This is a genomic window from Streptomyces sp. NPDC057307, from assembly GCF_042667665.1.
GTDB lineage: Bacteria > Actinomycetota > Actinomycetes > Streptomycetales > Streptomycetaceae > Streptomyces.
In genome coordinates this window covers 1-43413 of the sequence record NZ_JBHUZM010000059.1, presented here as the reverse complement: position 1 = coordinate 43413, position 43413 = coordinate 1, and the positions used below count along the sequence as shown (strand labels likewise).

32 protein-coding genes are annotated in these 43413 nt (G+C 70.1%); 14 read left to right on the top strand and 18 right to left on the bottom strand.

Annotation, left to right across the window (positions count from 1 at the left end; translation table 11 throughout):
• Positions 1–80 precede the first annotated feature (80 nt).
• From ACFUN8_RS20770 to eccD, 6 genes are all read right to left on the bottom strand, one after another.
• The gene (locus ACFUN8_RS20770) at positions 81–539 is read right to left on the bottom strand and encodes a hypothetical protein (protein ID WP_383639522.1); all 459 of its coding nucleotides are present in this window, start codon (positions 537–539) and stop codon (positions 81–83) included.
• Positions 540–544: 5 nt separating this feature from the next.
• A complete protein-coding gene (dapB, locus tag ACFUN8_RS20765) occupies positions 545–1309 on the bottom strand; it encodes a 4-hydroxy-tetrahydrodipicolinate reductase (RefSeq protein WP_383639519.1) in 765 nt (254 codons plus the stop codon).
• A 46-nt stretch (positions 1310–1355) separates the two neighbouring features.
• The gene (locus ACFUN8_RS20760) at positions 1356–2735 is read right to left on the bottom strand and encodes a M16 family metallopeptidase (RefSeq protein WP_383639516.1); all 1380 of its coding nucleotides are present in this window, start codon (positions 2733–2735) and stop codon (positions 1356–1358) included.
• Positions 2732–4966: a polyribonucleotide nucleotidyltransferase gene (locus tag ACFUN8_RS20755; RefSeq protein ID WP_383639513.1), complete on the bottom strand. Its 2235-nt coding sequence runs from the start codon at positions 4964–4966 to the stop codon at positions 2732–2734. The genes ACFUN8_RS20760 and ACFUN8_RS20755 overlap by 4 nt, the downstream gene beginning before the upstream one ends.
• A gap of 426 nt (positions 4967–5392) precedes the next feature.
• The gene (rpsO, locus tag ACFUN8_RS20750; RefSeq protein WP_023538273.1) at positions 5393–5683 is read right to left on the bottom strand and encodes a 30S ribosomal protein S15; all 291 of its coding nucleotides are present in this window, start codon (positions 5681–5683) and stop codon (positions 5393–5395) included.
• Between the two features lie 165 nt (positions 5684–5848).
• Positions 5849–7348 carry a type VII secretion integral membrane protein EccD gene (eccD, locus tag ACFUN8_RS20745; protein WP_382565099.1) on the bottom strand — a complete coding sequence of 500 codons (1500 nt, stop codon included), beginning with the start codon at positions 7346–7348 and terminating at the stop codon, positions 5849–5851.
• 226 nt (positions 7349–7574) lie between these two features.
• On the opposite strand from eccD, the gene eccCa reads away from it, so the two are divergent.
• The 5 genes from eccCa to ACFUN8_RS20720 all read left to right on the top strand — a co-directional run bounded on the left by eccCa (position 7575) and on the right by ACFUN8_RS20720 (position 15425).
• Complete coding sequence (gene eccCa, locus ACFUN8_RS20740; protein WP_383639509.1) at positions 7575–11558, top strand: type VII secretion protein EccCa; 3984 nt, start codon at positions 7575–7577, stop codon at positions 11556–11558.
• A gap of 79 nt (positions 11559–11637) precedes the next feature.
• A complete protein-coding gene (locus ACFUN8_RS20735; protein ID WP_383639506.1) occupies positions 11638–11868 on the top strand; it encodes a hypothetical protein in 231 nt (76 codons plus the stop codon).
• 128 nt (positions 11869–11996) lie between these two features.
• Positions 11997–12494 carry a hypothetical protein gene (locus tag ACFUN8_RS20730; protein WP_383639503.1) on the top strand — a complete coding sequence of 166 codons (498 nt, stop codon included), beginning with the start codon at positions 11997–11999 and terminating at the stop codon, positions 12492–12494.
• A 22-nt stretch (positions 12495–12516) separates the two neighbouring features.
• On the top strand, positions 12517–14793 hold the full coding sequence (locus ACFUN8_RS20725; RefSeq protein ID WP_383639500.1) for a hypothetical protein: 2277 nt from the start codon (positions 12517–12519) through the stop codon (positions 14791–14793).
• 62 nt (positions 14794–14855) lie between these two features.
• Entirely contained in the window at positions 14856–15425 is a 570-nt protein-coding gene (locus tag ACFUN8_RS20720) for a hypothetical protein (protein ID WP_383639498.1), read from the top strand.
• Positions 15426–15681: 256 nt separating this feature from the next.
• On the opposite strand, the gene ACFUN8_RS20715 is transcribed toward ACFUN8_RS20720, so the two are convergent.
• From ACFUN8_RS20715 to eccB, 7 genes are all read right to left on the bottom strand, one after another.
• Positions 15682–15981: a WXG100 family type VII secretion target gene (locus tag ACFUN8_RS20715; RefSeq protein WP_382565086.1), complete on the bottom strand. Its 300-nt coding sequence runs from the start codon at positions 15979–15981 to the stop codon at positions 15682–15684.
• Between the two features lie 93 nt (positions 15982–16074).
• Entirely contained in the window at positions 16075–16437 is a 363-nt protein-coding gene (locus ACFUN8_RS20710; RefSeq protein ID WP_354608120.1) for a WXG100 family type VII secretion target, read from the bottom strand.
• A gap of 69 nt (positions 16438–16506) precedes the next feature.
• Positions 16507–17805: a S8 family serine peptidase gene (locus tag ACFUN8_RS20705; protein WP_383639493.1), complete on the bottom strand. Its 1299-nt coding sequence runs from the start codon at positions 17803–17805 to the stop codon at positions 16507–16509.
• 26 nt (positions 17806–17831) lie between these two features.
• On the bottom strand, positions 17832–19598 hold the full coding sequence (locus tag ACFUN8_RS20700) for a hypothetical protein (RefSeq protein WP_383639490.1): 1767 nt from the start codon (positions 19596–19598) through the stop codon (positions 17832–17834).
• Between the two features lie 6 nt (positions 19599–19604).
• Positions 19605–20045, bottom strand: a complete 441-nt coding sequence (locus ACFUN8_RS20695; RefSeq protein WP_383639487.1) for a hypothetical protein — start codon at positions 20043–20045, stop codon at positions 19605–19607.
• 226 nt (positions 20046–20271) lie between these two features.
• Entirely contained in the window at positions 20272–21495 is a 1224-nt protein-coding gene (gene mycP / locus ACFUN8_RS20690; RefSeq protein ID WP_383639484.1) for a type VII secretion-associated serine protease mycosin, read from the bottom strand.
• A 77-nt stretch (positions 21496–21572) separates the two neighbouring features.
• Complete coding sequence (gene eccB / locus ACFUN8_RS20685; RefSeq protein ID WP_383639482.1) at positions 21573–23099, bottom strand: type VII secretion protein EccB; 1527 nt, start codon at positions 23097–23099, stop codon at positions 21573–21575.
• A gap of 181 nt (positions 23100–23280) precedes the next feature.
• On the opposite strand from eccB, the gene eccE reads away from it, so the two are divergent.
• The 9 genes from eccE (at position 23281) to ACFUN8_RS20640 (ending at position 36532) form a co-directional block, all read left to right on the top strand.
• Positions 23281–24645, top strand: coding sequence for a type VII secretion protein EccE (gene eccE / locus ACFUN8_RS20680; protein ID WP_383639479.1), 1365 nt, complete (start codon positions 23281–23283; stop codon positions 24643–24645).
• Positions 24642–25340 carry a hypothetical protein gene (locus tag ACFUN8_RS20675; RefSeq protein ID WP_383639476.1) on the top strand — a complete coding sequence of 233 codons (699 nt, stop codon included), beginning with the start codon at positions 24642–24644 and terminating at the stop codon, positions 25338–25340. Before eccE ends, ACFUN8_RS20675 begins: the two co-directional genes overlap by 4 nt.
• 186 nt (positions 25341–25526) lie before the next feature.
• Positions 25527–25760, top strand: a complete 234-nt coding sequence (locus tag ACFUN8_RS20670; protein WP_382565074.1) for a DUF397 domain-containing protein — start codon at positions 25527–25529, stop codon at positions 25758–25760.
• 519 nt (positions 25761–26279) lie between these two features.
• Positions 26280–29729, top strand: coding sequence for an SCO5717 family growth-regulating ATPase (locus tag ACFUN8_RS20665; RefSeq protein WP_383639473.1), 3450 nt, complete (start codon positions 26280–26282; stop codon positions 29727–29729).
• A 435-nt stretch (positions 29730–30164) separates the two neighbouring features.
• A complete protein-coding gene (locus tag ACFUN8_RS20660) occupies positions 30165–32096 on the top strand; it encodes an ABC transporter substrate-binding protein (protein WP_383639471.1) in 1932 nt (643 codons plus the stop codon).
• Between the two features lie 69 nt (positions 32097–32165).
• On the top strand, positions 32166–33242 hold the full coding sequence (locus ACFUN8_RS20655; protein WP_383639468.1) for an ABC transporter permease: 1077 nt from the start codon (positions 32166–32168) through the stop codon (positions 33240–33242).
• Positions 33239–34288: an ABC transporter permease gene (locus ACFUN8_RS20650; RefSeq protein ID WP_383639465.1), complete on the top strand. Its 1050-nt coding sequence runs from the start codon at positions 33239–33241 to the stop codon at positions 34286–34288. Before ACFUN8_RS20655 ends, ACFUN8_RS20650 begins: the two co-directional genes overlap by 4 nt.
• 35 nt (positions 34289–34323) lie before the next feature.
• A complete protein-coding gene (locus ACFUN8_RS20645; RefSeq protein WP_383639524.1) occupies positions 34324–35373 on the top strand; it encodes an ABC transporter ATP-binding protein in 1050 nt (349 codons plus the stop codon).
• A 142-nt stretch (positions 35374–35515) separates the two neighbouring features.
• Positions 35516–36532 (top strand): ABC transporter ATP-binding protein, encoded by a 1017-nt coding sequence (locus ACFUN8_RS20640; protein WP_383639462.1) that lies wholly within the window; start codon positions 35516–35518, stop codon positions 36530–36532.
• Positions 36533–36598: 66 nt separating this feature from the next.
• Here the strand turns inward: ACFUN8_RS20640 and ACFUN8_RS20635 are convergent, their stop codons facing one another.
• The 5 genes from ACFUN8_RS20635 to ACFUN8_RS20615 all read right to left on the bottom strand — a co-directional run bounded on the left by ACFUN8_RS20635 (position 36599) and on the right by ACFUN8_RS20615 (position 43267).
• On the bottom strand, positions 36599–37552 hold the full coding sequence (locus ACFUN8_RS20635) for a bifunctional riboflavin kinase/FAD synthetase (RefSeq protein WP_383639459.1): 954 nt from the start codon (positions 37550–37552) through the stop codon (positions 36599–36601).
• A 43-nt stretch (positions 37553–37595) separates the two neighbouring features.
• The gene (locus ACFUN8_RS20630; RefSeq protein ID WP_383639456.1) at positions 37596–41258 is read right to left on the bottom strand and encodes a trypsin-like peptidase domain-containing protein; all 3663 of its coding nucleotides are present in this window, start codon (positions 41256–41258) and stop codon (positions 37596–37598) included.
• 183 nt (positions 41259–41441) lie between these two features.
• Positions 41442–42353, bottom strand: a complete 912-nt coding sequence (gene truB, locus ACFUN8_RS20625) for a tRNA pseudouridine(55) synthase TruB (protein WP_383639453.1) — start codon at positions 42351–42353, stop codon at positions 41442–41444.
• Complete coding sequence (gene rbfA / locus ACFUN8_RS20620; protein WP_383639450.1) at positions 42350–42895, bottom strand: 30S ribosome-binding factor RbfA; 546 nt, start codon at positions 42893–42895, stop codon at positions 42350–42352. The genes truB and rbfA overlap by 4 nt, the downstream gene beginning before the upstream one ends.
• A 78-nt stretch (positions 42896–42973) precedes the next feature.
• Positions 42974–43267, bottom strand: a complete 294-nt coding sequence (locus tag ACFUN8_RS20615; protein WP_242574116.1) for a DUF503 domain-containing protein — start codon at positions 43265–43267, stop codon at positions 42974–42976.
• Positions 43268–43413 lie beyond the last annotated feature (146 nt).

Here is a 43413-nt window from a genome sequence, read left to right as displayed (position 1 = left end):
TTCTCGAACTGCTCGCCCTGGTCGCTTTGTAGGTCGCCTTCTCGGTCGCGTTCCTGTCGAGGCGGTGGTTCAGCGGGGCGTCATCGCGCCGCTGTCACCGGATGCGCCCCGTGGAGCGTGATCGCGCGCCGCATCGCCTCGCGGGCCCGCGGGGTGTCGCCGGCGTCGCGGTAGGCGACCGCGAGACGGAACCAGCAGCGCCAGTCCCCCGGGGTGTCCTCGGTCTCGGCGCGGCGGGCGGCGAAGACGGCGTCCGCCGACGCGCGGTCCACGCGGCCGCCCGGCGTACGCACCAGTTCGTCCACCGGCAGGCCGCCCTCGGCGTCCAGCTCGGCGGCGAGCCGGTTGGCCCGCCGGACGAACTGGGTGTTCTTCCAGAGGAACCAGGCGCCGATGACCGGCATCACCAGCACGGCGATCCCGAACGTGACGGTCAGCGGCGTACCGATCCCGATGAGCGCGACGCCGCGGCCGCCGGCCAGGACGAAATAGGCGACGAGGAGGGCGGCCATGACGAAGTACATGATCTTGGCGCGCACGGCGGTCAGTCCGGCAGGTTCAGGTCGAGGAAGTGCTCCAGGCCGAAGGTGAGGCCCGGCGTGGTCACGACCTGGCGGACGCCGAGGAGGATCCCCGGCATGAAGCTGCTGTGGTGCAGGGAGTCGTGGCGGATGGTGAGCGTCTCCCCCTCGGCACCGAGCAGGACCTCCTGGTGTGCCAGCAGTCCTCGGAGCCGTACGGAGTGCACCCGGACACCGTCGACGTCGGCGCCGCGCGCCCCGTCCAGCGCCGTGACCGTCGCGTCGGGCTGCGGCGGGGAGCCGGCCTCCGCACGGGCGGCGGCGATCAGCTGGGCGGTGCGGGTGGCGGTGCCCGACGGGGCGTCGACCTTGTTCGGGTGGTGCAGCTCGACAACCTCGGCGGACTCGAAGTAGCGGGCGGCCGCCTGGGAGAACCGCATGGTGAGGACGGCCCCGATGGAGAAGTTGGGCGCGATGAGTACGCCCGTCTCCGGGGAGCCCGCGAGCACCGTCTCCAGCTGCGCCAGGCGGTCGTCGGTCCAGCCGGTGGTGCCGACGACGGCGTGGATGCCGTGGCGTACGAGGAAGTCCAGGTTGCCCATCACCGCGGTGGGGGTGGTCAGTTCGACGGCGACCTGGGCCCCCGTGTCGGCGAGGGTCTCCAGTTTGTCGCCCCGGCCGAGGGCCGCGACCAGTTCCATGTCGTCGGCGGCCTCGACGGCCCGTACGGCCTCGGAGCCGATCCGGCCCTTGGCGCCGATCACGGCCACCCGCAGTTTGGTGCTCATCGCTCTGCTTCCTTCTGCTTCTTTAGGAGGCCGGGGAGGGCGGTGGTCAGGCGACCGCTTCGTCGAGACGGTCGGCCTGCTTGTCCTTCAGGGGTCCGATGACGGACAGCGAGGGGCGCTGCCCCAGTACGTCGCGCGCCACCGCGCGCACGTCGTCGGGAGTGACGGCCGCTATCCGCGCCAGCATGTCGTCCACGGACATCTGGGTGCCCCAGCACAGCTCGCTCTTGCCGATGCGGTTCATCAGCGCGCCGGTGTCCTCCAGGCCGAGGACGGTGGAGCCGGAGAGCTGGCCGACGGCGCGGCCGATCTCCTCGTCGCTCAGCCCTTCGGCCGCGACCTGGTCGAGCCCGTCGCGGCAGATCTTCAGCACGTCGTGGACCTGGCTGGGGCGGCAGCCCGCGTAGATGCCGAAGAGTCCGCAGTCGGCGAAGCCGGAGGTGTACGAGTACACGCTGTAGGCGAGGCCGCGCTTCTCCCGTACCTCCTGGAAGAGCCGGGAGCTCATACCGCCGCCGAGGGCCGTGCTGAGGACCCCCAGGGCCCAGCGGCGCTCGTCGGTGCGGGAGAGGCCCGGCATGCCGAGGACGATGTGGGCCTGCTCCGTCTTGCGGTTCAGCAGGTCGACGCGGCCGGCGGTGCGCAGGTCGCGGCGGCCCTCGCGCGGGGCGACGGGGACGGCGTCCGTACGGGAGAGGGCGCCCGCCTTCTCGAAGGCGCGGCTCACCTGCCGTACGACGGTGTCGTGGTCGACGTTGCCCGCGGCGGCGACGACCAGGTGCGTCGGGTCGTAGTGCTTCTTGTAGAAGCGGGCGATCCGGCCGCGGTCGAGGGCGTTGACGGTGTCGACGGTGCCCAGGACGGGGCGGCCGAGGGGGGTGTCCCCGAACATCGTCCGCGCGAAGAGATCGTGCACGCAGTCGCCCGGGTCGTCCTCGGTCATGGCGATCTCTTCGAGGATGACGCCCCGCTCCGCGTCGACGTCCTCGGCCTCGATCAGCGAGCCCGTGAGCATGTCGCACACGATGTCGATGGCGAGGGGGAGGTCGGTGTCGAGCACGCGCGCGTAGTAGCAGGTGTACTCCTTCGCCGTGAAGGCGTTCATCTCGCCGCCGACCGCGTCTATGGCGGAGGAGATGTCGAGGGCACTGCGCTTCTTGGTGCCCTTGAAGAGGAGGTGTTCCAGGTAGTGCGTGGCGCCGTTGAGCGTGGGCGTCTCGTCGCGCGAGCCGACCTGCACCCAGATGCCGAAGGTCGCCGACCGTACGGACGGCAGGCTCTCGGTGACGACGCGCAGGCCGCCGGGGAGGGTCGTGCGGCGGACGGTGCCGATGCCGTTCTGGCCCTCCAGGAGGGTTTGGGTACGGGCGACGGCCCGTACCTCCGAGGAGGTGCGGGCCGTCGTCGTCGAACTACGAAACGTCACTGGGAGGCTTCGTCCTTCTGGTCGTCCTGCTTGTCGTTCTTCTCTTCGTCCTCGCCCTCGATCACGGGGATCAGCGAGAGCTTGCCGCGCTGGTCGATCTCGGCGATCTCGACCTGGACCTTCTGGCCGACACCGAGGACGTCCTCGACGTTCTCCACGCGCTTGCCGCCGGCGAGCTTGCGGATCTGCGAGATGTGCAGCAGACCGTCCTTGCCGGGGAGCAGCGAGACGAACGCTCCGAAGGTGGTGGTCTTGACGACCGTACCCAGGTAGCGCTCGCCGACCTCCGGCATGGTCGGGTTGGCGATGCCGTTGATCGTGGCGCGGGCGGCCTCGGCGGCCGGTCCGTCGGCGGCACCGATGTAGATGGTGCCGTCGTCCTCGATCGTGATGTCGGCGCCGGTGTCCTCCTGGATCTGGTTGATCATCTTGCCCTTGGGGCCGATGACCTCACCGATCTTGTCCACCGGGATCTTGACGGTGATGATCCGCGGGGCGTTCGGGGACATCTCGTCCGGGACGTCGATGGCCTCGTTCATCACATCGAGGATGTGGAGGCGGGCGTCGCGGGCCTGCTTCAGCGCGGCGGCCAGGACCGAGGCGGGGATGCCGTCGAGCTTGGTGTCGAGCTGGAGCGCGGTGACGAACGTCTTCGTACCGGCGACCTTGAAGTCCATGTCGCCGAATGCGTCCTCCGCACCGAGGATGTCGGTGAGGGCGACGTAGTGCGTCTTGCCGTCGATCTCCTGCGAGATCAGGCCCATGGCGATACCGGCGACGGGGGCCTTGAGGGGCACACCGGCGTTCAGCAGCGACATGGTGGAGGCGCAGACCGAGCCCATGGACGTCGAGCCGTTGGAGCCCAGCGCCTCGGAGACCTGGCGGATCGCGTACGGGAACTCCTCGCGCGTCGGCAGCACCGGCACGATGGCGCGCTCGGCGAGCGCTCCGTGGCCGATCTCGCGGCGCTTCGGCGAACCGACGCGGCCGGTCTCACCGACGGAGTACGGCGGGAAGTTGTAGTTGTGCATGTAGCGCTTGCGGGTCACCGGCGAGAGGGTGTCCAGCTGCTGCTCCATGCGGAGCATGTTGAGGGTGGTGACGCCCAGGATCTGGGTCTCGCCACGCTCGAACAGCGCGGAACCGTGCACGCGCGGGATGGCCTCGACCTCGGCGGCGAGCGTACGGATGTCCGTGACGCCGCGGCCGTCGATGCGGACCTTGTCCTTGATGACGCGCTCGCGGACCAGGGACTTCGTCAGCGCGCGGTACGCGCCGGAGATCTCCTTCTCGCGGCCTTCGAACTGCGGGAGCAGCTTCTCGGCGGCGAGCTCCTTGACGCGGTCCAGCTCGGCCTCGCGGTCCTGCTTGCCGGCGATGGTGAGCGCCTGCGACAGCTCGCTCTTCACGGCGGCGGTGAGGGCCTCCAGGACGTCGTCCTGGTAGTCGAGGAAGACCGGGAACTCGCCGGTGGGCTTGGCGGCCTTGGCGGCGAGGTCGGCCTGGGCCTTGCAGAGCGCCTTGATGAAGGGCTTCGCGGCTTCCAGTCCGGCGGCGACGATCTCCTCGGTGGGAGCCTCGGCGCCGTCGGCGACGAGCTGGATCGTCTTCGGGGTGGCCTCGGCCTCGACCATCATGATCGCGACGTCGCCGTCCTCCAGGACGCGGCCGGCGACCACCATGTCGAAGACGGCGTCCTCGAGCTCGGTGTGCGTCGGGAACGCGACCCACTGGCCCTTGATCAGGGCGACACGGGTGCCGCCGATCGGGCCGGAGAAGGGCAGGCCGGCCAGCTGCGTGGAGCAGGAGGCGGCGTTGATCGCGACCACGTCGTACAGGTGGTCGGGGTTGAGCGCCATGATCGTCTCGACGATCTGGATCTCGTTGCGCAGGCCCTTCTTGAAAGAGGGGCGCAGCGGGCGGTCGATGAGGCGGCAGGTGAGGATCGCGTCCTCGGAGGGCCGGCCCTCGCGGCGGAAGAAGGAGCCGGGGATCTTGCCGGCCGCGTACTGCCGCTCCTCGACGTCCACCGTGAGGGGGAAGAAGTCGAGGTTGTCCTTGGGCTTCTTGGAAGCGGTGGTGGCCGACAGCACCATGGTGTCGTCGTCCAGATACGCGACGGCGGAGCCGGCGGCCTGCTTGGCCAGGCGGCCCGTCTCGAAGCGGATGGTGCGGGTGCCGAACGTGCCGTTGTCGATAACGGCCTCGGCGTAGTGGGTCTCGTTCTCCACCAGTGGTTCTCCATACTCGTCGTTTGTCGTCTTTCGTCCCGCGCCCGTGTGGCGGGGGACAGGCGGAGAAGCGCTCCTGCGGGCCGGTCTTCGATCGAAGCTCCCGGGGCGGCGGCGTGGGCCGCGGGCGGCGTTCGCCGCGCCGTTCCGGGGGCCACTACCGAGGACCGGCGGCGGCGGAGGGGCGCTTCCCCTCGTCAGTGGGTGGTGCCTTCCGTCGTACGGGGTGGTGCTGTTCCGTACGGGGTGGTGCTGGTCGTGCTCGTAGTGCTGATCATGCTGTTGTCGCTCGTTCGTGCAGGTGTCGCGTGGTGCTTCTCAGTGGTGCCCGGGAGCTGTGCTCCTGCGAACAGGTTACTGAGCTTCGTGCGCATACGGCGAAGGGAGCGGTTCCCGGTGTGTGGGAACCGCTCCCTTCACGGCGTACTACTTGGCGCCGCCGGCCGCACCGCGGCGGATGCCCAGGCGGTCGACCAGCGCACGGAAGCGCTGGATGTCCTTCTTCGCCAGGTACTGCAGCAGGCGACGGCGCTGGCCGACCAGGATGAGCAGACCGCGACGCGAGTGGTGGTCGTGCTTGTGCGTCTTCAGGTGCTCGGTCAGGTCCGAGATACGGCGCGACAGCATCGCGACCTGGACCTCGGGGGAGCCGGTGTCGCCTTCCTTGGTGGCGAACTCCGACATGATCTGCTTCTTCGTAGCGGCGGCAAGCGGCACGCGTACTCCTCGTAGGTCTTCGTGGCCATCGAGTGCCCCAGGTCGAATTCGCTGGGGATCTTCGGTTACTCGAGTGGCGGGGTGATCGGCCGATGATGTTCGGTCGCTGGTTCCGGACAGACCGGAACGCGTACACAAACGGCCGTCACACAGCGTACCAGCCAGTCAAGACGTCAACGCACGGATGGAGTGGTAGACGTCGAACACCGCCAGGCACAGCGGGACGACCGTCAGTAGTACGAAGGATTCGGCGATCTCCAGGAAGCGGCCCCAGAAGGGCGTGACGCCCTTGCGCGGCACGATCAGCCCTATGGCGATGATGAGTGTGGCGATCCCCGCGATGGCGGCGGTCAGCCACACCGTACGGATGTCGAGGCCCGCCCCGTCGCCGCGCAGGGCCTCGCGGATCAGCCCCTCCGGGGGGTTGAGGCTGAGCCCGAGTCCCAGCAGGACGAGGGCGCCGAGGCCGGCGGCGAGGGCGCAGCCGACCTGCGCCGTGTAACTGAAGAGGTGGGCGCGCATCAGCATCGCGACGCCGGTGGCGAGGGCGAGCAGCTGGCCCCATACGCCGTCGGAGAAGCCGAGTACGCCGGCGGCGCCGACGGCCACCAGCGCGCAGCCGCCGACCAGGCCGACCAGCAGCTCGTGGCCGCGCCGGGCCTGGGCGGCGATGCGCTCGGGGTCGACGGGGGCGGGCGGCGCGGGGTCGGTCCCGTAGTCCCCGGCGGCCGTACGGGGCGGCTCGAAGCCGATGGGGAGGCGGGCGAAGCGGGTGGAGAGGCCGGGCAGGAAGGCCAGTGTTCCTACGGAGAGCGCGGCGCAGACGGCGGCGGTCTCGGCGGGCTTCATGTCGGTGGTGATGGCGATGAACGTCACCAGGAGGCCGACGGTGGAGGCGAAGACGAACGCGACGAAGGGGCTGTCGCCCGCGGGGGTGACGATCACCAGGATCACCGAGGCGACCAGTACGGCGGCGCAGCCGAGCAGGAACTGGAGCCTGCCGATGCCCTGTCCGTCCGCGAAGGGCAGCAGTCCGGAGCCGGCGACGGCGGCGTTGGCCATCGAGCCGATACCGAGCGCGACGGACGAGCCGCGGTCGTCGTACACCCGGGCCCGTACACCGGCGAGGGCGAGCAGCATGACGGCGGTGACGCCGGCCAGGATGCCCGGCAGGCCGTGTGTGTCGTGCCGGGGGTCGGCGGTCCACAGCACGAAGGCGAGCAGCACCAGCAGGACGGAGCCGCCGAAGAGCCCGGCGCCGCGCATGGCGCTGTCGGTCCACAGGGTGCGGTCGCGGGCGACCGCGGACGCGACGGCGTCGGAGACGTCGTCGAAGACCGCCGGGGGCAGGGATTCGGCGAAGGGGCGCAGCGACAGCAGCTCGCCGTCGAGGATGCGCTGGGAGGCCAGGGAGCGGGCGCTGTCGAGGACGGTGCCGTCGCGGCGTACCAGGTGATATCCGACGGGCGCGCCGGCCGCGGGGCTCTGGCCGGACAGCCGCAGGATCTCCGAATGGAGGTCGGCCACGGGAATGTCCTCGGGCAGCGCCACGTCGATCCGGCCGTCCGGTGCGACGACGGTGATCCGGCAGAAGCCGGTTCCGCCGCTGGACGGGGCCGGCGCACCGGGCTGACCGGTGCCGGTGGCCGCCGCTTGGGCCGTCATACTCACGTGCTGCATCCCCCTCGTGGATCCCATGCGCCCGATGCCTGCGTCCGCGCTCCGAATGACCGCTTTTTCGCGGAAGTTCACGTGCGCTCGATCGCGTCCGGTCACCCTACCGCCGGGTGGTGGGCACCCACGCAAGTAGGATCCTTGCCCGCGGATGGAGGCCCGTCGCCACGGGGGCGCCGGTGGGAACTCTTTCGTCCGGCAAGGGAATTGGTGAGCAGTGAGTCAGATCGTCGTCAAGCGCCCACCGCGGGCCCTGCCCGCCGACGTACCCGGCGAGCAGGTGCAGGTACAACCCCCTCCACCGTTGCCCAGAGGGCAGCAGGAGGGTGCGCTCATGCAGCTGCTGCCGATGCTGGGCATGGGTGGTTCGGTCGTCTTCTTCTTCATGACGCCGAATCCGATCATGCGGATCATGGGCATGGTGATGATCGCCTCGACGATCGCCATGGCCATCGCGATGCTGGTGCGGCACCGTCGCGGTACTCAGGGCGAACTCGCCGACATGAGGCGTGACTACCTCAAGTACCTGACGCAGACGCGGCGTACGGTGCTGCGGACCGCGCATCTGCAACGGGACGCGCAGTACTACCTGCACCCGTCCCCCGAGCAGTTGTGGGCGCTGGTCGCCGAGGGCAGCCGGGTGTGGGAACGCCGCGTCGCCGACGACGACTTCGGGCAGGTACGTATCGGCCTGGGCAGTCAGCAGCTCGCCACCGTGCTCGTCGAGCCCGAGACCGCGCCGGTGGACGAGCTGGAGCCGCTCACCGCCGGGGCGATGCGGCAGTTCCTCAACGCGCACAGCGTGGTGGACGGTCTGCCGATGGCCGTCTCGCTGCGCGCCTTCTACCACCTGACGGTCACCGGCGAGGCGGAGTCGGTGCGCTCCACGGCGCGCGCGATGGTCGGTTCGCTCGCCTCGCTGCACTCCCCCGAGGACCTGGTCATCGCCGTCGTCGCGGGACGGGGCGCGACGTCGCGGTGGGAGTGGGCGAAGTGGCTGCCGCACGTCCAGGCGCAGGGCCCCGGGGACGGGGCGGGCAGCCGCCGGCTCATCACCTCCGACGTACGGGAGTTGGAGGAGATGCTGGCGGCGCGGCTGGAGGGCCGCCCCCGCTTCCAGCCCGGCGGCCATCCGCTGCTGGACCAGCCGCACATCGTCGTCGTCCTGGACGGTATGTCGCTGCCCCCCGTGTCGACGCTGGCGTCGGCCGAGGGGCTGCAGGGCGTGACGGTCATCGAGGTCGTACCGGGCGAGGTCACCGGCGCGCGCGGCGGCCTCTCCGTGGTGGTGCACCCCGACTCGCTGCGGCTGGAGTCGGGGCACGGCATGGTGTACGACGGGGAGCCCGACCGGCTGAGCCTGGAGGCCGCCGAGGCGCTGGCCCGCCAGCTCGCACCGCTGCGGGCCGCGACGGGCGGGGACGACGACGACGAACCGCTGCTCGCGAACCTCGACTTCACCGATCTGCTGAACCTCGGGGACGCGGCGTCCGTCGACGTCACCCGTACCTGGCGGCCCCGTTCACAGGCGGAGCGGCTGCGGGTGCCCATCGGTGTCGGTGAGGACGGCGCGCCCGTCATGCTGGACCTCAAGGAGGCGGCGCAGGAGGGCATGGGGCCGCACGGCCTGTGCGTCGGCGCCACCGGCTCCGGCAAGTCCGAACTGCTGCGCACGCTGGTGCTGGGGCTCGCCGTCACGCACTCCTCGGAGACGCTGAACTTCGTCCTCGCGGACTTCAAGGGCGGCGCCACCTTCGCGGGCATGTCGCAGATGCCGCACGTCGCGGCGGTGATCACCAACCTCGCGGACGACCTGACGCTGGTCGACCGCATGGGGGACTCGATCCGCGGTGAGCTGAACCGCCGTCAGGAGATGCTGCGCGACGCGGGCAACTACGCGAACATCCACGACTACGAGAAGGCGCGCGCGGCGGGATCGCCGCTGCAGCCCATCCCGTCGCTCGTCCTGGTCATCGACGAGTTCAGTGAACTCCTGACAGCGATGCCGGACTTCATCGAGATGTTCGTCCAGATCGGGCGCATCGGGCGGTCGCTGGGTGTCCATCTCCTGCTGGCGTCGCAGCGGTTGGAGGAGGGCCGGCTGCGCGGGCTGGAGACGTACCTCTCGTACCGCGTGGGTCTGCGTACCTTCTCGGCCGCGGAGTCGCGCGCCGCGCTGGGCGTGCCGGACGCGTACCAGCTGCCGAACGTGCCCGGTTCCGGGTATCTGAAGTACGGCACCGACGAGATGGTGCGGTTCAAGGCCGCGTACGTCTCCGGGGTGTACCGCACGAACGCGCAGGCCGTCGCGGGGACAGGGGGGCCGTTGCCGGTCGACCGCAGGCCCGTGCCGTTCACCGCGGCGCCGGTGCCGGTGCACTACGTCCAGCCGGCCACCCGGCCCGCGGTACCGGACGCGCGCACCACGTCCGAGGACGACGCGCTGGCCGACACGGTGCTCGACGTGATCGTGCGCCGGCTCGAAGGGCGCGGCGCCGAGGCGCACCGGGTGTGGCTGCCGCCGCTGGACAACCCGCCGTCGCTGGACGAGCTGCTGCCGGGGCTGTCGAACGTGGAGGGGCGCGGGCTGACCCAGCCCGGCTTCGAGGGCGCGGGGCGCCTCGTCGTACCGCTGGGTGTGGTCGACAAGCCGTACGAGCAGCGTCGCGACACGCTGTACCGGGACTTCTCCGGTGCGGCGGGGCACATGCAGATCGTGGGCGGGCCGCAGTCCGGCAAGTCGACGCTGCTGCGCACGCTCATCGCGGGATTCGCGCTGACGCACACGCCGCAGGAGGTGCAGTTCTACGGTCTGGACTTCGGCGGCGGCGGCATGTCGTCGGTCGCCGGGCTGCCGCACGTCGGTGGCGTGGCGTCGCGGCTCGACCCCGAGAAGGTGCGACGGACGACGGCCGAGGTGTACGGCATCCTGGCGCGCCGCGAGGAGTACTTCCGTACGGCGGGGATCGACTCCATCAACACCTTCCGCAGGATGCGGGAGCGGGGCGAGATCTCGCTGTCGGACCAGCCGTGGGGCGACGTCTTCCTGATCATCGACGGCTGGGGCAACTTCCGCACCGACTATGAGGCGTTGGAGCCCGCCGTGCTGGACATCGCGGCGCGCGGGCTCGGTTACGGCATCCATGTGGTGCTGACGGCGTCGCGCTCGATGGAGGTGCGCGCCAACCTGAAGGACCACCTGATGAACCGGCTGGAGCTGCGCCTCGGCGACACGATGGACTCCGACCTGGACCGCAAGGCGGCCGTCAACGTCCCCACGGGGGTGCCCGGCCGGGGTCTGACGCCGGAGAAGCTGCACTTCATGGCGGCGGTGCCGCGGATCGACTCCATCAACTCCGACAGCGACCTGTCGGAGGCGACGGCGGCCATGACGCAGGAGGTCGGCCGCCACTGGACGGGGCCGAGCGCCCCGGCCGTACGGCTGCTGCCGCGCGAGCTGGACGCGGCGACGCTGCCGACGGGGGCCGCGCAGCCGAAGCGCGGCGTGGCCTTCGGGATCGACGAGAACCTGCTGGAGCCGGTCTTCGTCAACTTCGACCGCGATCCGTTCTTCCTGGTGTTCGGCGAGAGCGAGTCCGGCAAGTCGAACCTGCTGCGGCTGCTGATCACGCAGTTGTCGCAGCGGTACGACGGGAACTCGGCCAAGTTCTTCGTCATCGACAACCGGCGCGCGCTGCTGGACGTGACGCCGGCGACGCACCTGGCGGAGTACGTGCCGATGTCCAACAACATGGACCACCACGTGGACGCGCTGTCGGACCTGATGCAGCGCCGTACGCCGGCCGCCGACGTCACGGCGCAGCAGTTGCGCGAACGCAGTTGGTGGCGGGGCCCGACGGTGTTCGTGGTCGTCGACGACTACGACCTGGTGTCCACGTCCAGCGGCAACCCGCTCAACAAGCTCACGGAGCAGCTGCCGTTCGCGCGCGACGTGGGTGTCCGCTTCATCATCGCGCGGAGCGCGGCGGGCGCGAGCAGGGCCTCGTACGAGCCGTTCATGCAGCGGATGATGGAGCTGGGCGCGCAGGGTGTGCTGCTCTCGGGCGACCCGCAGGAGGGCGACATCCTCGGCGGCGTACGGGCGCGCCCGATGCCGGCGGGCCGGGGCATCTTCATCTCCCGCCAGCGCGGCAACCCGCTGGTGCAGACGGGCCTGATGCCTTCGCTGGACGAGCGGTGACGGGTGTGGGGACGGGGATGCGGACCGGGACCGGGACGGATGCGGAGGCAGGGACGGTGACGGGGATGGTGACGGGGCGGTGACGGGTGCGGGGGTCTTCGTGGCGTTCTTCGCCGTGCTGTTCCTGGGGCTGGCGTTCATCGACCAGCGCAAGGCGTGGTGGCGCTTCCAGGCAAGACGCTTCGACAACCCGGCGGCGCACGAACCGTCGGACGGCCTGATCCGGGGACGGAAGGTCGCGCTCATCGTGCTGGCGCTGTTCCTGGGGTGGCAGGCGGTGGAAATGTTCCGGCTCGCGGGAATGGAGTGAGAGGGGCGGGGATGCGCCGGTGAGCCAACTCGGTTCCGGCGGACAGCACTTGCGTGCGGTCGGGGCGCATCAATAGGTTGATGCGGAATTGTGAAATCCAGCAGCGAGCACGGGGGAAGGAATCCCAGATGGCATGGGACGAATGGGACCAGCTGAAGGCGTCGGCCGCCGGTAACGGGCAGACGCAGATGCAACTCAACGGGATCCCGGAGGAGGACAGGCCCAACGCGGGCAGTCCCACGGGTGATCTCTCGGTCGATCAGAAGGACCTGGCGGCGATCGGCGACGAGGCGTTCAAGTTGTACAACCGGCTATGGGAAGAGGCGCGGGTCACCAGCACCGACACGGCCGGCAGTGATCTGAAGGGTCAAGGCTTCGCGCTCGGTGGGGCGTTGAGCCATGTCTCGTTGCGCTGGGACCGCCAACTCGGGTCTCTGATGGACGCATGCGCGCTCATTTCGAACCACATGGACTTCACGAAAAAGGCACATGAAGGCGACGAGATCTTCATTCAGCGTCATGTGAGCAGCATCTCCACACTGGATGCCGGCTTCGACGAGCAGTGGGCCCCGCCGGGCAAGAATAACGAGGTCTACGGCGAGCCCAAGAAAGACGAGAAGGACTGAGAAGGGCTAGAGGAACAAACCCATGGATTTTGAAGCCCTTCACTCGGCTAATTTCGCCTCGCTCGACACCACGGTCAGCGACTGGACGAAGATGCTCACCAAACTCACCGATCTCAAGGCCGATGCCAAGGACGGGCTCCACGGCAAGGCGAGCAAGGCCAACTGGGCCGGCTACAACGCCACGGTCTCGCGTGAGTTCATCGGCAAGACGGCCGAGGAGTTCAACGACGCGTACACCCAGGCCGAGTCGATCCGCAACATCATCCGCGACACCCAGGGTGAGTTGAAGACCCAGCAGCGGCTGCTCAAGGAAGCCATCGAGCGCGGGCGGGGCAACCACATGTCCGTGAAATCGGCCGGCAGTGGTTTCACCGTCACTCCGAATCCCGACCCGAAGCCCGCGAACGGCCAGAAGGACGTCGACGCGCTGCGGGACGAGCTTCAGGGGATTCTCAACACCGCGACGGAGATGGACAACACCGCGTCCACATCGCTCAAGGCACTGGTCGACCTCACCGACTACGGATTCTCGGGACAGAAGTACGCGGACCGCGATTCGGCGGCCAACGCGATCAAGGAAGCCGAGAATCTGGCCCGTATCGCGAAGAAGAACCCGGAGGACCTGACGGTCAAGGAGTTCGACACGCTCAACGCGGGCCTCAAGAAGTACTCGGGCGACGAACTCTTCAGCGAGCGTTTCGCGGAGCAGTTGGGTCCCAAGGGGACACTCCAGTTCTGGGATGCCATCACCGATCCCGCCACGAACCGGGACGTGTACTCGGAGCGGCGCGAACAACTCGGCGATCTGCAGAAGAACCTCAGTCTCACGCTCGCCACCGCGACTCAGGCGGACACTCCCGAGATGCGCCGGTGGACGTACGAGATGACGGATCTCGGCAGCCAGCCCGTACACAAGAACAGCACCACCCAAGGCTTCCAGGTGATGAGCAACCTGATGCGCTGGGGCAACTTCGACGACCAGTTCCTCAAGAGTTACGGCTCCGAGCTCATGGAGACCGAGAAGGCGGCCACCAGCAACGGCCGCCACGGGGCGACGGTCTGGACCCATATGGGCATGGACCCGAATCTCAACCGCACCGGTGAGGACTCCGGTTCGGACCCCATGATCGGTTATCTCAAGGCGCTGTCGAACAGCCCGGACGCGGCAACGGAATTCTTCAACGACCCGTTCCTGTCGACGGACGAGGACCACGACTTCAAGGAGAAGAACGGGGACGGCAAAGAGGTCAAGGCCTCGCTCTCCAACTTCGACTATCTCTTCGAAGAGCGGAACTGGCCGCCGGAGATGGACGAGGACGGCGAGAACAGCATCTCGGGTCGGAACAACCTGGCGATGGCTCTGGAAGCGGCCACGACCGGCCACCCGGCGGGCGAACTGCCCACGATCGACACCCCGCCGCACAACCCTGAGCAGGCGAAGCTCATGGAGAGCATGGTCGCCTCGATCTCGGACGATCCGGGCCGCCTCAAGGACCACTCCTACATGTCGGACAGCGTCGGCCAGATCGCCTCTGAGTATCTGCCGGACATCAATCGCGCCACCGCGGACGGTGGCGCGGAGAACGAGAGCGTGCCGAAGCTCTTCCCGATCGCCGGTTCGGCGGCGGACATGCAGCACACGGACGTAACGCGCTTCCTGGCGACGGTGGGCCAGAACCCGGAGGGCTACGCCGCGATCGAGGTCGGTCAGAAGGCGTACATGGCTGGTCTGATGGACTATCACCTCGATCCGGACCTGCCCGCCGACAGCCGCTATCCGCACTCCGCGGAAGAGACGATCAAGGAGATCGCCCGCAGGTCGGGGGAGGTCGAGGGAACGCTCGCCATCGGCCGTAACGAAGCGGTCCTCGGCGAGGCGAAGGCGAAGGACGACGACTTCGAGCACGCCACGAACCAGAAGAAGAACACCATCTCCGGCCTGGTCGGCCTGGGCGTCGGTGTCGGTACGTCGTTCATCGCCAGCCCCATCGTGGGCGCGGCGGTGGGTGGCGCGGCGGGAACGGTGACCGGAGTCGTACTCGAACAGTTCTTCAAGGACACCGATCCAGAGAACCTGGCCGGCCTCGGCCACGACGTCGGACTGCGCTGGGAAGCCAGCAAGGACGCCCAGACCGACATGGCCAGGGTCGCGGGCGAGGAGGCCGCCAAGGCCCACAACTCCCCGGACGCCACGCGGATCCAGGAGTGGACCCGTATCGGAACCACCGACGGCTTCGACGACGCTTCCACGGCCGCACGCAGGATGGCGGACGACCTCGAGACCGAGATTCCCACCTGATGGGCACGGCCGGGATGACCGTCATTCCGACCAAGGAATGCAAGGGACTTGCAAGGGAACGTATGAAAAGCCGTGAGAACCGCCTTTACGTCACGCGCCGTCGGCTCGCCCTGAGTCTCGGGGCTCTCTCGATCGTCGTGCTGGTCGCCGGTTGCTCGGACCCGGCGCAGGAGAAGGAGTACGAGGTCCCCAAGGCGCTGTGCGGCGTCGAAGTGCCGGCGGACGTACTGGATCCCCTGCTGCCGGCGGGAGAGAAGGTCTCAGAGCGGTCGAAGACGGCCAGCGGGGTCAAGCGCTGCTACGTATCGGTGGACGAGAAGGTCGCCCTGTCGACGTCCATAGAGTGGTACGAGGCCGATACCCCCGTCGCGGAGATCGCCGAGAAGACGATCGGCGCGGACCCGGACGACAAGGTCACCACCGACAAGCGGTACAGCTACTCGGGCAAGGGCGGGGCGGGGCTGATCCGCTGCGACGACTCGTCCACGATCGACAAGGACGTCGACGGGGATCTCTACACGACGGTACGGGTCGGCGGCGACGACTCGGCGGACAGCGCGGCCGTACTGAAGGCGATCGAGGCGTACACAACTGCCGCTCCCGCGGCGGGTGAATGTGAAGTCGATCTCTGAATGCCCGTGGACATGATCGCGTCGTTGCGGTTCCCCCGTAGCCCCGCCGAACTGCCCGAGTAGGTCGGCAGTCCAGCCGCAGGTCTCGGCCTCACACCCGTGCCGACCTGCGGCTGGTCGCCGACGAGCGGCATACCCGATCGGCGGGGCGCGGCAGGGAACCGCAGGTCATGGCAGGGCAGGGCATGGCAAAGGGGGGCACCTCCCGCGCGTGCCCCCCTTGTGGCCGTAACTGCCGGTCGCTCCTAAGAGGTTCTTAGAAGTAGCCGGCGGACTTCTTGTCGCCCGCCTGGTACGTCGGGCCGGCCTCGCGGACCTTGCGGGCGATGTCCTTGAGCGCGTTGTGGATCAGGCGCGTCTCGTTGTCCCACTTCTTGTGGGCCGCGTCCGCCGCGGTCTTGGCTTCACCCTCGAAGGTCGCGGAGACGCCGCGGATCTTCGTCTGAATGGCCTCAAGGCTCTCGTCGAGCCGGGCGGCCTGCTTCTCGATGACACCGGCGGCCTGCTCCAGCGAGCCGTAGGTCACGACCATGGTGCCGTCGTTCTGCTGAGCCACGAGTCCTCCTGTTTCCTGTTCTCTGTCAGTGCGGTGCGCGGTGTGCGCGGTGCGCTGTCTGCGCTACATGCGGGGCGGTTGGCTGACGGTCTGTCAGTAGCCGTTGATGTTCGACGTGGCCTTCGCCGTCGCGGCGGAGTCACCGGAGAAGCCGGCGGTCACGTCGACCCCGTTGAGGGCCGCGTAGACCTCGTCCTCGGTGTTGCCCGCGGTCGTACGAGTGACCTGGATGGCTTCCTGGAAGTTGAGCAGCATCTTCGCGATGCGCACCATGCCGGAGTTGATCTCGGCCTGCTTCGCGTCGAAGGCGCTGGCGCCAATGCCCTTCCAGGCACCTTCCAGGCTGTCGATGACGCCCTGGAGGTTCTTCAGCTGTCCCTTGACATCCTCGAACTTGATCGTGATCTCGTCCTGGAAATCCTTGAGACTCTGATCGCCGACCTTCTGGACTGCCATATGTCAGTCTCCTTTTCGTATGTGCTCGTTACTGCGTGGGTACTTCGATGAGTGGTCTGAGCCGCGCGGTCACGCGTTGCGGCGTTTGCGTACGACGGCGAGCCCGCCCCCGGCGAGTACGGCGACGACCGCCACTCCGCCGAGGATCAGGCCCAACTGGCTGTCGTCGCCGGTGTCTTTCGCGGCGTTGGCCGTGTCTGCGGCCGTAGCCGTGTCCTTGGCGCCGTCCGCGCCGGGCTTGGGCTGGGGGGGGGCGGAATCGTCCTTCGCCGGTCCCTCCTCCGAGGGTGCCCCCGCGTCGGAGCCATCGGCCGTCGTCCGCTCATTGGTCAGAGGGCTGACGTCCGGATCGCCGGGCTTACCGATCCCGCGGTTGATGGCGGCGTTGGGGCGGACGATCCCGTGGCCGAGGTAGTTGCTTACGGTGCCGGGCTTCCAGTCCTCGCCGCGGCCTGCGGACTCGAACATGACGCGCAGGACCTGGTTCGCGGTCCAGTCGGGATTGGCGGACCAGATGAGGGCGGCGGTGGCGGAGGCGAGGGCGGTGGCGGCGCTCGTTCCGCCTTCGCCGACGCAGTATTTCGTGAAGGTCTCGTCGCACCAGCCGGGAATGTCGTTTGCGGGCGCGGCGATGTCGACGAAGTCGCCATGCTGTGAGTACGTGGCCACCTGGCCCTCACGGTCGGAGGCTGCGACGCCGACTACCTCCGGATAGTTGGCGGGGTACCCAGGCTTGTTCGCCTTGTCGCCCGTGTTGCCCACGGCGGCGAAGAGCAACTTGCCCTTCCCATGGGCATACTTCACCGCTTCTTTCTCCTGGTAACTGAGGAACTCACTACCGATGGACATGTTGATGATCTTGGCGTCACCATCGGCGGCCGCGCGGATAGCGTTGACGTTGTCGAAGGAGGTCGACTTGTGTTTCTCCTCGAACTCCTTGTTAGCCATCCGCATTGGGATGATCTTGGCTCCGGGCGCCAGCCCCTTGAGCCCACCGCCCGTGCCTGTTCCAGCGATGAGCTCGGCCATGGTGGTCCCGTGCCCGTTGTAGTCGTCCGTCGTCCCATCCGTCTCGGTGGCATCCAGGCCCTTCAGCACCTGCCCCTTGAGCGACGGGATCGATGCGTTGACGCCGGTGTCAATCAGGGCGACCGTGACCCCCTCACCCGTGGTGGACTTCCAGATCTCCTCGGCACGCATGGCATCCAGGTACCACTGCTTCGACTGCATGTCCTCAGCGACCGCCGCCGGAGCGGCACCGACCAGAGCGATCGCCGAGGCCCCGATCACGGCCACCGCGAGCGATCGGCCGCGCCGAAAGCCATGCGCCCCGGATCGCTTCCGGACCTGGCTCATTCCTGCCGTCATCCCGACTTCCGAACCTTCCGCTGTGCCTAGTCGATGACTGGCGGTACGGCACCACGGCGCCGCACCGTCTGCGTTTCTTCCTCGTCCGCCCGGTTTTCCGGACGTGGCTGTCCGGGACGCTCCTGCTCCTCGTCATCGGACTGCCGACCACGTCGGCCACCGGTCAGTCCTGAGCCGCCGATGGTGAAACCACCGGCGCCACCCCGTGACGGCGTACCGCCGTTCCGGGGAGTGCCTACGACCCCATTGGGGCTGGGCATACCCCGGCCTGTGGGCCGTGCCGCGCCCTGTGCGGGCTTGTTTCCCACGACACCGGACTGGCTGGGTCGTGCGGCCGACGACGATCGGCCCGGCGTCGCACCCTGACCGCCGATGACATTCCCGCGGGGAATGCGCGCCCCAGAAGTGGCGCTGCCGCCGCCAGAGGTCCTCTGTGGCGTGCCTCCTACGATGCCGTTGGCACGCCCAGTACGAGACCCCGAGGAAGATCCCGAACCGGAACGTCCGCCCATCGGCTGCCCCCCGGTGCTCGGTCGGCCGACCATGGGACTCCGAGTGGCACCTGTGCCACCGCCACGTCCAGCTCCGGGACCCATGGGTGTCGTCGGCCTGCCGACCGGCCCCCTGCCGGACTGCGAACCCGAGCTGGTACCGCCGTTCATCGGGGTCGGACGCCCTACGGGGCCGGGACGGCCCCCGCCCCCCGTACCTGTTCTTGCGTTGGAAACCGGGCCTGGGCCTCCGCCCCTCGGCGTGAGCGGGGGGCCGGAACGGGGACCACCGCCGCGTACGGTAGGGCTGAAGTTAGGCCCAAGGGGCGGGACATGGTTATTTCCTGAGCTTGGTCCGACAGGCGCCGTGGGAGGCTGCGCGGGGCCGGGAGTAGTCGGGGTGGGCGGCAGCGTCGTAACGCTGTCGATCTCCATCGATGTGTTCGGGGTCGGAGTTCGTGTGACCAAGCCGTCGGTTCCAGTCCGGGGGTGATCTCCCGTACCGCCGGCGTCGGTGCGTACAGCACTCGACTGCTGTGGCGACGAGCCCAGCGTGTCCGTGCTGCCGGAGTCTCTCGAACCGAATCCGTTGTCCCACTCGCCCTGTCTCGGCTCCGGCACCGCCGTCCCCAGCATCTTCGGCAGCACCGGCTCCTTCACCTCGGCCAGCGACTGCTCCGACACCGCGTAGAACGACGCCAGCCGGTTCATCTGGTTGATGGCCTCCTGGCGGTTCTCCTCCGCCTGCACGGCCCGCTTGTACTCCGGGTTGTCTTCCTTCTGTTCCGACACCGGGAAGTCCCTGGGGCGCCTCGGGTCGGCCCGGTTGTCGCGGGGCGGTTTGGCGCTGCGGACCGAGGCCAGGCCGCCGCCCGCCACCTTCATCTGGGTGCCGACGACGTTCGCGAACGAGCCCAGGTCCCAGGCGTACCTCGCCAGATCGCTGCCGTAGCGCTGGAACTCGGTCGCGGCGAGCCCGCGCCACTCAACGCTCTTGACAAAGTCGCTGAGGTCCTGCGCGGCCTGGTTGAGGCTCGTCTTGGCAGTTTCGAGGTTCTCGCCGGCCTTCACCAGGTCCGAGGGGTTCGCGCCGTCCAGCAGGTCGAGCATGTCGTTGAGCCCACGCTCTTCGAAGCTCGTCCGGGAGAAGAACCCTCCGAAGTTGCCGAAGCCGATCTGGTCCAGGTACGCCGCGGTACGTTCCGCGGCGTCCGTCGCGCCGAACTCCGCCTGGATCTCGGCGGCGTCTTCGTTCTGCTGCTGCTCCTGGGGAGGGAGCGGCGGCTTCTTGTCGTCACTCATGTCTCGTCACCCCAAGTCCTTCGTACCGCCGGTGGCGTCCTGACGCGGTGCCTCGGATGCCTCGCCCCTGTCCTTCTTCTGCTGCTCCGCCTGCGCCTCGCGCTGCTCGTGCAATCGCGTCTGGATCGTGTGGAAGCGGTACCGCTGGTCGTCCTCGACGTTGTCGTAGCCGACATCGGCGGCGTGGACTCCGATGCTCAGCAGCTCTATCTGGTCCCCGAGGGACTTGGAGAGGGAGATGAGCGACGTGTGCACCCGGTCGTACTGCTTCGAGAAGCCCTCGGCCTCGTCGAACTTGCCGGGGCCGCTGAACGACGAACGCGGCACGCCCTGGGCCGAGATCTCGCCCTTGCCGCCCGCGCCACCCTCGAACACCGCGAGCAGATCGGTGACCCGCTTCTGGAACTTCTTCAACTCACCGACGCCGCGCTCAAGATCACTCGCCATCGGAGCCCCCGCTCACGCCACCCACCGACTCAGGCACGATGCCCGTTCCTCCCCGTTTGCTTCTGTCCTACGTCACGATCACGCGTCACGATCACAGCGGACCGGTCTTCCCCGTTCAATCGGTGATCGCTCGCAACCACTCTAACTACTCGGTCGTACACCTCTAAGTGGGTTATCCGTCACGTGACTTGACTGTGGCAACAGCTCCCTCAACCGCCACCGTTCTTCACCGACTCTCCCCAACCCGCCGCGCCCGGCGACGTGAGTCGCGCAGAGCGACCGAACCGCCCGTGATCGCCGCCACCAGGACGGCGCCCCCGACAAGGACATACGTCGCGAGGCGGGAGTTCCGCTCCTCGGCCGACTCCCCGAGGTGGACCTCGGCCGGGGTCGGCGCTTCCGCTCGGGTCACTCCTTCGTGTGCCACCGGCTTCTCGACGGGCTTGTCATCCTCGGTCAGCGCGCGGACGGGGTCCACCACGCCCCAGCCGACGAGGCGGTCGTGGCCCGGGATCGAGCGCTCCGCCGTCTGCTGGATCTGGGCGACAATCTGCTCCTGCGTCCACTTCTCGTGCTTGCTCTTGATCAGAGCGGCGATTCCGGCGACGTACGGGGCGGAGAAGCTGGTGCCGTTGTCGGCGCAGTGGCCGCCCCCGGGGACGGTGGTGACCATGTCGACCCCCGGCGCCGCGATGCCCACGAAGTCGCCCGGCTGGGAGAACGGGGCCCGTTCGTTGTTGCGGTCGGACGCCGCCACGGCGAGTACGCCCTCGTACGAGGCGGGGTAGGTCTTCTTGTCCTTGCCGTCCAGCCCGTCGTTGCCCGCCGAGGCGACGACCACGACGTCCGCCGCGAGGGCGGCGTCCACGGCCTGCTTCAACACCGGCGTGGGCTCCACGGCGTTCGCCGTGTCCTGGGAGATGTTGATGACGTCGGCCTTCTCGCGGACCGCGTGGTCGATGGCGGTGGCGAGGGTCTCGGCGGTGCCGTTGCCGTACGCGTCGTTCTGCTGGATCGGAACGATCATGGCGTCGGGCGCGAGACCGACGAAGCCGGTCCCGTCGGCGGGGCGCGCGGCGATGATGCCGGCGACCTTGGTGCCGTGGCCGACGACGTCGGTGGTGCCGTTCGCCTTGCCGCGGTCGAGCTTGTTGCCGTTGTCGTCCTTGGCGTTCGCGGGGATCAGATTGCGGCCGCTGCCGGCGTCCACCGCCTTGGTCAGTTGCGGGTTCTTGACGTCGACGCCGGTGTCGATGACGGCGACCCGCACGTTCCTGCCGGTCGACTGCTTCCACAGTTCGTCCATCAGTACGCGCTGCAAGGACCACGGCCGGCCGGCGTACTTCTCCCCGGGGAAGTCGCACTGTCCCGTCTCCGCCGTCGCGGTGGGCGCCGACAGCGTCACGAGCGAGAGCGCGGCGGTGGCCAGGACCGTCGTCGCGGCGGCCAACTTATGGCACGTGGATGGGGAGTTGGGCGTGTGTGTACGCGGGTGACTATGGGTGTACGTCATGGCTGCCCCGCCCCTCACGAACCCTGCGGCTGGCCCGCGGCGCTGGTCGACAGTCGCGGCCCCGTCGGCAGGAACGAGGACCAGGCCGCGGGCACGGGCGCCGCGTCCACGTTCTGGTAACCGAGCCGGTTCTGGGCCTTCCGCACCTCGTTCTGGCTGTCCTGCTTGTCCTTCTCCGAGCCGGACTCGCCGATTCCCGAGTCCTCCGTCGCGTTGTCGCCGTTGGACTGCATCGCGTACCGCAACCCGGTGTCCGTCACCAGGAAGAGAAAGCCGGACTTGGTCGTACCGCCCGTGAACTGACGGAACAGCTGGCCCGATCCGGGGGTGACGTACGCGCTCGTGGCCCCCGTCGCCAGCGTCGCCGGGAAGCCGGTGCCGGCCCAGGTGGTGAGTGTGGTGTCACCGCTGTCCGGGTCCACCTCGCCGAGCACGTTGCACACGGTGTTACGGCTTCCCTCCGACGTGCTCGCGGAGTTGACGGCGTCGGGGCTGTCCTGCGGCCAGTCCTTGTCCTGCCCGAACGGCTCGCCGGGCCGGAAGGTCGCGGCGCTCACGGACGTGGCGTTGCCGTCCTGGCCGACCTTGATCAGATCGCGGCTGCTGAGCAGGAGCTTCGCGGTGAAGTCGGAGATGGGCGCGACCCGGCCCTGCAGGACGACGTACTGCTGCTCCTTCGTCCCGTCCGTCGCGATGAGGATGGTGCCGATCTTGTCGAGTGCGGGATCCAAGTCGCCCCCGACGCCCGCGTCGACGCCGGCCGTTTCGTCGATCGTCGGAAAGTCGACGGGGTTGCCCACGTGCAACGTGTCCAGCCACGCCGCGGAGACGCGCTGCGGCTCGCGGTTGTCTCCGACGACCTGACGGAGCAGCAGTTCGTCATCTTCGATCTCGTACGCCTTGCCGGCCCGGTCCACGATGTAGCGGGTCTCGTCGGGGCCCTCCACGTACATCAGCTCACCGCCGGTCAGCTGGTTCGCGCCCTCGGTCTTCTTCTGCTCGCGCTCCGCGAAGACGAACGCCGCCTTCTCGATGGCCCGGCCGCCCTCGCCGGGGCGCTCGCAGACCGCCCAGCGCTTGGCGGCGCCGGCCTCCTTGGCGTCGGGCAGCCGGTCGGGGGCGTAGGGGATGCCGAGGGTGGCACCGTGCGGGATCTTGCCGTTGTCGAGCACGGACTCGTCGACGTTGATGACCTTGCCCTTGTCCGGGTTCAGAAGGAGCTTGGCCGACGACATGTTCAGGACGGGGTGGAGCTGGATCTTCTTGCCGGTCTTCAACACCACGTAACGGGTGGTGGACTTGCTGGCGATGATCACGTTCTCACCAGGCGTGTCCCACTGCTTGGGAGCCACCGGCTTGAACATCCCCCAGGCGCCGAAGATCGCCAGGATGACCACGGCGACGATCATCCCGGGCACCACCCCACGCAGCGGACGGGGCGCGCCCTCCTCGGAACCGGTCGAGTTCGGCTGCACGAACTGCGCGATCAGCCTTCGCTTCGCGAAGGTGTAGGCGTTGAGTTCGTCCCGTCGTGATGCCATCTGTCCGCTGTCCCTCTCCCCCACTACGCGGCCGGCTCCCTCTCCTCTCGGAGAGGGCTACCGTCGTTCCGGCCCCCTACTATGCATGCTGGCGATCACGCCTCACTGCTCAGGTAGGGTGATCGCCCGGTCAACGGCCCACGGGGAAACGGCCATTACGGACAGAGGGGGCAACGCGGGGATGGGTACGGCGACGCGCGCACGCGATGGGCGGACTTCCGGACAGGCCCCCGGGCCTTCCCGATCTTCCCGGCGGCAACGCCGCAACGCCCCCGGCACCGGCCCCGTGCCCCCGCCGGCCGCCACGGCGCCCCGTGTCCCCGCCACGACCACCCTGCGGGCGCTCTCCCGCACCAGCCACGTCGGCCCCTTCCAGCTGCGGCAATTGGTGCTCGTCGAGCTGGCGCTCGCGCTGGCCGCCGTCGGTGCCGTGCTCGGCGGGCTGTGGCTGGTCCCCACGATCGCCGTCGCCTGTGTGCTGGTCGTCTTCGCCGTCCTGCGCCGCCGCGGCCACGCCGTCCAGGACTGGCTCTCGACCGTCCTCTCCCTCCGTGCGCGCGAGCGGGCCGCCGAGGCCGCCCCGGTGGACACCGATCCTTCGCTGGCCCCGGTCACGGAGAGCGTCCCGGCGTTGCGCCCGTACACGTACGTCGACCGGGACCGCCGCACGGTCGGGATGCTCGGCGACGGAAGCTTCCTCACCGCGGTCGTACGCGTCGAGGCGAGCGGGTCCGCCCTGCGGCCCGCCTTCGGCGCGCGGGCACTGCCGCTCTCGCTCCTGGGCGGCGCCCTGGAGGTCGACGACATCAAGCTGGAATCGGTCCAGTTGGTGCAGCAGGTGCGTTCGGCGCCCGCGCCGCATCTGCCGCCGCAGTCGGTGGCCCGGCTCTCGTACATCCCTCTTCAGGAGAAGACCGGCGCCCCGGCGCTGCGGCTGACGTGGGTGGCGGTGAAGCTCGATCCCGAGCTGTGCAAGGAGGCGGTGGACGCGCGCGGGGGCGGCGTCGAGGGCGCCCAGCGTTGCCTCGTACGGGTGGCGGACCACGTGGCGAGCCGCATCACCGGTGCGGGCTTCCGCGCCGTCGTGCTGGACCAGGAGGAGCTGAACTCCACCATCGCGACGTCCGCCTGCGCCAGCCCCGCCCAGGCCGCCCTCGCCGGCCGCCCCGACGTCGCCCCGGCGCGGCGCACGGCCGAGACGCCGCGCGTCTGGCGGTGCGACGACCGGTGGCACACGACGTACGCGGTGGGCCGCTGGCCCGAGTTGGGGCGCGGGGCCGCCCCGTTGCCCAAACTGGTGTCGCTGCTCACCGCCACCCCGGCGTACGCGACCACCTTCAGCCTCACCCTGCGGCGCGGCGCGCACCTGGGCGCCATGACGGTGAACGGCCATGTACGGATCACCGGTGGCAGCGACACCGAACTGGTGGGTGTGCGGCGGCTGTTGGAGCAGGCCGCGCGGTCGGCCAAGGTGGGACTCGTACGCCTCGACCGTGAGCAACTGCCCGGAGCCCTGGCCACACTTCCGCTGGGAGGCGCCCGATGAGCGGGCTGCGTACGCTGCTCGGCCCGCGGCACGCGGGTCACACCATGCCCGCCGACGAACTCGGCGCCCTCTCCCTGCCGGTCGGCGACGACGGCGTGGTGATCGGCGACGACGCGGAAGGGCACCCCCAGATGGTGGGGTTCCACCGCTCGGCGCCGTACGACGTCCTGCTGATCGGCGGCCTCTGGACGGCGCAGGTGATCGCGCTGCGCGCGGCGGGCACCGGGGCGCGTGTGGTGGTCGAGACGGGGCGCGCCCAGGCGTGGACGCTGCTGGCGCAGGCCGCCGGCGCGGGGCTGGAGTGCATCACCCTCCACGACGTGGGGCGGGTGCCGCCGCAGGGAGCGACGGTCGGTAGCCCCGTGGTGGTCGTACGGGACGCGGGCATGCGGCCGCCCCGTGGGCGTGTGGTCTCGGGGCCGTGGCAGTCGGTGCTGACGTTGCTGCCGTATCTGAGCCCCGTGGCGCCCCGGTTGATGCGGAACTCGACTCTGGTGGGCATTCAGCGGGTGTCGCCCCGCGAGGCGGAGCAGATCGGCCGGATCCTCGGGCTGTCGTCCGCGGAGAGTGACGCGCTGCCGACCCTGGCTGACGGCGTCACCCTCTGGTGTGCGGGGCGTGACCGTCACTGGGTGATGACGAGCCCCACGGACGCGGAGTCGGGACTGCTGGGCACGGCCCGCAGGATGGACTGAGCCGCCCCGTACGGGGCGGGCCCGTACGGGGCGGGGTCCCCGGCAGGAGTGACAGGACGGGAATCCCCGGACCGGACGTGCCGGGCAGATCTAGGATCCGTGGGAGCACACGCCGGTGGGTTGTTTGTGTCCGCTCGTGCGTGGAGATCGTTCAACTCAGCCGCTGTGGAAGGGAAGGCCTGACCGATGGGGACCGCACAGGAGAAGGACGAGCTGTACGCCCTCGACATCTCTGGCGTCGAGTGGCTCAGCGCCCCGGGCACGAGCGAGGACGAGGAACGGGTCGAGATCGCGCATCTGCCCGGCGGGGCGGTGGCGATGCGGTCGTCCGTGGATCCCGACACCGTGCTGCGGTACACCGAGGCGGAGTGGCAGGCGTTCGTACTGGGCGCGCGCGACGGGGAGTTCGACATCCGGTAGAAGTCCGCGCCACAGGTCTGTGCGTGAGCCTGGGCTCTGTGCGTGAGCCTGGGCCGGAGAAGTACGCCGCCTCCTTAGGAAGAGACCGTACGGAGACGGCGGAAGCGGCAGAACCTTTCCGGTCCGGGCGTTCCCCGGACATGGCAGCCCGGACCGGACCACCTTCCGTGCCACCTTCCGGACCACTCTCCGGACGCCGATACCGGATTGTTGGGTCGCGCTCGGAGACGGAGCGAACGGACGGGCATTCATGCGCGGTTGTCATGATTCATCCCACCCTCTTCCCGGCCGTGTGCCGTACCCGAATCACCCGGCGGCAACGGGCGGCGCACGGGGCGGCGGTTGACGGGCGGGCGGGCCTGCCGGAGTGGCCTTGTGGACGATTAGGGTGGGTCAGGGCACGCGAGAACCCGTAAGCATGTCGGGAGCGTCCCAAGGGGTAGAGCCGGGCTGATCGACTGACAGCGGTCGCCCCCACCCAACAAGGCACAAGGGTGCTCGACCACACCAGGAGGCAAAGTGAACGGCGATCGGGACGAGATCCGTGGGGATTGGAACAACACTCCCGTCGATGATCAGTCCGACGCGGAGCCCGCCGAGATGACGGGTGAGTTCACCATCGACTACACCCCGCCGGCCTGGTACACGCAGAACGCCTCCGGGGACGCGTCCGACGGCGCGGGACAGAGTTCCACCCCTCCGCCGCCGCCTCCGAACGGGGCTCCGGTGGCCGTACCGGGGCTGCCCGCGGGAAGTGGGTACGAGCCGAACTGGCCGCACCGGCAGCCTCCGCCGTCGATCCCCGCGCAGAGTGCGCCCCTGTCGCCGTCCCTCGATCCGGTGCTGCCTCCGGCGCCTTCCGTGGCACCCTCTCCCGCCGCCTCTCCGACTGCCGACGCCGCCGCGTCGGAGCCGTTCGCGCAGCCCTTCGGTGCCGGTGATCTGGAGAGCGGGGCGACCATGCGCTTCTCTCCCGCCGCGCTGAAGCGCGAGATGGCGGAGATCGACGCCGCCAAGCAGGCGGCGCAGGCCGCCGAGAGCAACTCCGATACCGATACCGATGCCGACGGGGCCACTGACGGGGCCGGCGGGGCTGTCGGAGCTGGCGCGGCTGCCGACGGCGCTTCCGCCGGGTCCGCGGCGGAGGGCGAGCGGGACGGGGCGGGTGCCGGTGCTGATCTCGACCGTGACCTCGACCCCGACCCCGACCCCAACCGCAGTCCCGGGCTCGGGCTCGGTGAGGGAGACGGCGCGGACGACAAGGGCGAGGCCCGGGGTGGCGACGACGCGGACGGAGACCGGGCCGGGGGCCACCTGCCCGGATCTGCCGAGTCCGATGCCGACGAGCCCCTGAGGGGGCTGGCCTCGTCGACCGACTCCGGCTCCGACCCCGATTCCAACGCCGGCTCGCTGGGCGAGGCCGACGCCGGGGAGCCCGGGGAGCCCGAGGACTCCGCCGTAGTCGGAGCGGACATCACAGATCTTCCGGACGACTTCCGGGGCCGCCCCGTCGAGCCGACGGACGCCGTCGAAGAACCGGCCGACGCCCCGCCCACGGACGAGCCATCCGACGCCGCTCCCTCGCTGAGCGCTCCGGCGGCCCCGCCCGCGCCCGCGCCGCCGTGGGCACCGTCCCCCGCCGGTCCGGACTCCGGACTGCCCCCGCTGCCGCCCGCCTTCCAGCCGGCCGCACCGGCGCCCGCGCCGCAATGGCCCGCCGAGCGGTCCTCGACGCCCCAGCCGCCGTCGGTGTCGCAGGCCCAACAGCAGTCGCAGCCGCCCGCGATCTCGCCGTTCCACGCACCCGCGCAGCAGCAGAACCAGTTGCCCCCGGCCGCACCGGCGCAGCCCGGCCTGCCGCCCGAGGCCCCCTGGGCGACGCCCGCCGCACCGGCCACGCCCGCCACCCCGGCGACTCCTGCCGCGACGGCGCAGCAGAGTGGGTACGGATTCCCGCAACCCGGCCAGCCGGGACACCAGGGACAGCCGGGCGGACCCGCGCCCCTCAACGCCGGTCCCAACGCCCCGTACGCGCAGAGCGGTTACGGCTTCCCCCAGCCCGGCCAGCAAGGGCAACCGGGCCAGCCGGGGTACCAGGGCCCGCACCAGGGTTACGGGTTCCCCCAGCCGGGCCAGCCAGGACAGCCCAGTCAGCCGGGGCAGTCCGCCCAGCCCGCCCCGTACGCGCCCGTACAGCAGTCGCCGCAGGCGCCCCACATCCCGCAGACACCGCCCGCGCAGGCGCAGCAGCACCAGCCGGCCAACCTGCCGGCACCGGCATCGCCGGCGTCGCCGACGCCCAATCTGCCCGCTCAGCAGCAACAGCCGTACCAGCAGCAGCAACACCCTCAGGGCGCCGCGCCCGGCGGTGCACCCGGTGCGCCGCCGGCGGACCCGCGCTCCGGCGCGGGCTGGCCGACGGCGATGGCGCACGACCAACGCGAGCGTTCGGTACCGGGCGCGCCGCTCGGCTACACCGCCGCCGTCGAGCTGTCCTCGGACCGCCTTCTGCGCAACAACAAGCCGAAGGCCAAGAGCAGCCGCAACCCCTCCGGCGCCTCCCGCTTCAAGATCGGGGCGAAGAAGGAGGAGGCGGAGCGGCAGCGCAAGCTCGAACTGATCCGTACGCCGGTGCTCTCCTGCTACCGCATCGCGGTCATCAGCCTCAAGGGCGGCGTCGGCAAGACGACCACCACCACCGCCCTCGGCTCCACGCTGGCCACGGAGCGGCAGGACAAGATCCTCGCGATCGACGCCAACCCCGACGCCGGCACGCTCGGCCGCCGGGTGCGCCGTGAGACCGGCGCGACGATCCGGGACCTGGTGCAGGCGATCCCGTACCTCAACTCGTACATGGACATCCGCCGGTTCACCTCGCAGGCGCCGTCCGGCCTGGAGATCATCGCCAACGACGTCGATCCGGCGGTCTCCACGACGTTCAACGACGAGGACTACCGGCGCGCGATCGAGGTACTCGGCAAGCAGTACCCGATCATCCTCACCGACTCCGGCACCGGCCTCCTTTACAGCGCGATGCGTGGAGTGCTGGACCTGGCGGACCAGTTGATCATCATCTCGACCCCGTCGGTCGACGGTGCGAGCAGCGCGTCGACAACGCTGGACTGGTTGTCGGCCCACGGGTACGCGGATCTGGTGCAGCGCTCGATCACGGTCATCTCCGGCGTACGCGAGACCGGCAAGATGATCAAGGTCGACGACATCGTGCAGCACTTCCAGACGCGCTGCCGCGGCGTGGTCGTGGTGCCCTTCGACGAGCACCTGTCGGCGGGCGCCGAGGTCGATCTCGACATGATGCGGCCGAAGACCCGGGACGCGTACTTCAACCTGTCCGCGCTGATCGCTGAGGACTTCTCGCGCGCCCAGCAGCAGCAGGGGCTGTGGACGGCGGACGGCAATCCGCCGCCGCACCTCGCGCCTCCGATGCCGGGGCACCAGGGCCAGCAGCAGGGTCACCAGCCAGGACAGCCTCAGGGGCAGCCGCCGTACGGGCAGCCCGGCCAGCAGACGCCGGGCCAGCCTCCTTACGGACAGCCGCAGATGCCGGGGCAGTACGGGCACGGCCAGCCCCCCGGACAGGCGGCCGGCGGCGTCCCGGGGCAGCCGCAGACTCCGGGACAGCCGTACTACCCGCAGCAGCCCTATCCGCAACAGCAGGGCTGGCAGCAGTCGTTGCCATCCCAGGCGCAGTCGTCCGGCAGCCCGGCCGGGCTGCCGCCGGGTCAGTACCCCGGCCAGCAGTCGGGCGGGCACCCCGGCGCGCAGCCGCAGCACCAACCGCAGCCGCCGCACCAGCTCCCTGCGCAGCCGGGCCAGCCGGGCCAGCCCGGACAACCCGGTCAGCCGGGACAACCGGGCCAGGCGGGACAGCCGGAGTTGCAGGGTCCGGTTCCGCCGGCCGGCTGGCCGCCGCAGGAGCCCCCGCAGGCTCCGTCAGCGCCTCAACAGTAAGGCGACAGAGGTTTAGACCAATGAGGGTCCGCACCGTCTTCACGGTACGGACCCTCATTGCATTCCCGCAGCCCAGATGGGGTTTCGGCGCCCGTTGACGTGGCCCGACCAGCGCTGATAAACCTTCGCTTCACCAGTTGGTGAGCTGGAGTCAACCCAGCTGCCGCTGTCGGACGACGCGAGCAACCGATTCACGCCGCCGCTTCGAGTGACCGCTCGAACCGACGACAATCCCGACCACCCGCCCCCTTCCGCCCCGCTTCTCTCTCTTCTCCGTGTCACCCGGTTGCCTGTCTGCTTGTCTGTTGTTCTTCTCAGCTCTCAATCTCCGCTTCCATGCTTCTCTGTTTCTGATCCTGTCCCTCTGTCTCTCTGTCTCTCTGTCTCTCTGTTCTTCTGTTTCTCCGTGCGAGTGATGACGCGAGGTCACGACCCATGGTCACAAGGATTCCGCCGCGTACGACGCGGCAGCCCACCCGGCAACGCCCCCGATTCCGTCTCTTCCTGGCCTCCGGTGCCGCTGCCACTGCGATGGTGGCCGGTTCCGTGATCCCGCTGAGTCCGCTGCTGCCCGCGGCCCCGCAGGCACAGGCGGCCCCGAACGTCCTCAACGCCCCCCAGGCGCCCAAGGCCCCGGCGGCGGTCGCGGCGGCCGACGGCAAGAAGGTCCTCACGGTCGCCGTCGACCAGAGCATCGACTCGCTGAGCCCGTTCCTGGCGCAGACCCTGGTCGCGACCAGCGTCCACCGGCTGACGTACGAGTACCTGACCAACTACGACGCCAAGGACGCCCGCACCATCCCCGGCTTCGCCACCAAGTGGGCCTCGTCGCCGGACAAGTTGACGTGGACCTTCACCATCCGCGGCGACTCCAAGTGGTCCGACGGCAAGCAAGCCACCGCCGAGGACGCGGCCTGGACCTTCAACAAGATGATGACGGACCCGAACGCCGCCACGGCCAACGGCAGCTTCACGTCGAACTTCAAGAAGGTCACCGCCCCCGACGCCACGAAGCTCGTCATCGAGCTCAAGAAGCCGCAGGCCACGATGACGTCGCTGGACGTGCCGATCGTGCCCAAGCACGTCTGGGAGAAGGTCGACGACTTCTCCAAGTTCAACAACGACAAGAAGTTCCCGATCGTGGGCAACGGCCCCTACGTCATTGAGGACTTCAAGGTCGACCAGTACATCCGGCTGAAGCCGAACAAGGACTTCTGGCGCGGCGCCCCGAAGTTCGACGAGCTGGTCTTCAGGTACTACAAGGACAAGGACGCCGCGGTCGCCGCCCTCCAGAAGGGCGAGGTCTCGTTCGTCGCCGGCCTGACGCCGGCCCAGGCCGCCGCACTCGGCAACGCCGACAACATCAAGGTCAACGACGCCCCCGGACGCCGCTTCTTCGCACTCGCCACCAACCCGGGCGCGAAGGCGAAGGACGGCAAGACCTTCGGTAACGGCCACAAGGCGCTGCTCGACCCGGACGTCCGCAAGGCACTGTTCCACGCCGTCGACCGCAAGACGATCGTCGACAAGGTCTTCCAGGGCCACGCGGTGGAGGGGCAGGGCTACATCCCGCCGCGCTTCGACTCGTACTTCTGGCAGCCCTCGGACACTCAGACAATCGGCTACGACCCGGCGAAGGCCGCGGCGCTCCTCGACAAGGCGGGCTACAAGAAGAACGGCAGCGGCAAGCGCGTCGGCGAGGACGGCAAGCCACTCAACTTCCGCATCCTCTGCCACGCCACCGACCCGAACGACAAGGCCGTCGGCAAGTACCTCCAGGAGTGGTGGGGCGACCTCGGCATCGGTCTCAAGGTCGAGTGCCTGGACAACGTCTCCGACCCGTGGCTCGCGGGCAACTACGACCTCGCCTTCGACGGCTGGTCGGTCAACCCGGACCCGGACTTCGTCCTGTCGATCCACACCTGCGCCGCGCTCCCCGCCACCGCCGAGGACTCCGGCGCGACGGACAACTTCATCTGCGACAAGAAGTACGACGACCTGTACGCGAAGCAGTCGGTCGAGTACGACACCGCCAAGCGCACCGATCTCGTCAAGCAGATCCAGTCGCGCCTGTACGACACCGGGTACATGAACGTCATGGCCTACCCGAACGCCGTCGAGGCGTACCGTACGGACCAGATCAAGTCCATCACGACCATGCCTGAGGCCGCGGGCAACATCTGGGGCCAGGACGGTTACTGGAGCTGGTGGTCCGCCGTGCCGGCCGACGGGACCGGCGAGGCGAGTTCGGACAGCGGCTCGTCCACCGGCACGATGATCGGGATCGGCGCGGCCGTGGTGGTCGTGGCTGCACTCGGGCTCTTCTTCATGATGCGGCGCCGCTCCACCGCCGAGGACCGTGAGTAGCGCCGTGGGCACGTCTGTGAGCACGACCGCGAACAGGGGGTCCGGGAGGCTTCCCCGGAAAGACACCGTATGAGCACCGCAAGCACCCCCGGTGTGGTGCGGGACGTCGCGGACGACCCGGTGAAGACCGGGCCGTCCGGCGGCTCCCGCACCCGCGCCACGGGACACAGGACCGACTATCTGCTGTACGTGGCGGGCAAGTTGGGCGGCGCCGCCGTCTCGCTGTTCGCCGTCCTCGTCACCAGCTTCTTCCTGTTCCGGATCATTCCCGGCGACCCGGTGAAGGCCATGACCCATGGCAAGCCGACGTCGGTGGAGCAGATGGCCACGCTGCGCAGGCAGTTCGGCCTCGATCTGCCGATGTGGCAGCAGTTCACCGAGTACTGCGCGAAGGCGTTGACGGGCGACCTGGGGACCTCGTACCAGTTCCACGCCCCGGTCGGCGAGCTGATCACCGAGAAACTGCCCGCGACGCTGCTGCTGACGGGCGTCGCCGTGCTGATCTACTCGACGCTCGGGCTGTGGCTGGGTACGCGCTCCGCGTGGCACCACGGTGGCCTCGGCGACCGGATCAACACCGGTGTGGCGCTGACGCTCTGGTCCGTGCCGGCGTTCTGGCTGGGGCTGCTGCTGATCATCGTGTTCTCGGTGGGCATCGGTCCGATTCCGGGGATGTTCCCCAGCGGCGGGATGGAGTCGGGCAACGAGACCGGCTTCGCGCACGTGCTCGACGTGGCGCACCACATGGTGCTGCCGGTGGTGACGCTGGTGGCGGTCGGCTACGCGCAGACGCTGCTGGTGATGCGGTCCTCGCTGCTGGACGAGATGGGCAGCGACTATCTGACGACGGCGCGGGCGAAGGGGCTGCGGGACGATCTCGTACGGCGCAGGCATGCCGTGCCGAACGCGATGCTGCCGACGGTCACGATGATTTTCATCAACTTGGGCCACGTTGCCGCCGGTTCGATCCTCGTCGAGACGGTCTTCTCGTGGCCGGGCCTCGGCGGGCTGTTCTACCAGGCCCTGAGCGTGCCTGATCTGCCGGTCGTGCAGGGGCTGTTCGTGGTCTTCGCGGGAGCGATGATCCTGATGAACCTCCTGGCCGACCTGCTCTATCCGCTGCTCGATCCCCGGGTGGGCCGATGACTGCCGACAAGACGCCGCCGAACCCGTCGGAGCCCGCGGAGCCCGCGGCGGATACGACGAAATCGCCGACGGGACCGCCGGAGACGACGGGCGCCGCAGATACCGCGGGTGGTGCGGGTGGCGCGGCGACGACCGACGCCGCACCGGCGCCGTCCGCCTCGTCCTCGTCGCTCGCGTGGGCGCGCCGCCGCAGCTCCGTGTCCCGCTTCTGGCGCCAGTACCGTACGCATCGAGCCGGCCTCGTCGGTCTCGCCGGCCTCGCGGTCATCGCGCTGATCGCGCTGACGTCGCCGCTGTTCATCGGCGGCGACGTGCAGAGCGTCACCGACGCACCGGGGACGGCGCTGGAGAGCCCGAGTGGTGAGTTCCCGCTCGGCACGGACCAGTTCGGCCGGTCGCTGCTCGGTCTGCTGATCTGGGGCGCCCGGATCTCCCTGGTCGTCGGGCTGCTCGCCGCCGCGCTGTCGGTGGCCATCGGCACGCTCGTGGGCATCGTGGCCGGGCACTTCGGCGGCTGGTTCGCGACGGTGGTCATGCGGATCACCGACTGGTTCCTGGTGATGCCCGCGCTCGTGCTGGCGATCGTGCTGGCGACGGTGATGTCGCGCAGTATCTGGACGGTGATCCTGGCGATCGGGGTGACCTCGTGGCCGACGACGGCGCGCCTGGTGCGCGCGCAGACCATCGCCGTCGAGTCGCGGCCGTACATCGAACGGGCCCGGGCGCTCGGCGGCGGACACAGTCACGTCATGACCCGCCATGTACTGCCCAACGTGATGCCGCTGGTTCTCGCCCAGACGACGCTGGGAATCTCCACGGCGATCCTGACGGAGGCGACGCTCGCGTTCCTCGGGCTCGGCGACCCGTCGGTCGTCTCCTGGGGCGGCATGCTCCAGGACGCCCGGGAGGCGGGCGCCGTCTCGTCGGGACACTGGTGGTATCTGGCGCCGCCCGGTATCGCGATCGCGCTCGTCGCGCTCGCCTTCACGCTCTGCGGCCGCGCGATCGAGGCCGTGCTCAACCCGAAGCTTGGGGTGTCCCGTTGACCGATACATCGAAGGCAGGAACCGGGAAGGCAGGAATCGGGAAGGCGGAGGCCGAGGAGGCATCGCCCTCGAAGCCGGCGTCGAGCCTGCTGGAGATCAAGGATCTGCGGGTCACGTACGGTACGGGGCCCTCCGCCGTCCCCGCCGTACGGGGCGTCGACCTCGTCCTCGAATCGGGCCGCAAGCTCGGCATCGCGGGCGAGTCCGGCTGCGGCAAGTCCACCCTGGCGCTCGCCCTGCTCCGGCTGCTGCCCGCCTCCGCGACGCTGACGGGGCAGGTGCTGCTCGACGGTGAGGACGTACTCACCATGAAGTGGGGCAGGCTGCGCGCCGTGCGCTGGGCCGGGGCCTCGATCGTGTTCCAAGGCGCCATGCACTCGCTCAACGCCGTGCACCGGATCGGCGACCAGATCGCCGAACCGGTACTGCTGCACCGCGGCGCGACGCCCGCCGCCGCGCGCAGACGCACCGTGGAACTGCTGGAACAGGTCGGGCTGCCCGCCTCTCGCGCCGACGCCTATCCGCACGAGCTGTCCGGCGGGCAGCGGCAGCGTGTGATGATCGCGATGGCGCTGGCCTGTGATCCGCGGCTCATCGTCGCGGACGAGCCGACGACGGCGCTCGACGTGATGATCCAGGCCCAAATCCTGCGACTTATCGAGCAGTTGGTCGCCGAGCAGGACATCAGCCTGCTGATGATCAGCCACGACCTGGCGGTGCTCTCCGACACCTGTGACCGGCTCGCCGTGATGTACGCGGGCCGGATCGTCGAGGAGGGGCCGGCGAAGTCGGTGTACGACGCCGCCGAGCACCCGTACAGCCGCGCGCTCTCCGCGGCGTTCCCCCGGGTCGGGGACCTCGCCTCGCGGCGTGCCCCGCGCGGGCTGCCGGGCGACCCGCCGGATCCCTCGGCGCTGCCCTCGGGCTGTACGTTCCATCCGCGCTGCCCCGTCGCGGTGGACGAGTGCGCGCGGGAGGACCAGCCGCTGCGGGACGCGGGGCCGGGCCGACGAGCGGCGTGCGTGCACGTCGGCGCGGCGGTACCGGTGCAGCCGTCGGCGACACCCGCGGAACAGCTCCCATGACGTCCTCACGCCCCGACGGCCGCCCCGTACGGGGCGCTGGTGCCGGGCGCCCGCGGCCGGCACAGTCGGCGGCACGGCCGACGCCGGGCCCGCACCGTCTCGCTCGTACGGCCGCCGGGCGGCCACCCCTCAGGAGCCAGTCATGACCACCACGCCCTCGCCCCTGCTCTCGGCCACGGGGCTGCACGTCACGTTCCCTGGGCGGCGCGGCGCCCCGGCGGCGCGGGCCGTCGACGGCGTCGACCTGGACATCGGTGGCGGCGAGATCGTCGCCCTGGTCGGCGAATCGGGCTGCGGCAAGACCACGCTCGCGCGGACGCTGCTCGGCCTGGTGCCGCCGACGACGGGCGGCATCACCTTCGGCGGCGTTCCTCTCGGCTACCGGTCGGCCGCCCTCAAGGCGTACCGCAGGCGCGTCCAGTTGGTGCTCCAGGACCCGAGCGGCTCGCTCAACCCACGGCACACGGTGTACGACGCGGTGGCCGAGGGCCTGCGCATCCACCGGTACAAGGGCAATGAACGTGAAGCCGTCGCCGAGGCGCTGTCCCGCGCCGGACTCCGGCCGCCGGAGAGGTTCTTCCTGCGCTATCCGCACGAGCTGTCGGGCGGCCAGCGTCAGCGCGTCGTCATCGCGGGGGCACTGGTCCTCAAGCCCGAGCTGATCGTCGCCGACGAGCCCGTGGCGTCGCTGGACGCCTCCGTACGGGGCGAGATCCTGGCGCTGCTGCTGTCGCTCCGCGACGAACTCGGCCTGTCCGCACTGGTCGTGACGCACGACCTCGGGCTCGCCTGGAACATCGCCGACCGGGTGGCAGTGATGTATCTGGGCCGGATCGTCGAGACGGGGCCGGTCGAGCAGGTGCTGACATCGCCTCAACATCCATATACGCAGGCGCTGTTGTCCGTCCTGCCGGAGTCGGGAGCCGAACCGGTCGTCCTGGCGGGCGAACCGCCGGACCCGTCGCGCATCCCGGGCGGCTGCCGCTTCCACGCGCGGTGCCAGATCCTCGCCTCGGGCGAGGCGGAACGCTCCGGTGTCGCCACCAGGTGCCGCACCGAGGCCCTGCCGATACTGACGGGCGGCGACACCACCCAGGTCGCCTGCCACTGGGCCGCGGCTGCCGCCACAGCCGGCACGGAGGGCGAGAAAGTCCTCTGAAGCCGCACGGTTCGCATCCCCAACTCGGGCATACGGTGCCCGTAGTTGGGGCTTCGGCCGGTCTCGTCAGCGTGCGTCGTACGCGGCGATGAGGCCGCTCGACCGCTTCACATCGTCGGCGATGGCTTCGAGCAGGGACTCGATGGAGTCGAACGTCCGCTGGGGCCGCACATAGGACAGGAAGTCCACGGCGACGTGGAGCCCGTACAGGTCGAGCCCCACACGGTCGATGGCGTACGCCTCGACGGTCTGCTCGGTCCCGTTGAACTGTGGGTTCGTACCGACCGAGATCGCCGCCGGCATCCGCTCGCCGTCGGCGGTCAGCCAGCCCGCGTACACACCGTCCGCCGGGATCGCCGTGTGCGGCAGGGTCTCCACATTGGCCGTCGGGTAGCCGAGCTCACGTCCGCGCTGCGCGCCGCGCACCACCACGCCCTCGACCCGGTGCGGCCTGCCCAGGATCTCGGCCGCGCCCGCGACGTCGCCCTCGGCGATCAGCCGCCGGGTCAGGGTCGACGAGAAGGGCTCACCGCCGCCCGCCGCACCGGTCACATACAGGTCGACAACCTCGACCTCGTAGTCGTACGTCGCACCCAGCTCGGCCAGGAAGTCGACGTTGCCGGCCGCCCGATGGCCGAAGCGGAAGTTCGGCCCCTCGATGACGGCGCTCGCGTGCAACTTGTCGACCAGCACCTTCACGATGAACTCGGCGGGCGACAGCTTCGAGAACTCCGCCGTGAACGGCAGGACGAGCACCGCGTCCACACCCAGCCCGGCCATCAGCTCGCCCCGCCGGTGGTGCGGCGCGAGCAGCGGCGGATGGGTGCCCGGCCTGACGACCTCGCTCGGGTGCGGGTCGAACGTCACGACCACCGAGGGAACTCCCAGCTCCCGCGCCCGCTCAACGGTGCGCCCGATGATCAGCTGGTGGCCGCGGTGCACGCCGTCGTAGGAGCCGATGGTGACGACGCTGCGTCCCCAGTCCTGGGGGATGTCCTCCAAGCCGCGCCAGCGCTGCACTGTGACCGCTCTCCTCGCCCGAACCCGTGTACGTGAATGCCTCTTACGCAGGTCTAAGACTGCCATGCCCGTGGCTTTTGACCCGCATCGGCATCGGGGTACCGAGCGACATGACGGACTTGCGGGCGCTCGGCCCGACGACCGTCGCCCACTGCCGCGGGTCCTCGGTCAGCCACGCGGCGACGAGTGCCGCGAATCCCGGCATCTCACGGGCGAGACCCACCAGGCGTCGGTCGAAACGCGTGGCCCCGTCGGGGGTCCGGACCGACAGGAGTCCGGTGCGGTGGACGAGGTCGCGCGTGGCGGCCTCGGCGCGGTCGGTCGCCCCGGCGGCGGCGGCGCGCAGCAGGGCGTCCAGCACCGGCGTCTCCTGCCGCGCCCCGTGGCCGCGCGCGTCGGGGTCGTGGCGGCGCTCGTACGCCAGGAGTACGTCGAGCAGCTCGGCCCGCAGCAGGCACGAGGCACCGGTGTCGGTGTCGGCCGCCGCGAGCACAGGTGCCAGCGCCGCGCGCACCTCGACGGGGCGGTGCAGGATCAGCCCCGTCACCAGCGGCAGGAGCGCCGCCCTGGCGGCCGGCCCGTGCTCCAGTCGGCGCTCGACGAACCGGGCGGCGTGTTCGGCCGCTCCAGGCATTCGGGCGACGTACTCGCTCACAAGTGCCGCGGCGTGGTGGGTGAGTTGGGGCTCTCGGAGTTCGGCGAGGGCCGTCAGCGGATCGGTCGGGTCGGCCGCTGGGTTGTGCAGCCGCGTACGGAAGGCCGCGAGGACGGGCTCACGGTGCGTGCCGAGCGCTTCGGCGAGTGCGTTCGCCGGCGGCCCGGCGTCGCCCCGTACGAAGGCGGCGACGGCCCGGTCCAGATGGTGTGAGCGGGTCGCCGGGGCCCGCACGAGAAGGCCGAGCGCCGCACCGTGCGTACGGGCGTCGGCGAGCAGGGCCAGGGCGGTACGGCGCAGCAGTTCGCGGTCGGCGGTGCCGGTGACATGGTGGGCGGTCACCGGTGCGTGAACGGCGGCCGCCGTACGCCGCTCGGGGCACCCGTCGTGCGCCCAGCGGTGCACGGCGCGGCAGAGCGCCGACGGCTCGTCCTCGGCCAGGGCGGTGAGCAATTCGTCGGCGCGGGGATGAGCGGCGGCGACGAGCGCCTCGGTGAGGTCGTCGACGGCGAGGTAACGCCGCGAGTGCAGCAGAGCCTGCGCCGCGGTGGCGACGGTGGGGTGTACGGGCGCGTCGGGCCCCGTGGGCAGCGGGCGTTCGTCGGTGAACCAGCGGCACAGCAGTGGCTGTACGGCCCTGGGGTCGGCGTCCAGCAGGTCGGCCGCGACGTCCAGGTACCGCGAGCGGCGGGCACCCGGCGCCCCGGGCGCCCCGTCGGCGGGCAGCAGGAGCCTCAGAAGATCGGTGCGCGCGGCCTCGTCCACGCGCAGCTGCGTCCAGAACCAGGGGCCGAACTCGGCGAGCCCACCGAGACGGTGCGGCCCTCCCTCCCGCACGGAGCGCCGAGTGATCTGTACGGCGAGGCGCCTCAGGACGGGGAGGTACGGCTCCGTGTCGGGCACGCGCAGCAGCACCTCCCCGAGTAGGTGCGCGCCCCACCAACGGGCTTCGACCAGCCGTGCGCCGCCGGGGCCGTTGGCCGGTCCGTCGCCGAGGCGGTCCAAGGCGTCGATCAGGCCGTCCAGTCGGAGTCCCAGTGCGACGGGGCCGGAATCGCGGCCGAGGAGCAGCAGAGCGTGCACGACGGGGCCGATGCGGTGTGTCGGGATCGACGGGGCGGCGCGCCGTACGGGGCCGCGTGGTCCGTCAGGCCGTACGCCGTTGTGCCGCGCCGTCGACGCCGGGGTGCGCTGCGCGGGGACGGTCGGGCCGTCCGCCGGGCAGGCTTGGTGGACCAGGACGTGCAGGGCGCCGTCGACATCGAGGTGTGTGCCCTGGAGCCAGTCACCGAGTTCCTCGTGGGCGAAGCGGTATCCGTGGCCGGCCGGGACCAGCAGGCCCTCGGCGAGCACGGCAGCGGCCCAGCCCGTACTCCGCGGGAAGATCGCGTCGAACGCGACGCGGTCCAACTCGCCCCGTCCGGGGCCGAGGCAGTGCCGCGCCGCCTCGTGCGCCTGCCGCGCCACCCTCATGGCCAGCCTCCCGACAGCCGCGCCGTCGAGCCCGGCCACGGTCCCCGCGGCGAGCCGTTCCGCGATCCGCAGACACGTCAGGTCCAGATGCGCGGTGAAGAGGTCCGCCCGGTCGGGCCGCCCCGGTACGTCGCCACCCAGCGCCTCGCGCAGCTCCCCCATCAGTCGGAGCGACAGGGGGTGAACGGCCTCTACGTCGGCGAGGGCCCCGTCGGGGATTGCGTACAGCTCGCGAGCACGTTCCGCCTCGGCCGGCCGCAGGTCGCCGAGGCGTACGGCGGGAGGCAACCGGCGCGCGGCGCGGGCCGGACGGTGCAGTACGTCCGGCGGCCAGAGCGCCCCCGCCCGCTCCCAGAACTCGGGGCGGCAGGCGACGACGAGCTTGACGCCCTCGTCACGGAGCCAGTCGACGGTGCGCGCAGTCCAGTCGGGCAGCGCGTGGGCCAACTGGGGCGGCATCTCCTCCGGTCCGTCGAGCAGGACGAGCAGCGGTCGCCCCGCGCCCCGTGCTGCCCTCGCGGCCTCTTCGGGCGTCGCCGACGCCGCGTGCGTCGGCTCCCCGGAGGTGATGACGGTGCGGGCCCCTGCGCGCAGCGCACGGGCCAGGGCGTCGGCGAGAGACGCGTCGTCGGCGCGCAGATCGGCGCCGCGCAGCCGGACGGTGGGGGCGGGGGCCGCCCCGTGGGCGCGTCGGTGGGCGAGGGCGGCGAGTTCCGTCGTACGGCCGGTGCCTGGGTCGCCCACCAGGCCCAGGACGAGCGCGCCGGAAGCCGTGGCGCCGTGGGCCGGCGCATCCGCGAAGGCGGTCAACTCGCGCGACATGTTCGCCCGTTGAACGAGCCTCGGCCCGTCAACCGCCCCCCCGCCCCCGCCCCTTCCCCCTACTCCTGCCTCTGCCCCGTCCCTGGCCGCCGCCGTGAGTCGCAGCACGCCGGCGAGGTTGAGGTCGTGTCCGTAGCCGGGAACGGTGGCCTCGTTCAGACGGAGCAGCGCCGCCAGCGGACCCGCCGGATCCGCCGCGGCGGCTGCCCCCACTGAGAGGGCGAGTCCTGCGGCACGGTGCTCCGTGTGCAGCGCCGTACCGATGACGCCCAGTACGGCGCCCGTCGCGGCGTCCAGCACCGGCCCACCCGTGGCCTCGCCGCCCAGCCGCAAGGCGTCGCTGCCACCCGTGCCGATCGCCAACTCCAGCACCGTGTCCAGGAAATGGAAGCGATCGGTCGCCGTGTACGTCGCCGGAACAGCGCCCAGCACGCGCGCCTGACGCCACCCGTGGGCGGCGATCCGTACGTATGTCCCGGCCTCGGGGCTGTCCCTGCGGGAGATCGGCAGCGGTCGCACGTCGAGACCCTCGGTGCGCACGAGCGCCAGCCCCACCTCCGGCAGCGGAACGATTGCGTCGGCGTCGGCCAGACAGGTCCGCTCCCCCGGCACGTGCAGGACCAGCCGTACAAGACCGTCCACGGCCTCGTGGCTGGTGACGACCGTCCCCACGGCGTCGGCGACAAAGCCGGTCCCGCGGGGCCTGCCCGCCAGATCACAGATCCGCACCAGCGTCGCCCGGTCCCCGCTACCCATGGCTGAGACGGTAGGCGGATGTTGATCAGCCGGAGAAGGACGCGAGCCGAGGCGCCCCCAGTGCACCCTCCGTTCACTTCGAGCGCCCGCCCGATGGGGTGAATCCATGACGCGAGGGCGGCCCGTACTCAAACCTCGGGCTCCCTCCGACAACCACCGGACAGATGACCGATCAGTATTCGATCAGCCGAAGACGGCCAGACTCTTCGCCTTGCCGCCCTGCTCCTCCACCAGCGCCAGGAACCGCCCGTCGGGCCCGAACGCGGCCACGGGGCCGGCCACCGCCCCGTCCCGGCGCGCGGGCATGTCCAGCCGTACGCCGTTGAGCAGCAGCTTCGCCCGCTTCTCGTCCACGTCCCAGCGCGGAAAGGCCGTCGCGGCGGCGTCGGCGACCGGCATGACCGTCAGCTTCTCCTGGTGCTGGTCGAGCGTCCTGGCCTCGTCGAGGCCGTACGGACCGACCCGCGTCCGGCGCAGCGCCGTGAGATGCCCCCCGACGCCGAGTCCCGCGCCGAGGTCGCGTGCGAGGGCGCGGATGTACGTACCGGAGGAGCAGACGACCGACACGACCAGGTCGACCACGGGCGTACCGTCCTCGGCGACGTCGGCGCGCATGTCGTACACCTGGAACGACGAGACGGTCACCGGCCGGGCCGGGATCTCGAACTCCTCGCCGCCCCGTACGCGCGCGTACGACCGCTTCCCGTCGATCTTGATGGCACTGACCTTGGACGGCACCTGCATGATCGCGCCGCTGAGGGCGGCGACCCCGGCGTCGATGCCCTCGCGGGTGACGCCGGACGCGTCGGTGGACGAGGTGGTCTCGCCCTCGGCGTCGTCGGTGACGGTGTCCTGTCCCAGCCGGATGGTGCCGAGGTACTCCTTCTCGGTCAGGGCGAGGTGCCCCAGCAGTTTGGTGGCCCGCTCCACGCCGAGGACGAGCACGCCCGTCGCCATGGGGTCGAGCGTGCCGGCGTGGCCGACGCGGCGGGTCTTGGCGATGCCGCGCATCTTTGCCACGACGTCGTGCGAAGTGAAGCCCGACGGCTTGTCCACGATGACAAGGCCGTCGGGCGTGGGGAGTTGCTGTGTCATTTAGCGGCGGCGCCGTCCGTGTCGTCGTCGCCGCGGTCGGCCTCACCGGAGGCGGCGGCCGCGGGCCCGTCGGCCACAGCTCCCGCCCCGGCCTCGCCGTCGGCGTCCTCCTCGTAGCCTTCGTCACCGGGCTTGCGGTAAGGGTCGGCCTCGCCCGCGTAGGTCTTACCGGTCGACACCTCACGCACCTCGGCGTCCTTGGCGCGAGCCTTGTCGAGGAGATCCTCTATGGTGCGGGCGTTGTCGGGCAGGGCGTCCGGGACGAACGCCAACGTCGGCGTGAACCGGACGCCGGTCTGACGTCCCACCTCGGAGCGGAGCACGCCCTTGGCGCTCTCCAGGGCGGCGGCGGACGCCGCGCGCTCCTCGTCGTCGCCGTAGACCGTGTAGAAGACCGTGGCCTCCCGCAGGTCGCCGGTGACCCGGGCGTCCGTGATGGTCACGAAGCCCAGCCGCGGATCCTTGATACGCCGGTCCAGGGTCTCCGCGACCACGACCTGGATGCGGTCGGCCAGCTTGCGGGCCCGCGCGTTGTCGGTCACCGGTCCGTCACTCTTCCTTCTGGGTTCTTGTCTGCTGCTCTTGCTGCGGCGACCGTCGCCTGCCCGGGTCCGGGCGGCTCAGTCGTCGTCTCCGTGCAGCCGCCGTCGTACCGACAGCAACTCCACCTCCGGACGGCCGGCGACCATGCGCTCGCACCGGTCCAGAACGTCCCTCAGATGCGCCGTGTCCCCGGACACCACCGCCAGACCGATCTCGGCCCTGCGATGAAGATCCTGGTCGCCGGTCTCCGCCACACTCACCGCGAACTTCCGCTGGAGTTCGGCGACGATCGGCCGGACGATGGAGCGTTTCTCCTTCAGCGACCGTACGTCGCCGAGGAGCAGATCGAAGGACAGTGTCCCCACATACATGTGTATCCGGATGTCCCGCCGGTACGGGTTCGGGCCCGCCAGCGCTTGGCAGGGGCACACAAACCGTACACGGAACGGCCGGGGCCGATCGACGGATTAAGCACCGTCGACCGGCCCCGGACCGCCGATGCCGCCCGAGCAGGACC

Coding starts and splice junctions, on each gene's coding strand:
- ACFUN8_RS20710 (WP_354608120.1), bottom strand. CDS start 16,437: ATGGCAGTCCAGAAGGTCGGCGATCAGAGTCTCAAGGATTTCCAGGAC.
- ACFUN8_RS20630 (WP_383639456.1), bottom strand. CDS start 41,258: ATGGGTAGCGGGGACCGGGCGACGCTGGTGCGGATCTGTGATCTGGCG.
- dapB (WP_383639519.1), bottom strand. CDS start 1,309: ATGAGCACCAAACTGCGGGTGGCCGTGATCGGCGCCAAGGGCCGGATC.
- ACFUN8_RS20725 (WP_383639500.1), top strand. CDS start 12,517: ATGGATTTTGAAGCCCTTCACTCGGCTAATTTCGCCTCGCTCGACACC.
- ACFUN8_RS20720 (WP_383639498.1), top strand. CDS start 14,856: ATGAAAAGCCGTGAGAACCGCCTTTACGTCACGCGCCGTCGGCTCGCC.
- ACFUN8_RS20670 (WP_382565074.1), top strand. CDS start 25,527: ATGGGGACCGCACAGGAGAAGGACGAGCTGTACGCCCTCGACATCTCT.
- ACFUN8_RS20660 (WP_383639471.1), top strand. CDS start 30,165: ATGGTCACAAGGATTCCGCCGCGTACGACGCGGCAGCCCACCCGGCAA.
- truB (WP_383639453.1), bottom strand. CDS start 42,353: ATGACACAGCAACTCCCCACGCCCGACGGCCTTGTCATCGTGGACAAG.
- eccE (WP_383639479.1), top strand. CDS start 23,281: ATGGGTACGGCGACGCGCGCACGCGATGGGCGGACTTCCGGACAGGCC.
- ACFUN8_RS20615 (WP_242574116.1), bottom strand. CDS start 43,267: ATGTATGTGGGGACACTGTCCTTCGATCTGCTCCTCGGCGACGTACGG.
- eccB (WP_383639482.1), bottom strand. CDS start 23,099: ATGGCATCACGACGGGACGAACTCAACGCCTACACCTTCGCGAAGCGA.
- ACFUN8_RS20700 (WP_383639490.1), bottom strand. CDS start 19,598: ATGAGTGACGACAAGAAGCCGCCGCTCCCTCCCCAGGAGCAGCAGCAG.
- ACFUN8_RS20705 (WP_383639493.1), bottom strand. CDS start 17,805: ATGACGGCAGGAATGAGCCAGGTCCGGAAGCGATCCGGGGCGCATGGC.
- ACFUN8_RS20640 (WP_383639462.1), top strand. CDS start 35,516: ATGACCACCACGCCCTCGCCCCTGCTCTCGGCCACGGGGCTGCACGTC.
- ACFUN8_RS20675 (WP_383639476.1), top strand. CDS start 24,642: ATGAGCGGGCTGCGTACGCTGCTCGGCCCGCGGCACGCGGGTCACACC.
- ACFUN8_RS20650 (WP_383639465.1), top strand. CDS start 33,239: ATGACTGCCGACAAGACGCCGCCGAACCCGTCGGAGCCCGCGGAGCCC.
- ACFUN8_RS20695 (WP_383639487.1), bottom strand. CDS start 20,045: ATGGCGAGTGATCTTGAGCGCGGCGTCGGTGAGTTGAAGAAGTTCCAG.
- ACFUN8_RS20730 (WP_383639503.1), top strand. CDS start 11,997: ATGGCATGGGACGAATGGGACCAGCTGAAGGCGTCGGCCGCCGGTAAC.
- eccD (WP_382565099.1), bottom strand. CDS start 7,348: ATGACGGCCCAAGCGGCGGCCACCGGCACCGGTCAGCCCGGTGCGCCG.
- ACFUN8_RS20655 (WP_383639468.1), top strand. CDS start 32,166: ATGAGCACCGCAAGCACCCCCGGTGTGGTGCGGGACGTCGCGGACGAC.